The sequence below is a fragment of the Amycolatopsis sp. NPDC054798 genome (assembly GCF_053611505.1).
The window spans coordinates 256034-311788 of record NZ_JBSHAM010000001.1; the positions used below are offsets into that span (position 1 = coordinate 256034).

Genomic DNA, 55755 nt, shown 5'->3' on the forward strand with positions numbered 1-55755 from the left:
GCGCTCCGGAGGGCCGTGCGAGGAACCTGTCCAAACTTGTTGGCGCACAGGGGAAGTCTCGGGTTAGAGATCGCACCTAGGCGGCAACGCAGAACTCGTTCCCCGCCGGATCCGCCATCACCACATGGTGTTCGCCGGACTCCACCAGGATCGTTCCGCCCGCTGCCACTAAACGTTCGGCCTCGGCATTGATTCTTTCCCATCGTTTGGCCGGGTCGTCGTCCTTGGGCAGCCGGATGTCGATGTGCAGCCGGGGCCCGGCTCCGTCTGGGTGGCAGAGCCAGGCGCCGTCTTCTGCTGAATCGTCTTCGGGGAGATCGATGGTGACAGCCACGTCGCGAAGCTACTGCCAACCACCAACAAAAAACTCAGGCCAGATCAGCAGGACGGGTGCCAGTGGAAGCCAGCGGCAGGCCCAGCGCCACCCGTTCGGTCAGCCATCCGCTGGGGCGATAGCGCGGATCGCCGGTGGCGCGCAGCAAACCGTTCAGGATTCGCAGGACCTTCTCGGGGCCGACTAGGTCGCCCCACTCCAGAGGGCCGCGGGGGTAGCCGAGGCCGAGGCGTACTGCGGTGTCGATGTCTGCGGGGGCGGCCAGGCCCTGGTCGGCGATGTAGCAAGCGGTGTTGATGATGGACGCGAGCAGGCGTTGCGCGATGGGGGCGGCACCGTCCCGGACGACTGTCACGGGGGTTCCGGTCGCGGCTAGCGCACCCCAGGCGGCGCGGCCGAAGTGCGGGTCCAGTCCAGGGTGGACGGACAGGGTGAAGCGCGATTCGTAGCCAAGTGCGTCGACTCCGCAGACGCGCGAGGCAGGAAGTTCCAGTTGCCGCGCAGCCTCCACAGTGGACTCTCCGCGCAGGGTTACCAGCAACACCGTGTCGGGGTAGGCGTCCGGGACGACGTCGACGCCTGCTGCGGACAGGATGCGGCCCAGTCGTTCGTCCGCGGCGTAGACCGGGGTGGTCGGGGCGGGTGGGGCCGCTGGTTCCGGGGGGAGTTCCTGTTTTCCGTCGGGATAGCGGTAGAAGCCTTCGCCGGTTTTGCGGCCGAAGAGCCCGGCGGCGACGCGTGGGCGGGTCAGCCACGACGGGCGCAGTCGCGGTTCGGAGTGGAAGCCGCTCCAGATGCTTTCCAGCACTGCGTGCGAGACGTCCAGGCCGGTGAGGTCCAGCAGTTCGAACGGGCCGAGTTTGAGGCCGAGGACGTCGCGCGCGATGCGGTCGATCTCGGCGGGCTCGGCCAGTGACTCGGCAAGGATTTGCAGCGCCTCGGTGTTCAGGCCGCGGCCTGCGTGGTTGACCAGGAAGCCGGGGGCGTCCTTCGCCAGTACGGGTTCGTGGCCCCAGCTGCGGACGAGTTCGAGGGCTTCGCCTGCCAGCCAATCGGCGGTGCGCGCGCCGGGGATCACCTCGACCAGGCGCATCAGCGGGACTGGGTTGAAGAAGTGCAGGCCGATCATGCGCGTCGGATCAGTGATCCCGGCGGCGATCTCGGTGACGGACAGCGAACTGGTGTTGGTCGCGAAAATCGTTTCGGGGCCGCAGACTTTCTCGAGGCCGGCGAAGAGCGTCTGCTTGGTTTCGAGGTCTTCGCGGACGGCTTCGATCACCAGGTCCACGCCGTCGGCGGCGGCGAGTGGGCCGTCGACGGGGACGAGGCGTTCCTTCGCCGCGCGGCCGGCCGCTTCGGTCAGCTTGTCCTTGGCGACCATCCGGTCGACCATCGCGCCGACGTGGTCGATCGCCGCGCTGACCGCGTCCGGCTGCACGTCCGCGAGTTCCACGGTGACTCCGCCGGTCGCGGCGAGCTGGACGATGCCGCGTCCCATCACCCCGGTGCCGATTACCCGGATCCTGCCGACCCGTCCGGCCCATCCCGTCACGTCGAACCTGCCTTTCGCTTGGGCGCCACGGCGAACTTACCCCGGACTACAGGCCGACGAAGTCCGCCATCTGCCCGATGAGGTGCTCGAAGTACGCGTCGGCCGGGTCGACGCTGCCGACGTACTGGCCGAACAGCTCGAAATTGAGCGCGCCGAACAGCTGGGTCCAGGCGGCGATGGCCCGCATGACGACCTCGGCGGGGACGTCCAGATCCAGGATCTGGGTGAGCTGGTCGGCCTGCGCTCGCAGCTGCTCCGACATCGGCGCGGTGACCGCCGGCTCGTGCGGATGAGCGTCGCGCAGCACGGCGACCAGCGCGAACGCCACCCGCCCGGCGGGGCCGACGGTGTCCTGCGGGGCTTGATAGCCGGGGATCGGTGAGCCGTAGATGAGCGCGTACTCGTGCGGGTTCGCGCGGGCCCACTCGCGGGTCGCGAGCCAGATGGCTCGCCAGCGCGTGCGCGGGTCGCCGGTGTGCGGATCGGCCTGCTCGGCTGCTTCGCCGACGGCGTTGTACGCGTCGACGATCAGGGCGGTGAGCAGGTGATCGCGGCTCGGGAAGTACCGGTACAGCGCCGACGAGACCATGCCCAGCTCACGAGAGACCGCACGCAGGGAAAGCCCGTGCGCGCCGACCTCGGCCAGCTGGCGGCGGGCCTCGTCCTTGATCTCGCGGGTCAGCTCGGCGCGGACCCGTTCGCGGGCGGTCCGGGGTGCGGCAGTCATGCGATCAGTGTGCCTCGAATAAGAGCGCTGTGCAAAAACGAGAGCACTGCTCTTGACGTGAGACAGTCCCAGGGTGTTCACTGTTCACAACAGAGAGCACTGCTCTCGAAAACCGAGGAGGACCTCATGACCAGCACCCGCTACCTCGAACCGGGCAAGTCGGCCGCGGCGTTCAACGGCATCGTCGGCTGGCTCACCAAGCGCGGCCTCAGCGTGTGGGGCAGCCGGGTGCTGGGCGTCCGCGGCCGCAAGTCCGGCGAACTGCGCGAGGTGCCGGTGAACCTGCTGCCGTTCGAGGGCAAGCAGTACCTGGTGGCCGCGCGCGGCGAGACCCAGTGGGTGCGGAACCTGCGCGCGGCGGGCGAGGGCCAGCTGACCGTCGGACGGCGCACCGAGACGTTCACCTACCGCGAGCTGGCCGACGAGGAGAAGCCCGCTGTGCTGCGTTCGTACCTCAAGCGCTGGGCGTTCGAGGTCGGCACGTTCTTCGAGGGCGTGGACGCGAAGGCGCCGGAGGAGAAGCTGCTGGAGATCGCGCCGGGCTACCCGGTGTTCGAGATCGTCACGCGGTGAGTCAGCGTGCGCGTTTCCGCAACGTGGTGGCCGCGACGAGGACCACGCCGACCAGGAACGCGACCAGCCCGATCAGGAACCACAGCTTCTGGCCGGTCATGAAACTGCCGGTCAGCACGCCGACGCCCTGCAGCACCCACACCGCGCCCACGAGCACCAGCACCACACCGCACGCCAGCGTGATCCACCGCTTCACGGCCATCTCCTCGTTCGCGGGAAGGGAACCTTGAGGAAGTGTCTCAAGGTTCCCCTCGCGGACTACTCGCGGCGGCGGGGTTGTCCGTTGCCGAACTGCTGCGCTTGGCCGAACGAGATCGCGGTGGCGGTGGTGCCCTGGACCTTCGCGACGACGGTGACGTTGTCGCCGGACTTCGGCGAACCGTTCTTCACCGTGGAGGAATCCAGCGTGTAGGTCTGCTTGTAGCCGTCCTTGCTCGTCAAAGTCACCGAGGTGGCGCTGAGTTCGGTGATCGTCCCGGTTTGCATGCGTTCGGTTACGTACCCGCCAGCCGGATCCGTCACCACGAAGTCGCCGTGCAGCGCTTCCCGCACCACTGCCATTCCACCCGGTCCGCCGCGGCCGGCGAAACCGCCCGGACCGCCGAATCCACCGGGACCCTGTTGCGCGGAGGCGTCATTGCCGCTGGTGCCCGCCCAGATCGCCAGTCCGCCGCCCACCGCGATCACCACCGCGACGCCCGCCGCGATCGCGGTCTTCCGGCCCGACCAGGTCTTTCCCGGCCCGTTGCCGCCGGGCTCGGGAGCGGGCTGCTCTCCCCAGGTCGCACCCTGTGCTGGATCGGTCGTCATGGTCTCCTCCGGAACGCTCGGGCTTGTCCTTTCCGAGCGTCGGGGCGGCCGCTGTGCGGAAGCTGTGGCGGAAGTGGGGGACACCTGTGCGGCAGCACCGCACAGGAAACACACAGCCCGGGCACAGCTCGGCCTGAAGGCGGGGCCCGAAGATGGCACCATGAGCAGTGTGAACGCCGCGTCTGCCGGCCGGGGTAAGGCCGAACTGCGCCGCGCGGACGGCAGCCCGGTCCGCGTGCTGGTCGTCGACGACGAATCGACGCTGGCCGAACTCGTGTCGATGGCCCTGCGGATGGAGGGCTGGGAGGTGCGCAGCGCGGGCACCGGAGCCGAAGCGGTCCGCGTCGGCCGCGATTTCCGGCCGGACGCCGTGGTGCTCGACGTGATGCTGCCCGATTTCGACGGTCTCGAAGTGCTGCGCCGGATGCGCGCGGAGATGCCGTATCTGCCGGTTCTTTTCCTCACCGCGAAAGACGCGGTGGAGGACCGCATCGCCGGGCTCACCGCGGGCGGCGACGATTACGTGACCAAGCCGTTCAGCCTGGAAGAGGTGGCGCTGCGGCTGCGCGCGCTGCTGCGCCGGGCGGGCGGCGTTTCCGGTTCGACCGGGTCGCAGCTGGTGGTCGGCGACCTGACCCTGGACGAGGACAGCCGCGAGGTGCACCGCGGCGGCGACCTGGTGCCGCTCACCGCGACCGAGTTCGAATTGCTGCGCTACCTGATGCGCAATCCGCGCCGGGTGCTGTCGAAGGCGCAGATCCTCGACCGGGTGTGGAGCTACGATTTCGGCGGCCAGGCCAATATCGTCGAGCTGTACATTTCCTATCTCCGCAAGAAGATCGACGCCGATCGGGAACCGATGATCCACACCATGCGCGGCGCCGGGTATGTCCTCAAACCCGCCGCGGGCTGAGCAGGGCGTCCGGGCCGGGCGTCGTCCGTGGTCCCTGCGCCGCAGGCTGATCATGCAGCTGGCGGCGCTGCTCGCGCTGGTCTGCCTGGTGGTCGGCGTGGTCACCGAATTCGCGTTGAACAGCTTTCTCGTGGGGCAGCTCGACGGACAGCTGGCGGCGGCGAGCGACCGTGGGTTCCGCCACGGCGTGCCGCGTCCGCCCATCAACGGCCCCGGCAAACTGCCGCCGGATCCTCTGCGCGTGCTTGGCCAGCCCGAGGGGACGCTCAGCCTGACTGTCCACGACGGAATCGTCAATGGGCAGGTGATCGGTCCGCTGGGGCTCGTCCCGCTGACCCCGGAACAGGATCGCGTCCTGCTCGTGCTCCCGCCGAACGGTCAGCGCCGCACGGTCGAGCTTCCCGGGAATCTCCACAAGTACCGGGTGGTCGCGACGTATTCGCCGCGCGGCGACTTCACGGTGATCGGGCTGCCGATGACCCGGGTCACGGAAACGTTGTGGCGGCTGGGATTCATCTTCGGCGGTGTCGCGCTCGGCGGCATTCTCGTCGCCGGATTCGCCGGCGCGGTCACGATCCGGCGCACGATGGCCCCGCTGGACCGGCTCGCCGCGACCGCTTCCCGGGTGTCCGAACTGCCGCTGGACCGCGGCGAGGTCGCGCTGTCCGAGCGAGTGCCCGAAGTGGACACTGACCCGAGGACCGAGGTCGGCAAGGTCGGTTCGGCGATCAACCGGATGCTGGGCCACATCGCCGAGGCACTCGCCGTCCGGCACGCCAGCGAAAGCCGGGTGCGGCAGTTCGTCGCGGACGCGAGCCACGAATTGCGCACCCCGCTCGCGGCGATTCGCGGCTACGCCGAACTGACCCGGCGCAGCGGCGAACAGGTGCCGCCGGACATCGCGTTCGCGATGAGCCGGGTGGAATCCGAATCGGCGCGGATGACGACGCTGGTGGAAGACCTGCTGCTGCTCGCCCGGCTCGACTCCGGGCGTCCGGTGGTGCACGAGCCGGTCGATCTGTCCCGGCTGGTCGCGGACGCGGTCGCCGATTCGCACGTCGCCGGTCCGGAACACAAATGGCTGCTGGAACTTCCCGGCGAACCGATCACGGTGCTGGGCGATTCCGGGCAACTGCACCAGGTGGTGCTGAACCTCCTCGGCAACGCCCGCACGCATACGCCCGCCGGGACCACTGTGACGACCGCACTGTCTACTCAGGACGGCTGGGTCACTTTGTCCGTTGTGGACGATGGGCCGGGGATTCCGCCGGAAATCCTGCCGGACGTCTTCGAACGGTTCGCCCGAGGGGACAATTCGCGGTCCCGTGCCGCCGGGAGTACCGGGCTGGGGCTGGCGATCGTCGCGGCGGTGGTGGCCGCGCATTCCGGACGGGTGCTGGTTTCCAGCGGGCCGGGGCGTACTGAATTCGTGGCACAGTTCCCGCAACTGCGTGACGGCGGCAATGCTCCTTCGTGAGCAATCGACGGTCTACGTCCTCACGCGAAACTGACCGAGGTGTTGGCTCCGCACAACACGAAACACGGCAGCTCAGCCGGGATGCGCCCGGCCAGCCAAGCGGCCAGCGGCACCGCGGCGGCAGCTTCGACGACGAGCCGGAAGTCGCGCCACAGCAGGTCCCGCGCGGCGAGGATTTCGGCGTCGGAAACCAGCACGGACGTGACGGCCGGGGAGTTGAGGATGCCGAACGCCAGCTCGCCGACGCGGGTCGCGCCGAGCGCGGAGGCCGCGACCGAGTCGATGGTGACGTCCACCGGCTCGCCCGCGGCGAGTGCGGCGTGCAGTGCTTGGCAGTGTTCCGGCTCGACCGCGAACACCTGACGGCCATCAGCGGCCAGCGTCGCGCCGGACGCCAGTCCGCCGCCGCCCACCGCGACGGCAATGGCATCGACCTCCGGGGCGTCGGAAACGATTTCCGCCGTCGCGGTTCCTTGGCCGGCGATCACGTCGGCGTCGTCGTACGCGTGCAGGTAGCGGGTCCCGGATTCCTCCGCGACGGTCAGGGCGGCGGCCGCGGCTTCGCCGTACGTCGTGCCGTGCCGGATGAGCTTCGCGCCGGCCGCTTCGATGCCGGCGGCCTTCGCTTCGGGCACGGTTTCCGGGACATAGACGACTGCGGGAATGCCGAGTGCCTGGGCGGCGGTGGCGACGCCGAGGCCGTGATTGCCGCCCGACGCCGTGACCACTCGCTTCGGCTTGGGCCCGGTGAGCAGGGCGTTCACCGCGCCGCGGAGTTTGAACGAACCGGACCGCTGCAGCTGCTCGAGCTTGAGCATCAGCGGACGGCCGTCGATTTCGGTGCGTAACAGTGGCGTCCACCGGACGTGTGGCCGGAGGCGAAGATGGGCGGCGGCGACGTCGGCGGGGGCAGGAGCGGTGCGCATATCGGTCATTCTCCTCTCCGGTGCCCTTCGGTGGGTGCCGCTTGCCGGGAAAACCCCAGCGTGTCAGGGCACGACACGGCACAAGAGGGCATTGTCTAGATCTTGCGGGCCTCGCTAAGCTCTGCGCAGACGTGGGGTGTCCGACCATGTGCGTACCGCGACGAGTACTACCGAGAGTAGTAGCGTCCTGCGGGTGTCCCCGTTCGGTGCACTCCTCGCCTCGGTCTCGTCGGGACTCCTCGGGAACGGAAGGGTGACGTGGATGCGCGACGGTTCGGCCCGGTCGCACGAATCCGCCGCGCGGCTGCTTGACCGCCTCGGGATCCGCACTGTGCGGGCGCGAGTGACCGTGCTGGTCGTGGCCCCGCTGGTCCTGGTCGCCGCTGCGGCGGTCCCGCTCGTGCTCGCCCAGGTCACCGCCGCGTCGACGGCCGCGACCACTTCGGACACTGCGGCCCGGGCGCAGCGGGTCGGCGGCCTGGTTGGGCAGTTGCAGCGAGAAAGCCTGCTCACGGCCGCTTTTGTCGCTGACCCGTCGGCTACCAACGCGGCGCTCGTCCGGCAGCGGCAGGTGGTGGACAGTGCTGCGCACGGCGTCGCGGACAACCTGATCGCCCCGGGTGGCGCACTGACGAAACTGCGGCAGAACGCACTCAATAGGAAGATTTCCGTAGCTGACGTCGCATCTGGCTACGATTCCATGTCCACTGGAGTGATCGACGCACTGGGACTGGCCACTTCGGACGGCACCGGTGCCCGGCAGCTCAGCGCGCTCGACGCCTTGCTGCGCGCGGACGAGCAGCGAGCGGCCCGCGCGACCGCGCTGATCGCGTCCGCCGGAGTTGATCGCGCAGGTCAGCGCGCCGCTGTCTACGGAGAACAGTTCGCCCGGCTGGCCGGTAGCCAGGACGCGGCACAGCTCGCCGCGGTCGAGACCGGGACGATGGCCCAGCAGCTCGACCGGCTGGCCGCCGCGCCGCGGCAAGACCCGCAGTTTGTGTCCGATGTGGTCACTGCCGGTACTCAGCTCGCCGATCAGCGCGGCGCGGCGGAAACCCGGATCGCGGGCGCGATCGCCGGTGCCGCCTCCGCGAAAGCGTCCAGCGCGACCCGGACGGCGTTCCTCGTCGGCGGTGCCGCGATTGTCCTTTTCGGACTGGTTGCCGCTTTGTCCGTGCTGGCCGCGCGATCCGTCGTCCGGCCGCTGCGCCGGTTGAGCAGGCAGGCGCGCTCCACCGCCGACCTCGCCGCCGCTGAATTGGTTCAGGTCGCCGAGCCGGGATCGGGTCCGCCGCAATCGTCGCTGCCCGCGCTCGACGCTGGGACCGGCGGTGAACTGGCCGAGCTGGCCGAGGCGTTCAACCGGCTCCGCACCGCCGCGGCGGACGCGGTGACCGAGCAGGCAAACGCCCGCCGCGCCGGGGTTCAGCTGCTGGTCAGCACAGCCAAGCGCACGCAGAACCTGGTCGCCGGCCAGCGCACGGTGCTCGAGGAACTGACGCGCGGCGCGGACGATCCGGTGCTGCTCGCCGGGTTGCACCGGGTGGAGCACGCCGCGCTCCGGCTGCGCCGCACCGCCGACGATCTGCTTGTGGTGACGGGAAATCGCGACGAAACCCGGGTCGGCGGCCCGATCGAACTGGCCACCGCGCTGCGCTCGGCCGCCGCGGAAATCGACGACGAATCCCGGGTCCGGGTCGGCGAACCGGTGGAGGCGCTGCTCGCGCCCTCGCTGGGGATCGACCTGGTGCTGCTGTTCGCCGAACTGCTGGAAAACGCCGCCGCGTTCTCGCCGCCGGAGTCGCTGGTGGAGATCGCGACGGAATTCCAGCCGTCCGGCGATCTGCTGGTGCGCATCGCCGACCACGGCATCGGGCTGCCCGCGGACCGGCTGGCCGAGGAGAACCGACGGCTCGCCGAACCGGTCGGCGCGGCGTCCGGACAGCAGCTCGGCCTTGCCGTGGTCGGGCGGCTCGCCAAACGGCATTCGCTGCGCGTCGAGCTGAAGTCCACTTCGGACGGTGGCGTGACCGCACTGGTCTCGGTGCCGCAGGCGTTGTTCACCCGCGACGTGGATTTCCGGCGCGGACCGGGGCTTTTCGAGCCGGGGCAGGTGCCTGACCCGCGGCCGGTGCTGTTGCCCGCGCCCGCGATCGCCGCGTTGTCCACGCCGACGCCTGCCGGATTCCGGTGGTTCCTCGACCCGCCGGAGACCGAAACGGACGAGTCGGAGGCTGAAACTTCCGAAGCACCGGAATGGCCGGAGGCGGAACCCGAGTTCGCCCCGCTCACCGGCACGCTGGACCTCCCCGACGAGGCCGACGACGCGGCGGAGCCTGAAGCGTCTGGAGAGTCCACAGAGGACAGCCCGGACACGACGGACCCGTCGCCGACCCACCAGTTCACCGTGGTGCCGCCCGAATCCCGCGACGGCGTCTTCCGCCGCGTCCCCGGCGCGCAGCTGGCTCCCGGGCTCAAACTGCCGCAGATCGTCCGCACCCCGTTGCCGCGCCGCGGATTGCGGGATCCGGCCGCCGAACGGGCCACCTTCGACTCGTTTTCCGACGGCGTCGCCAAAGCACAGCAAGTCACCGCACAGCAGGCCGATCAAGGAGGATCATGACCGTTCCCGCCGCCGCGCAGAACTTCAACTGGCTGGTCAACCGCTTCGCGCTGCACACCGCAGGCGCGATCGCCGCGCTCGCGGTGTCCGCGGACGGGCTGCTGATCGCCGCGTCGCAGGACCTGGACCGCGCGGACGCCGACCGGCTCGCGGCGACCTGCTCGGCGATGCTCGCGCTGGCCCAGAGCGTGTCCGAAAGCCATCCGCTCGGCGATCCGGACAAGGTCGTGGTCGAACTGGAACGCGGCTACCTGGTGGTCTGCACCATCAGCATCGGCTGTTCGCTCGGCGTGCTGGCCAACAAACAGGCCAGCCTCGGCACGATCGCCTACGAGATGGCGATGTTCGCCAACCGCGCGTCCGAAGTCCTCACCCCCGCTCTCGTCGAGGAGTTGAAGAACACCGCGTTCGCCTGACCCGTGAAAATTCTCGTGCTTGGCCCGGCCGGAGCCGGGAAAACGACGGCGGTGCACGCCGTTTCGGAGATCGCGCCGGTGCGCACCGACGCCGGCGACACCACCGCGGCGCTCGACTTCGGCAGACTGGGCGAGGGCGAGCGGCGCCGCTACCTGTTCGGCGCGCCGGGACAGGCCCGGTTCTGGTTCCGCTGGCCCGACCTCGTGCGGGGCGCGGACGCCGTGCTCGTGGTGGTCGACCCGCGGCGGATCGCGGACGCCTACCCGGTGCTCGACGCGGTCGAAGGGCTGCGGCTGCCGTTCGTGGTCGGGGTGAACTGCTTCGACGGTCTGCTCACCCGCCCCCTGCACGACGTGCGCTGGGCGCTGACCGTGCGCGACGGCGTCCCGGTGCATCCGTTCGACGCCCGCGACCCGGCGTCGGTGCGCGAGGTGCTCGACCTCACCGAGGCCGCGGCGTCCTCGATGGCCGCGGCGGCCGGGGTGGTGCGGGGGTCGGAGGCCCGGCAACCGAGTCCGCTATAGTCGTCTGCGGGGACCCCCCGTGGCGTCCACCCTGTGAACTTCCCCAGGGCCGGAAGGCAGCAAGGATAAGCGGGCTCTGGCGGGTACGGGGGGAACCCGCTTTTTTTATGCCTTAGAACAGGCCGAGCACGTCGTCCGGCGGCGTCGGCGAGGGCAGCGGTTCCGCGTCGAAGACCGGCGCGGCCTTCCCCCGAAGCTGACGCAGCTCATCGCCGTGCACCACCCGCGCCGGATACGGCGACGACGCCGCGCGTCGCGTCAGCTCCGCCGTTGGCAGTTCGAGCCGTGAGGCAGCCAGAACGAGATTGCCGAACCGGCGGCCGCGCAGCACGCTGGGCTCGGCCAGCAGCGCGACGTGCGGAAACACCTCCGCCAGCGTCGCGATGAACCGGCGCGCGAACGGCAGGCCCGGCCCGTCGGAGATATTCGCCAGCATCGTGGCTCCCGGCCGCAGCACTCGCGCCACGTCGGTGACGAACTCGACGGTCGCCAACCCGCCGGCCAGCGTCGCGCGTTCGAAGGCGTCGATCACGATCAAATCCGCCGTCGCGTCGTGCCGGCTGCGCACGCCCGCGCGGCCGTCTTCGATCCGTACCCGCAGCTTCGGGACACTGCGCAGGTCAAGCTGTTCGCGGACCAGGTTGATCAGCGGTTCGTCGGCGTCGAACACCAGCTGCCGCGAACCCGGTCGCGTCGCGGCGACGTAGCGCGGCAGGGAACAGCCCGCGCCGCCGACGTGCAGCGCGTCGAGCGGTCCGGGCGGAAGGAAGTCGACCAGATCGCCGAGCCGGCGCACGTAGTCGAACTCGAGGTTCGTCGGGTCGTCCAGATCGACGTAGGACTGCGCCACTCCGCCCACCGAAAGCATCCACGCGTTGGGCCGATCGGCGTCGCGCAGCAGCTCGGCGGTCCCGAACCGCACCGGGTAACTGCCCGGTCGCGGGCCGCTCGGCGCACGGCCGCGACCGGAACGGGAGGGGCTCACCGTGCTCACTGTAGTCTCGGGCACGTGGCTCTCGCGCTGTACCGGAAGTACCGTCCGGCGACCTTCGCCGAGGTCGTCGGCCAGGAGCATGTGACCGAACCGCTGCGCACGGCGCTGGCCGCCGGGCGCATCAACCACGCGTACCTGTTCTCCGGGCCACGCGGCTGCGGCAAGACGTCGAGCGCGCGGATCATGGCCCGCTCGCTCAACTGCGCCAAAGGCCCGACCCCGGATCCGTGCGGCGAATGCAATTCGTGCCGTGCGCTCGCGCCGGAAGGCCCCGGCAGCGTCGACGTCACCGAACTCGACGCGGCCAGCCACGGCGGGGTGGACGACGCCCGCGAACTGCGGGACAAGGCGTTCTACGCTCCCGCCGAATCGCGCTACCGCGTGTTCATCATCGACGAGGCGCACATGGTCACCACGCAGGGCTTCAACGCCCTGCTGAAGATCGTCGAAGAACCGCCAGAGCACCTCATCTTCATTTTCGCCACCACCGAGCCGGACAAGGTGCTCACCACCATCCGCTCGCGCACGCACCACTACCCGTTCCGGCTGATCCCGCCGAGTTCGATGCGGGAACTGCTGGAGCGCAACGTCGCCGCCGAGGGCGCGACGGTCGAACCCGCGGTGTACCCGCTGGTGATCCGCGCGGGCGGCGGTTCGGCTCGCGACACCCAGTCGGTGCTGGACCAGCTGCTCGCCGGGGCCGGTCCGGAAGGCGTCACGTACCCGCGGGCGGTGTCGCTGCTGGGTGTCACGGACACCGCGCTGATCGACGCGGTGGTCGACGGGCTCGCGAACGACGACCCCGCCGAAGTGTTCGGCACGGTCGAAAAACTCGCCGACGCCGGGCACGACCCGCGCCGTTTCGCCACCGACCTGCTTGACCGGCTGCGCGATCTGCTGTTGATGCGCGCGGTCCCGGAAGCGGGCGAGCGCGGCCTGGTCGCCGCGCCGGACGACGAGCTGAAGCGGATGACCGAGCAGGCCGAGAAGCTCGGCCCGGCCACGTTGTCCCGCTACGCCGACATTGTCCACAGTGGACTTCTCGAGATGCGCGGCGCGACGTCGCCTCGGCTCGTGCTCGAACTGCTGTGCGCGCGGATGCTGCTGCCGTCGGTCACCGAGGCGGAGAAAGCCTTGCTGGCTCGGATCGAACGGCTGGAGCGGCGTCCGGCCGGAGCACCCGCGCCCAGCGTCGGTCCGGCTCCGGCCGGTGGCGGTGCCGCACCTGCTCCGGCTGTTTCCGCCGCGCCAGCGGAGGCTCCCGCGCGGTTCCAGCGGCCTTCGCAGCGTCCGGCTCAGGAAGCTCCCGCCGCTCCGGCCCGTCCGGCCGCGGAGGAACCGCCGCGTCCGGCTCGGCCGGAGGTCAGCCGTCCGGCTCCCGCTGAATCTCCTGCCCCGGCGGCTGCTGCGCCTGCTCCCGCTCCGGAGGCTCCCGCTGCTCCCCCTGCGCCAGCCGCTCCGGCTGCGGAGGAAGCCCCGTCGGCGGGCGGGATCGACGCGGCCAAGGTGCGCGAGAAATGGCCGCAACTGCTGGCGTCGCTGCGGAAGTTCACCGGCGGTCGCGCGCTCGAAGCCATGCTCACGCAGGCCACGGTCGCCGAAGTGGACGGCTCGGCGGTCACGCTGACGCACAAGTCCGAACCGCTCGCCCGGCGGCTGAGCGATCAGGGCAACGCGAGCAAGATCGCGGCCGGGCTGAGCGAGGTGCTCGGCGGCGAATGGCAGGTCCGCTGCGTGCACGGCGCGGCCGCGGCTGCCGCTCCGGCGCGGCAGGCCCCGCGACAGCAATCGGCGGCACCGGCTCCGGAGCGGTCGTTCACGCGTCCGTCCGCGTCCGCGCAGGCCCCAGCGGCCGCCGCGCCTCCGGCACCGCCGAAGCCCGCGGCGGAAACGCCGAGCCGCCCCCGCGTCGCCACGAGCGAACCGGACATCCCGCTCCCGCCCGAACCCACGGACGAGGACGACGACATCTACTCCGAGGACTCCAGCCCGGTCCCGCCGCCTCCTCCGCCGCCCGCGGAGGAGGACCCGGAGCAGATCGCGCGCAAGCTGCTGTCGGATCACCTCGGCGCGCGCCCGCTGGACTGACCGCCTCGTGAGTGCCTATGCCGGTTAGAACCGGCACCGCCACTCACGAGGCCCAGGTCCGCCGCAAGCTTCGGTTCCGCGCCCGCTTGCTGGGCCATGTGTCTCGTGAGTGCTCGTGCCGGTTCTAACCGGCGCGAACACTCACGACGTTGAGCGGGTGCGGCGTCGGTGGCGTTCGTACGGTCACGGTCCGGGTCGCGGCGTCCCAGGCCCAGTTCGCGCTGCGGCGTCCGTCCACGTACACCGCGGACGGCTTGGCGGCGTTGGTGAACCGCACAGTCCAGGCGCGTTGTGAGGTGCCGATCGAGAGCGTCGCCGAGCGGGCGTTTTCGGTGTAGCGCAAGGAAGTTGTGGACGGCTCCTCGTAAAGGGTGAACGCGCCGTTGTGGCCACTAGCAACCGTGACAGTCGCGGCGGTCTGCGGATCGTGCGCGTCACCGGCCACGTTTCCGCTGCGGGTGACCATGATTCCGCCCGAACGCACGAACACTGGCATGGTGTCCCAGCCCGTGGTGATCTGCGCGGTGGTGCCGCCGCGGTAGGTCTTGCCGGTGAAGTAGTCCGTCCAGTCGTTGCCTGGCGGGAACCAGACGCTCGTGGTCGCCGTGGCACCCGGGCTGGTCGCCGGAGCCACGAGGACGTCGGGGCCGTACAAGTATTCCCCGCCGGACTGGGCGTACGCCTCCTGCTGGTCCGGATACTGAAGGTACAGCGGCCGCACGATCGGCATTCCCGTGGCGGTGGCCTGCTGCGCGAGCGTGTACGTGTACGGCACCAGGTTTTCGCGCAGGTTCAGGAATTTCGTCGCGGACGCGTCTGCGGCCGTTCCGTACTGCCAGGGCAGCCGGTCGCTGTGGTTGGAGTGCAGCCGGTCGATCGGCTGGAAGGTGCCTAGCTGCACCCAGCGCGCGTAAAGATCGTCTGGCAGTTTGGTGCTGCCCGGTTCGGTGCCGGGCTGCTGCAACCCGCCGGTGTGGCCGCCGATGTCGTGGCTTACCGAAGCCAAGCCGGTCGCCGCGGATTCGCCGGGGGTGTAGCCGACCTCGAAAGCCAGTGTGGCCCAATCGGAAATGGTGTCTCCGGTGAAGTGCAGCGTGGTGCGCTTGTCCGCCCACGGTCCGGTCGGCACCGCTGTCGGCGAGCTGTATCCACCGGCTTGCAGCGAGCCATACGCGCGGGAGAACGCGAAGCCGCCGTGTTGTGCGTACTGCTGGTTGATCCACGCGTCCGGAGTTACCCCGGCGAGGCTGGATTTCGAGCTGTCACAACACCAATCGAGCCACCAGACGTCGTTGCCCTGCTGTTCCATCGGACGGTGCAGGTCGAAGTAGGCGCGCAGCTGGTCTGGGTCGCCGAAGTCGAAGACGTAGCAGTCTTTTCCGCAACTGGGCTGCAGTTTGCCCTTCGCGGTCGCTTGCGCGGCCGGGAATTGCGGGTCGTCGGCGCGGATGCTCGGGTGGATGTTCAGCGACGTGTGCAGCCCCTGGTCGTGCGCCCATTGGAAGAACGCCTTCGGATCCGGGAAGCGGGCCGGGTCGATTTCCCAGCCGTTCCAGCGGTCCGGCGATTTGAAGTCGGTGTCGACGACGAGCATGTCGAGCGGCACGCCCTGCGAACGGAACTTGGGCACGATCGTCTGCTGGAAGTCGGCGGCCGTGCGGTCGTAATACTCGGAGTACCAGACGCCGTACGCCCAGCGGGGCAGCAGCAGCGACGGTCCGGTCAGCTGAGCCAGTTCTTGCAGCGCACGGCCGTAGTCTTGGCCGTAGGCGAAGACGTAGCCGTCCTGGTAACTCTCGCTGCTGGGCCGCTGAGTGACGACCTTGGTGCGTGGGTCGTACAGCGCCGAGGCGGTGTCGTCGAGCAGCGACCAGCCGTCCTGGTAAAGGATTCCTGGCGCGGAGACCGCAGTTCCGTCGACGCCGTCGAGGCCGCGTCGGTAACCGCCGAGCGCTGCGTGCGGGGCGAGCAATACCGAATGTGCCGCGGTGACGGCGACAGTGTCGAGGTTGATATGGCAGTTCGGGTCCGGGCAGGACAGCGTGACGGTGTTGGTGCCAGCTTTGAGCTTGACTGGTATCGCTTTGGTACGCCACGAATTCCAGCTGCTAGTCGACGGTAGAGTCAGGTTGGTCGAAGTGCCGCCTGCTTGGAGTGTCAACGAGGTTGGCTGGGTTTGGCCGGAAACGGCGATTGCGTCGGCGTAGCGGAGTTGCAGATCGTAGGTGCCATCGGCGGGGACGCCGGTAATCGTCAGGGCATCAGACGCACCGGCTCGCTCCATGCCTGCGAGGAAGGCCTTGCCGGAGTATCCGTCGTGGTCGCTGGCCGGATGTGCGCCACCGGACAGCGCGCCTTGCTCGGCCTCGCAGAGGACACCGAACGCACACGGCGTCGGCGCGGGCGGGACGGGTTGTGGGTACGCGGCACCGGTGTTGACCACGGCGAGGCTGTCGATGTTGACGTTGCCTGAGTCCGCGGTGTCGCGTTTGACGGTGATCTGATGCTGTCCTGCGGGCAGGGCGATCGGTACGGTCGCGAGGGCCCAGGTGTCCCAGTCAGCGGTGGTCGGCAGCGTGACGGTGCGTGCGTTAGTGCCGTCCACGAGGACGCTGAGTGTGCGGGTCGTGTGCTGCCCGTCGCCGCCGGTTCCGTTGGCGTAGCGCAGATCCAGCTGTTGATCGCCGGGCGCGGTGACCCGGAAGGCCAGGCTGTCGCCGGGGTTGATGAAGCCCGCCGCGAAGCCGTCGCCGGTGTAGCCGCGGTGGTCGGTGGCCGCGCCTGGCCCGTTGAGCCGCAGTTGTTCGGCCTCGCAGAGCGTGCCGAACGTGCAGACCGGAGTCAGCTTGCCCGCCCAGGGCTTCGCGGTGACGTCCTGGGCGCCGGCGCGCAGCTGGACGGTCAGGTTGTCGTCGGAAAACGCGCCCGAGCCGAGCTTGTAGCGCAGCTGGACGGCACTGGTCCGGATGGTCAGCCAGCCGTCGCGTTTTGTTGCGGTGTAAGGGGTTTTGGCGAAACTGCCGCGACCGACCGCGTTGAACGTGCCAGCGTCGACGAACTTGGCGTCGCCCGCGTACTCGGTCCGGATGAGCGTCGGCGACAGGACTTCGAACCGCGCTTGCCCGGCGGTCACCGCTGGTGGAGCGGCCTCGGCGACTCCCGTCGACACCAGCGTGCCCGCCATGGCTGTCACGGCCAGCAGCCGTATCAGTCGTCCTCGGAGTGAAGTTGCCACCGGCGCCTCCTCGACAGGTCCCCAGCGACGGTAAGTCGGGACCGATCAAGGGAGAAGACGGTGTCCGGTGTTCTGTCCGCTCAGTAGCCCTTTCGGCTCTCTGCGTCAGGCGCCGGCGAGGTACGCCTCGATCGCCTTGGCGATGGCCTGCGCGTAGTGCGCCCGTCCCGCCGCCGACGACATCTGACCAGCCTCGTCGGCGTTGCGCATGTTGCCGCATTCCACCAGCACAGCGGGCCGGGTCGACAGGTTGAGCCCGGCGAGGTCGTTCCGCGGCGAAAGACCCGCCGAACCGATGTACGTGGACGTCGCGAAGCCGTCGTCGCGGATTCCGTCGCGCATCGTGCGGGCCAGCTTCAGCGAAGGTTCACCCTGCGCGGCGTTCAACGGCGGTGCCGAATACGCGACGTGGAAGCCGTGCGCGGTCGGCGAAGTCGAGCCGTCGGCGTGGATCGACACCACCGCGTCGGCGTTCGCGTCGTTGCCGATCTGTGCGCGCTCGTCGACGCACGGGCCGACGCCGGAGTCGTTCTGCCGGGTGTAGACGACCTTGATTCCCTTGGCCGCCAACGCGTTCCCGACCTCGCGCGCGACCGCGAAGGTGAACGCGTGCTCTGGGTACCCGGCGTTGGTCGACGTGCCGGTGGTGTTGCACGGCTTCGTCTGCCCGCGCCCGGCGGGCACCTTCCGGTTGATCTCGCCGGGGTGCGCGGCGTTGCCGCCGTTGTGCCCGGGATCGAGGACCACGACCTTGCCCGAGCCGACCGGAGGCACCGCGGACGTCGACGGCGGACTCGAAGACGAGGACGGCGGCGGTGACGGGCTGGACGACGGGCTCGGCGTCGCTGAACCGGCCGACGACGTCGGCGCAGCGGCAGGTGAGGGAGGCGTCTCGCCGCCGCCGGAACACGCTGTGAGCAGCATCAGGCCGGTCAGCAGCGGGAGTGTCTTCGCACGCACGCGACCACGGTGCCACAGCACACGCGTGCCGCCAGGACGGACTCGCCGGGTACGCGGCTAGGCTGGTACAGAACACCCAAACGCGGAAGGACCGAGTGCGATCATGGTGCAACCCGGCGGCGGCGGCTTCGACCTGTCGCAGATCATGCAGCAGGCCCAGCAGATGCAGCAGAAGCTGGTGGAGGCCCAGGAGGAACTCGCCAACACCGAGGTCACCGGCACCGCGGGCGGCGGTCTGGTCACCGCGACGGTGTCCGGCGACAGCCAGCTGAAGGGCCTCGTCATCGACCCGAAGGTGGTCGACCCGGACGACGTCGAAACACTGGCCGACCTGGTGGTCGCCGCGGTGCGCGACGCGTCGGCGAGCGCGCAGAAGCTCACCGAGCAGAAGCTGGGCCCGCTGGCAGGCGGCCTCGGCGGCGGCATGCCGGACCTCGGCAGCCTCGGCTTCGGCGGCTGACACTTGTACGAAGGTGTCGTCCAAGACCTGATCGACGAACTGGGCCGGCTGCCCGGCGTCGGTCCGAAGAGTGCCCAGCGCATCGCGTTCCACCTGCTGGCCGCCGACCCCGCGGACATCGCGCGGCTGCAGGACGTGCTGGGCAAGGTCAAGGAGGGCGTGCAGTTCTGCGAGATCTGCGGCAACGTCTCGGAACAGGAAACGTGCCGCATCTGCCGCGACGAGCGCCGCGACCTCACGGTCATCTGCGTGGTCGAGGAACCGAAGGACGTGCTGGCGGTCGAGCGGACCCGCGAGTTCAAGGGCCGCTACCACGTACTGGGCGGCGCGCTGGACCCGCTGTCCGGCATCGGCCCGGAGCAGCTGCGGATGCGCGAGCTGCTGAAGCGCATCGGCGAGGCTGATGTCCGGGAGATCATCATCGCGACGGACCCGAACACCGAGGGCGAAGCGACGGCGACGTACCTGGTGCGGATGCTGCGCGATTTCCCGGGGCTGTCGGTGACGAGGCTGGCGTCCGGGCTGCCGATGGGCGGGGACCTCGAGTTCGCGGACGAGTTGACGTTGGGGCGGGCACTGTCCGGGCGACGAGCACTGTAATTTCTTTGCCCTCTGACCGCCCGACTCGCCCCAAACGCGGGATCGCGTACTTAAAGGCGATCCCGCACGCGACGACGGAGTCGGCGCCAAAATTTCAGCAATAACCCAGTTGTGCCAACGAGTCCACCACGAGATCCGACGGATGGTACTTGTCCATCCAGGACACTCCGCGCCGGTTCTGGTATGCGGCAAGGAAATCCTGCAGCCGGTCCGCGCGCATTTCGGTCAGGATGACGTTCTCGCCGATCCCGACGTGCCGTTCCGTGCGCGCCCGGTGGACCGCACACGGCAGGCCGAGGTAGCCGCATTCCTCTTGCAGCCCACCGGAATCGGTGACCACGTACTCCGCTCGCGCGACTAGCGGCAGGAACTTCAGGTAGCGCATCTTCGGCTGTGCGATGAACTTGTCGTCGAACAGGTTGTCCAAGCCCAGCGCCCGGATCTTCTCCCGCTCCGGCGCTCCGGCCAGGTACAGGACCGGCATCTCGCGGCTCTGCGCGCGCAGGATTTCCAGTACCTCACGGTATTTGTCCGCGCGCGACACCAGTTCGAACCGGTGCAGGGTCGCCAGGCCGAACTTCTCCGGCAGGCCCGGCACGTCCAGCGGCTGGTCGACGACCTGGCGCATCGAGTCGATCGCCGTGTTCGCTTCGGTGTTCACCACGACGCCGCGGGCGTTGCGCAGGTTGTGCACCTCGCGCTCGCTCGGCGAGAAGTGGATGTCCACTAGCTTTCCGGCGATTTTGCGGTTCAGTTCCTCCGGCAGCGGCGACAGGATGCTGCCCGACCGCGTGCCCGCCTCGATGTGCCCGACGCGTGCCTTAAGGATCTTCTTGCCGATCAGCGCCCCGTACGGCGTGGTGAACGTGTCGCCGTGCACGAGCACCAGCGGCGGGCGGCCGTCCTCGGTCAGCTGGGCGCGCAGTTCGGTGCGGCGGCTCCACGCGGTGCGCAGGACTTGTGCCGCCCAGCCGGGTACTTGCGCGGGGGATTCGAGGTTGCGCGCCTGCGAGCGAGGCACGAACCACAGATCCGGTTCCGGGAGCCGCAGATCGGACAGGACGTCGGCGACCTCGTCCACGTGCTGGGCGGTGAACCAGAGCTTCGGGGCCGCTCCGCGATCGGCGATCCGGTGGAAGACCGGGGCGATCTTGATCAGCTCCGCGGTGGTGCCGACAATGAAGGAAATCACCGGGGGCCCAATCGATGGAAGGTCGACGACGGCGGCCAGGATACTGAACACGCTGGTCCGGCGGGTGCAGGGTAGCCTCGCCGCGTGAGTGCGAACCCGCTCCCGCCGTCGCTCAGCGTAGTGATCCCGGTCCGCGACGAGCAGGACTGGATCGAACGCAGCGTGGGCGCGCTGATCGCCTCCGCGAAGGCGGCGCGGTGGCCGGTCGAGGTGCTCGTCGTGGACGACGGAAGCACCGACGGCACGCCGCAGCGGCTCGCCCGGCTGCGCGAGGAACATGGGATCACCGTGCTGAGTCAGTCCAACGGCGGCCGGTTCGAGGCCCGCCGCGCCGGGATGGCGAAGGCGTCGGGCGAATGGCTGATGCTGCTGGACAGCCGGGTCATCGTCGACGTCGGCAGCCTCTCCTTCCTGCGCGAACAGCTCGCCGAGCACCCGGAGCGCGCGGTCTGGAACGGCCACATCCACGTCGCCTCCGAGCACAATCCCTACGCGGGCTTCATGGCCGGCCTCGTCGCCGTCGGCTGGCGGCGGTACTTCGCGGACCCGAAGCTGACGTCGTTCGACATCGAAGAGTTCGACGTCTACCCCAAGGGCACCACGTTCTTCTGCGCGCGCCGCGACCTGCTGGAGGGCGCGGCCGCCGCGTTCGAATCGCTGTTCGACGACGTCCGGCTCGCCAGCGACGACACCCGCATGCTGCGCTGGATCGCCGAACGTTCGCGTATTTACCTGGCCCCGCAGTTCTCCGCGATCTACCACGGGCGTGACTCGTTCAAAAAGTTCTACGCTCAGTCATTCTTTCGGGGGACCACGTATGTTGATTCCTACCTAAATTCACCCGGTCCAGCGAGAAACGCGTTATTTTGTGCGCTCGCTGTAAGCGTCGTCGGCGTCGGGATGGCGGTGAAAAAGCCGAAGACAACGGCCGCGCTCGGCGTGGCCGGAAGCGTCGCGGCCGCCGCGGTGGTGAAGAAGTGCGGGGCGACCAACGCCGAGGCGCGCGCGGTCAGCACCCTGCTGCCGGTCTTCGCGGTCGGCTTCGGCTCAGGGGTGTTTCGCGGGCTCTACCTCGCGTTACGGGCGCGGCTGCGGCGTCGATGAGCGTGACCGGCGCTGAGGAGACGGCCAACGGAGTCGTCCGCGACACCCGCCGCACCGCGGGAAAACTCGGCGGTTCGCTGGTCGCGTCGATCATCCTGGGCTACGTCCTCACCGTCGCTTGCGCGCGGCTTCTCCCACCGGATCAGTACGCCACGTTCGTCACCTTCTGGGGCCTCCTGATGGGCCTCGGCAGCGCGCTTTCCCCGCTGGAGCAGGAGCTTTCCCGCCAGTCCGCGGTGGCCGCGCTGACCGGCGGTCTCGCTGGCCGGGGTGCGCTGCGCGCGGTGGCGGTCGCCGCCGCGATCGCCGTCGCGTTCGGACTAGCGCTGCTCTTCCCGCCGGTCAACGACCGGCTTTTCCACGGCGCCTGGGAACTCGCCCTCGTCGTGCTGGCCGGCGGCGTCGCGTTCGCCTGCCAGTTCGGCGTTCGCGGACTGCTGATCGGGCAACACCAGGTGAAGCAGTTCGCCTGGCTCGTGGTCGCCGAGCCGGCGGTCCGCGCGCTGGTGCTCGGCCTGCTGGTCGTCGCGACGGCATATCAGCTGGACCCGCTCGCGCTGGCGGTCGCGGCGGGATCGTTCGCCTGGCTGCTGTTCGTCCGCCAAGGCTGGCGGCTGCTCGACGTTCGCGCCGAAGGCGACGGCTGGCCGGTGACCGTCCGCCGGATGCTCATGCTGCTGCTCGGCGCCGCGCTCACCGCGAGCGTCATCACCGGTTACCCCGCGCTGGTCGGCCTGCTCGCCCCGGGCGGCGACCGCGACCGGCTCGGCGCGGTCTTCGCCGCGCTGGTCATCGCGCGGTTGCCGTTGACCTTGATCGGGCCGGTGCAATCGTTTGCGGTGCCGTTCGTCGTCCGGCTTTCCGCCAGCGAGGCCGGACGGCACCGGCTGCGCCGGGTGCTGCTGCTGGGCACGGGTGCCTCGCTCGCGCTGGCCGCGCTCGGCGCGCTGGTCGGCCTGCTGATCGGCCCGTGGGCGGTGCGGTTCGTCAACGGCCCCGGCTACCAGGTCGACGGCTGGGCGGTGGCCGGGCTCGTCTGGTCCTCGGTGCTGCTGGTGCCCATGCAGTTGCTCACCGCCGTGCTCGTCGCGCGCGCCCAGGCCAGGCGCGTGTTGATCACCTGGGCGGTGGTCGCGGCGACGGCTTCGGTTCTCCTGCTCGCGGTGCCTGGCGACACCGTGCCGCGCGCGGTTGTCGCGCTCGCCGCCGCGCCAATGACCGGTCTTGCGGTTGTGCTCGCATTTGTTCTTGCCAATTCGTCGGCAGCGGCAATGCGCGCCTCCCGTGAAACGTCGGCTTAGCGCCGCAGTATTGTGACTTCGCAGCCGCCGGCATCGGTGTGCGGCGAAGGGTAAAAAGCCGATCAGGTTTGGACCGCGAATTCGATGAACGTTCTTCTGGTGCTGCTCGCATTCTGGGTGCCCGGGCTCGTCTTCGGGGCCGCCGTCCGGCTGCGCGGATGGACTCTCGCGGCCGCCGCGCCGTTGCTCACCTTCGGGGTCGTCGCGCTCGGCGTCCCGGTGCTCGGCGGACTCGGCATCCGCTGGACGATGCTCGCCGTCGCGCTGTGGACCCTGGTGCTCTCCATCGCCGGTTCCGGGCTGGCGTTCGCGGCGCAACGGCTGCGCGCGCGCCGGCATCCGGACTGGACGGTCGAGGAACTGCCGAAGCTCACGCTGCGTGACCACGTGGTGATGGCGGCCGGCGTCGCCGCCGGGCTTGCCGTGGGCGCGATCGCTTTCCTGCGCGGCAGCAACGGGATCGACACCGTCCAGCAGGGCTGGGACGCGCCGTTCCACGGAAACCTGGTCCGCTGGATCGCCGAACACGGCGACGCCCGGCCGTCCACGGTGGGCACGATCGCGAATCTGCCGGGCCAGTCCGACTACTTCTACCCGGACACCTACCACGCGCTGCTCTCGCTGGTCTTCGGCAAGGCCGGGCTCACCATGATGCCCACGCTGAACCTGGCCGCGCTCGCGGTGATTTTCACCGTGCCGGTCGGTGTCGCGGCGATGTGCCGGGTGTGGGGCATGCCGGCGCTCGGCACCGCCGCGGCCGCCGCGGTCACCACGTGGTTCAGCGCGTTCCCGTACGACTCGTTGTGGCGCGGTCCATTGTGGCCGTACGTCGCGGGTGTCGCGCTGCTCCCGGCGATGCTCGCGCTCGCGCGGTACCTGCTGAAGCCGGACGGAATCGCGGGTCCGGTCGCGCTCGGCGTCGGCGTCGCCGGGCTGTGCGGCCTGCACACCAGCCTCGTGTTCGTGCTCGCCGTCTACTTCCTGCTGATCTTGCTCGCGGTGCTGCTGCGCTACGAGAAGATCGAATGGTGCCGCAGCGCGCCTTCGCTGATCGCGACGATCGGACTGGCGATTGTTCTCGGCGTGCCGCTCGTGCTGCCGTCGCTGTACAACGCGAGCGGCGTGACGAGCGCGTACTGGCCGCCGGAGGCGACGCTCGCCGGCGGCCTCGGCGAGACGCTCACCTTCTCCCCGATGTCGGAGTTTCCGCAGTGGTGGATCGGCGTGCCCGCGTTCATCGGGATCGTGCTGATGGTGCGGCACCGGCGGATGCTGTGGCTGGTCGGCGCGTACGTCGTGTTCGGCGGTCTGTTCATGGTCACCGTGTCGCTCGAATCGAACCTCGTGCAGAAGGTCACCAGCGTCTTCTACAACGACCACTGGCGGATCGCCGCGCTCGTGCCGCTCGCCGGTGCGGTCGCGTTCGGCGAGTTCGCGCACACGGCTGTCGCCTGGCTGGTTCGCAAGACGCAGCCGCGGGTGAAGCTGAAGCCGATCGCGCTCACCGGCGTCGCTGTGCTGCTGCTGGCTGTGGTGCTCGGCGGGCTGAGCAGGGGCGGCTACATCGGACGCAACGCGGTGCGGTTGGCGACCAACTACACGGACCGTTCCACGGTGTCCAAAGGGGAGGAAGTCGCGTACGCCTGGCTCGGGCAGCACACGATGCCCGGCGAGCACGTGATGAACAGCAAGGCCGACGGTTCGATGTGGATGTACGCGCTGTCCGGCGTGATGCCGGTCGAGTGGAACTTCTACGGCGCTGCGCCGAACACCAGGGCCGCGTACCTGAGCGACCGGGTCGACCAGATCGGTGAAAACCCGCGGGTTCGCGAAGACCTCGCCGACCTGCACGTGCGCTACGTGCTCCAGAGCCACGGCCCGGCCGCGCACAACGCGACCCCGTCGGCTGGCGTGGCCCGGATCGCCGAAGGCCCGGCGTTCCGGGTCGTCTTCCGAAATTCGGACGTGACGATCTACGAGATCGCGGGCCAGTCCGGGGCCGACGGTTCCGCCGCCGCGCCCGGAGCTGGCACTCCGCACGGGAAGTGAGCGGCTGATGGTGGCTTTCGTGCCCGGCTCACCGGTGAGCACCCGTCGCGTGCTCATCGTGATTCCGGCCCTCAACGAGCAGGACTGCGTTTCGTCGGTGCTCTCCCAGGTCAAGCGGTCGCTGCCGGGCATGGACGTGCTCGTCGTCGACGACGGTTCGGCCGACCGCACCGCCGAACTCGCCCGCGAAGCGGGTGCGCGGGTGGCTCGGCATTCGGTGAACCTCGGCGTGGGCGGCGCGATGCGCACCGGATTCCGCTACGCCGTCGCGCGCGGCTACGAAGCCGTGGTCCAGGTCGATGCCGACGGACAGCACGACCCGGACGAGGTCGGCGCGCTGCTGCGGCTGCTCGACGGGGGAGCCGACATCGCGATCGGCTCGCGGTTCGCGGGCAAGGGCGCGTACCGGGCGGTCGGGCCGCGCAAGTGCGCGATGGTCGCCCTGTCGCTGGTGTTCAGCAAGCTGTCCGGGAACAAGCTCAGCGACGTCACGTCCGGGTTCAAGGCGATGGGGCCGCGCGCGATCCGGCTGTTCGCCGCGTCCTATCCGGCCGAATACCTCGGCGACACGGTCGAGGCGCTCGTGATGGCCATCCGGGCGGAGCTCACGATCGCGGAAACCCCGGTCCTGATGCGGGAACGGGCGAGCGGCAGGCCGAGCCATTCACCGGTGAAGTCCGCTGTGTACCTGGGCCGCGCGGGGCTCGCGCTGCTGCTGGCCCTGGTCCGCCGTCGTCCGTCCGTCGGTTCTTCCGACGCCGCGTAGGGAGGGCTCCCATGGCAGGCTGGCGCGTACTGAGCATCGTCATCGCGTGTCTCGTGCTGTTCGTCGTCATCGAGATGATGCGACGGCGGAAGCTGCGCGAGAAGTACGCGGGCATCTGGCTCGTGGTGGCCATCGGAGTCGTGGTCCTCGCCGTGGTGCCGGCGGTGGCGAATTTCGTGGCGCACCTGACCGGCGTCGAAACCCCGTCGAACTTCGTCTTCTTCCTGTCCGGAGTGGTCCTCGCGCTAGTGTCGCTGCAGCTCTCGACCGAGGTCGGGCGCCTGGAGGAAGAGGTGCGGACCGCGGTCGAGGAGACCGCGTTGCTGCGCTGCGAACTCGAAGACGCTCATCGCCAGCTCGAAGCGCGCATCGCCGAACTGGAGAAACGCACGTCCGCACCTGACAACGCGGGCGGCCTGACCGAAGCGAGGCCAGCACGCGTTCTCTGATCTCCGCACTGCTCGCCGCTCCGCCCCGGCTCGGCGGCGTCCGGGTGCTCGCCATCGACGGTCCGTCCGGGGCCGGGAAGTCCACTCTCGCCGCCGAGGCGGTCGAAGCTCTCGGGCCGCGTGCCGCGCTGATCAGCACGGACGCCTTCGCCACCTGGGACGATCCCGTCGCGTGGTGGCCGCAGCTGGAAGACGGCGTGCTGACGCCGCTGGCGCAGGGCCGTTCCGGCGAGTACCGCCGGATGGACTGGACCTCCGGCGCCCCGCGGCCGGGCGAGCGGGTGCGGGTCGAGGTGCCCGAGGTGCTGGTGCTGGAAGGCGTGTCGAGCGGACGCCGGGCGGTGCGGTCCCGGTTGACGCGGCTGTGCTGGGTCGAGGGCGGCACCGAGGCTGAACGGTTGTCCAGGGCAGTCGCCCGGGACGGCGAGGCGGCGCGCGGCGAACTGCGCCGCTGGCAGTTGTTCGAGCGAGGGTGGTTCGCGGTCGACGGCACGCGCGAGGCGGCGGATCAGCTGGTCTGAACAACCGGAATCCCTGCTCGGCATCGGTTTGCGGCGGCCGAAAGCGCTATTGCGCGGAATGCGCGAGCCCGGGAAACTTCGAGTACATTCGGGCTGTTTCGCTGCCCTTCACGGGCAGCCCCCGGCGGTCTCCGGAGGGGTTCCGGCGGGGTTCCGGAACATCCACCGCACCCGGAACGGACAACCCGGTCGCTTAGGCCAACTGGGTGAGCAAACCGCCACTCAACGTACCAAACCGGCAGATTTCGCTACGCAGAGCGCACAATTGCCGACACGTTGCGGTCAATTTGGGGTTTACGTAGCGCGATCGTAACCTCGCGTGCTTAAGCGGAGGCCGAGTTCCCGCTAGTGTCACCGAACACACCGGTCGCACTGGTCTTCCCGAACTGACCGCCGACGGTGAATTTCGATACACCGAACATTCCCAAGGGGTGCCAGATGCAGCAATTGCGGCTGACCCGAACACGCCGGGCAGCTCTGATCGGGCTCGCGGGTGCGCTCGCGGTCTCGCTGTCCGCGTGCGCGGAATCGAAGCGCGACGAGTCCGGAGGCGGTGGTTCCGGGGGCACCATGGTCTTCGGCAACACCGGCAACCCGAAGATGTTCGACCCGATCTTCAACGACGAGGGCGAGACCTTCCGGATCACCCGGCAGATGCTGGACACGCTGATCCAGAACAAGCCGGGCACCGCGAACCTCGCCCCGTCGCTCGCCACGAAGTGGACGTCGAGCAACGAGGGCAAGACCTGGACCTTCGACCTCAAGCAGGGCGTGAAGTTCAGCGACGGCACCCCGTTCGACGCCAAGGCCGTCTGTTTCAACTTCGATCGCTGGTACAACATGAAGGGCGCCACCGCCCAGAGCCAGATGATCTACTACGGCGACGTCTTCGAGGGCTTCGCGCACAACGAGGGCACCACCAAGGGCGAGCCGGTCTACAAGAGCTGCGAGGCGAAGGACGACCACACCGCGGTTCTGAACCTGAACCGCGCGAAGGGCGCCTTCCCCGCCGCGTTCACGCTGCCGTCGTTCGCGATCCAGAGCCCCGACGCGCTGAAGAAGTACAACGCGGACAACATCACCGGCTCCGGCACCTCGATCACGTACCCGGAGTACGGCTACAAGCACCCGACCGGCACCGGCCCGTTCAAGTTCGAGGGCTGGGACCAGGGCAACGGCCAGATCACCTTGGTGCGCAACGAAACCAGCACGATGCCGCAGCCGGCGAAGCTGGACAAGCTCGTGTTCAAGGTGATCCCGGACGAGAACGCCCGCAAGCAGGCGCTCAAGGCGGGCGACATCAACGGGTACGACTTCCCGGCCCCCGCCGACTACGGGCTGCTGCGCAACGAGGGCGAGCAGGTGCTGATCCGCCCCTCGTTCAACGTGCTCTACCTCGGCATCAACCAGAAGGGCCCGAACGGCGCGAAGCTCAAGGACCCGCGCGTCCGCAAGGCGCTGGCCTACGGCATCAACCGCGAGCAGTTCGTGCGCTCCAAGCTGGCCGAGGGCTCCGAGGTCGCGACCGAGTTCGTGCCGAAGGCGATCGACGGCTACACCGACGACGTCGCCAAGTACCCGTACAACAAGGAACAGGCCAAGCAGCTTCTGAAGGAAGCCGGCGCCGAGGGCATGTCCCTGAAGTTCTACTACCCGACCGAGGTCACCCGGCCCTACATGCCGAACCCGGCCGACACCTACACCGCGATCTCCGAGGACCTGAAGGCCATCGGCATCAACGTGCAGCCGGTCGCGGAGTCGTGGAACGGCGGGTACAAGGACGACGTGCAGCAGAACAGCAAGCAGGACATCCACCTGCTCGGCTGGACCGGTGACTACAACGACGCGGGCAACTTCGTCGGCACCTTCTTCGGCCGCCCGAAGCCGGAATTCGGCTTGGAGGAGCAGTCCCTGTTCCAGGCGCTCTCCGCCGCGGACGCCGCGCCCGCCGGCGAGGCGCACACCAAGGCGTACCAGGAAGCCAACAAGAAGATCATGGAATACCTGCCCGCCATCCCGATCGCCTACCCGACGCCGGCGATCGTGGTTGGCCCGAAGGTCAAGGGCGTGGTGGCCAGCCCGCTCACCGACGAACGCTTCGACACCGTCACGATCGGCTGACGTGCTCCACTGAGCAGCCAGGCCAAGGGCAGGTGCTACCGCGCCTGCCCTTGGCCTCGTTCCCGGGCTGTACACAAAGGACTACTCGTGCTCCGTTTTCTCGTGCGTCGGCTGCTACAAGCGATCCCGACGCTCCTTATCCTGTCCATCCTGGTGTTCGCCTGGTTGCGCTCACTCCCCGGCGGGCCCGCGTCCGCGTTGCTCGGGGACAAGGCGACCCCGGAAAAACTGGCGAACCTGAACCACGTGCTCGGCCTCGACCAGCCGATTTTCGTGCAGTACTTCAAATTCCTCGGCCGGGCGATCACCGGCGATTTCGGCAATTCGCTCGTGTCCTCCCGTCCGGTGATGTCGGAGATCGGCACGTTCCTTCCCGCCACCATTGAACTGGGCATTTCGGCGATGATCATCGCCGTGGTGGCCGGCATTTCGTTCGGCTACCTCGCCGCCCGGTTCCGCGGCCAGATCGTCGACAACGTCATCATCGTGCTGACCCTGGTCGGCGTCGCGGTGCCGATCTTCTTCCTCGGCTACATGATGCAGGACCTGCTTTCCACGCCGCTCGGGCTTCCGTCGCAGGGCAGGCAGGCCCCCGGCATCGACGCCACGGTCGTCACGCATTTCGCCATTCTCGACGGAATGATGACCGGCGAATGGGACGCGGTCTGGGACGCGATCAAGCACCTCATTCTTCCCGCGCTCGCGCTCGCCACCATTCCGCTCGCGGTGATCACCCGGATCACCCGCGCGTCGGTGCTCGACGTGTTCAACGAGGACTTCATCCGCACCGCGAACTCGAAGGGCCTCACCCAGCCCGTGGTCCGCCAGCGGCACGTGCTGCGCAACGCGCTCCTGCCGGTGATCACCACGATCGGCCTGCAGACCGGCGCGCTGCTCGGCGGCGCCGTGCTGACCGAGCGAGTGTTCAACTTCCGCGGCCTCGGATTCCTTCTCGCCGAAGGGATCGACAAGCGGGACTACCCGCGGCTGCAGGCGCTGCTGCTTCTCGGGGCACTGGTCTACGTGCTCGTGAACATGCTCGTGGATATTTCTTACGGGCTCATCGACCCGAGGGTGCGTGTGCGGTGAACACTCTGCTGAACAAGAAGAAAGAGCCGATCGACAAGCTCGCCGCGGCGTCGGCGGGCGGACGCAGCCTCGGGGCCGAGGCGCTGCGCCGGATGCTGCGCAGCCCGGTGGCGATCGTCGGCGGCGTGATCACCCTGCTGTTCCTGCTGCTGGCGATTTTCGCGCCGCTGCTCGCGCCGAAGGACCCGCAGGTCCGGTATCTGCAGGACAAGGTCATCCTCGGGCGAGGCATCATTCCGGGCGCACAGCCCGGTTTCCCGCTCGGCGTCGACGATTTCGGCCGCGACTTCCTGTCCCGGCTGCTCATCGGCGCACAGCAGACGCTGCTGGTCGGCGTGCTCGCCACGGTGATCGGCGTGCTCATCGGCGCGCTCATCGGCGGGCTCGCGGGCGCGTTCGGCGGCTGGGTCGACACCGTCCTCATGCGACTGGTCGACGTGCTGCTGGCGTTTCCCTCGCTGCTGCTGGCGATTTCGATCGCGGCGCTGTTCGCGAAGCCGAGCCAGTGGACGGTGATCATCGCAGTGTCGATCATCGGCGTGCCGATTTTCGCCCGGCTGCTGCGCGGTTCGATGCTCGCCCAGCGCGAGGCGGACCACGTGCTGGCGGCGACGTCGCTCGGCGTGAAGCGCACGACGATCGTGTTCCGGCACATGCTGCCGAACTCGCTCGGCCCGGTGATCGTGCAGGCGACGCTGACCCTGGCGACCGCGATCCTGGAAGCCGCGGCGCTGTCGTTCCTCGGTCTCGGCGATCCGGACCCGACCCGCGCGGAGTGGGGTTTGATGCTGGGCAGCGCGTCCCAGCACTACCTCGACATCCGGCCAGAGCTGGCGTACTACCCGGCCATCGCGATCATCATCGTGGCGCTCGGGTTCACCCTGCTCGGCGAGTCCCTCCGCGAATCCCTCGACCCGAAGAACCGGCGGTGACCCCGTGGCACTTCTCGAAGTCCGCGACCTGAAGGTCGTGTTCCAGCGCCGCGGAGAGCGTCCGTTCACCGCGGTCGACGGCGTGAGTTTCGACGTCGAACCCGGCCAGACGGTCGGGCTGGTCGGCGAGTCCGGCTGCGGCAAGTCGGTGACCTCGCTCGCGATCATGCGGCTGCTCGCCAAGCGCGGCAACACCGTCACCGGTTCGGTGCGCTTCGAGGGCACCGACCTGCTGACCCTGTCCGACCGGGAAATGCGCGACCGCCGCGGCCGCGATCTCGGCATGGTGTTCCAGGATCCGCTGTCCTCGCTGAACCCGGTCATCCCGATCGGGCTGCAGATCACCGAGGTGCTGGAGCGCCACCGCGACATGCCGCGCAAGAAGGCGCGGATCGAAGCGGCGGAACTGCTCGACAAGGTCGGCATTCCCGACCCGACGCGGCGGCTTTCCGAGTACCCGCACCAGCTTTCCGGCGGGATGCGGCAGCGCGCGCTGATCGCGATCGCGCTGGCGTGCCGTCCCCGGCTGCTCATCGCGGACGAGCCGACCACCGCGCTCGACGTGACGATCCAGGCGCAGATCCTCGCCCTGCTGCGGGAACTGGTGCAGGACACCGGAACCGCGCTGGTGATGATCACGCACGACCTCGGCGTCGTCGCCGGGCTCTGCGACGAGGTCAACGTGCTTTACGGCGGCCGGATCGTGGAGCGCCAGGAGCGGCATTCGCTGTTCGCGCAGCCGCGGCATCCGTACACGCACGGCCTGCTTGCTTCGATCCCCCGGCTCGACGAGGGCCGCGGCGAGAAGCTGGTGCCGATCCGCGGTTCGGTGGCCGACAACATCCCGTGGGACGGCGGGTGCGCGTTCGCGCCGCGCTGCCCGAACGCGGTGGCGGCCTGCCTGGAGAATTCGCCGGAGCTGGTTCCCGACCGGAACGGCTTGCTGCGCTGCCACAACCCGGTGCAACCCGCCGTGGCGGCAGGAGGAGGGACCCGATGACGGTGGCGAACACCGACGACGTGCTGCTCGAGGTCACCGACCTCAAGGTGCACTTCCCGATCAAACGCGGCATCGTCGTGGACCGCACGGTGGGCCATGTGTTCGCGGTGGACGGGGTCGACCTGTCGATCCGCCGCGGCGAAACCTACGGCCTGGTCGGCGAATCCGGCTGCGGCAAGTCCACGCTCGGCCGGGCGATCCTGCGGCTCAACGAGCCGACCGACGGCAAGGTCGTCTTCGACGGCACCGACGTCGCCCAGCTCAAGGGCGAGGAGCTGCGCAAGGCGCGGCGGCGGATGCAGATGGTGTTCCAGGACCCGATGTCGAGCCTGGACCCGCGCCAGTCGGTCGAGTCGATCCTCGTCGAGGGCATGCGCGCGCACGGGCTGGACAAGGACAAGGAGTCCACCGCGAAGCGGCTGCGCGAACTGCTGCACGCGGTCGGTCTTCCGGAGACTTCGCTGCGGAAGTACCCGCACGAGTTCTCCGGCGGCCAGCGGCAGCGCATCGGCATCGCGCGGGCGCTGTCGGTGGAACCGGACCTGATCGTCGCGGACGAACCGGTGTCCGCCTTGGACGTTTCGGTGCAGGCGCAGGTGGTGAACCTGCTGGAGGATCTGCAGGACGAGCTCGGCCTCACGTACGTGGTGATCGCGCACGACCTCGCGGTGGTCCGGCACATCTCCGACCGGATCGGCGTGATGTACCTCGGCGCGCTGGTCGAGGAGACGACGTCGGAGGAGCTGTACCAGAACCCATTGCACCCGTACACGAGGGCGCTGCTGTCGGCGATCCCGGTGCCGGACCCGGTGGTGGAGGACAGCCGGGAGCAGATCCTGCTCGCCGGCGACCTTCCGTCGCCGGCCAATCCGCCCTCGGGCTGCCGGTTCCACACGCGGTGCCCGTGGAAGCAGGAAAGCCTGTGCGACACCGATCGCCCGCAGCTGCGCGAGATCGGCGCCGGGCACCGGGTGGCCTGCCACTACGCGGAGGACATCCGCGACGGCCGGATCCAGCCGCACAAGGTCGAGGTGGAACTGGTCGACGCCGCGGCGCTGAACCCGGACCTCGGCCCGCCGGACGTCGGTTCGGCCGCCGAGATCCTCTGAAGCGTCCGTGAAGGGCTCCTTGAGGGAATTAGATTCCCTCAAGGAGCCCTTCACGGCTTTCAGGGCTGGAGGTCGACGGCGGCGCGGAACGAACCGTCCATGTGGAACGGCGTCGAGCTGTGCTCGTGCGTGATCAGCCAGCCGTTTTCCTGCCGCTGCAAGGCAAACGTGCTGCGGAACCAGAGCGTGAACGATTCGGTCTCGCCCAGCGGCGTCGCGGTCAGCTTGGTCAGCGCCGCCACCACCGCCAGGTCGCCGGACACGGTGATCTCCTCGTCGTGGTGGGTGCGGGAAATCGGGCCGTCGAAGGTGCTGAACCACTGCGTGACGTAGTCCGCGGAAGCACCGGTCGTGGCCAGCGGCGGGGCGAGGTCGAATCGGACCGCCTTGTCGGCGTAGCAGGCGACGACCCGCTCCGGGTCCTTCGCGTGCGTCGCGGCGGTGTGCTCGGCCAGCAGGTCGCGGATCTCGTTCTCGGACATCCTGTGTTCTCCTTTTCCCGGATGGTGTGTTCGTCCGGGACGTCGAAGCCGTCCGCGCGGCTTCGACATCAGGGTTAGAAAAACTTTTCGAGGAGGCTTCCGATGAAGTATCTGGTCCTGATCTACGGCAACCCGGCGTCGCGCGCGGCCTGGGCGGGGATGACTGACGAGCAGAAGGCCGAGGGCCTGCGCGCCTACCAGCGGTTCCACGAGGAGCTGGAAGGCACCGGCGAGCGGATCGTGTCCGAGCGCCTTGCCGCGCCGGAGCTGACGAAGCAGGTTCACGTGCGGACCGACGGCGTGAGCACCACCGACGGCCCGTTCGCCGAGATCAAGGAGCAGCTCGCCGGTTTCTACCTGCTGGAGTGCGATTCGGAGGCCCGCGCGCTGGAGATCGCCGCGCGGATCCCGGAAGCGCCGTTCGCGACGATCGAGGTGCGGCCCGTGATGGGGCTGACCGGCGACGTGGACTTCGAGCTGTGATCGACGGCCTCCTGCGCGACCTCATTCCGCAGGTGCTGACCGCGCTCGTGCGCCGCTACGGCGATTTCGGCAAATGCGAGGACGCCGTGCAGGAGGCCCTGCTCGCCGCCGCCGTGCAGTGGCCGAACGACGGTGTGCCGGACAATCCGAAGGCCTGGCTCATCACGACTGCCTCGCGGCGGCGGATCGAGATGTGGCGCAACGAAGCCGCCCGCATCCGTCGAGAGGAGACGGTGGCCGCGCTGGAGCCGCCGTCCTTCGAACTCGTGCCGCAGCAGGACGACACCCTCACCCTGCTGTTGCTCTGCTGCCATCCCTCGTTGACCAGGCCATCGCAGGTGGCGTTGACCCTGCGTGCTGTCGGCGGCCTGACCACCGCCGAGATCGCGCGGGCGTACTTGGTCCCGGAGCCGACGATCGGCCAGCGGATCAGCCGGGCGAAGCAAAAACTGCGCGGTGCGGATTTCGCGCTGCCACCCCAGGACGAACTGCCGGAACGCGTCGCCGCGGTATTGCAGGTGCTGTATCTGGTGTTCACCGAAGGCCACACCGCCAGCTCAGGCAGCGAGGTGAACCGTGTCGAACTGACCGCCGAGGCCATCCGGCTCGCCCGGCAACTGCACACCCTGCTGCCTGCTGACGGTGAGGTCGCCGGACTGCTCGCGCTCATGCTGCTCACCGACGCCCGCCGCCCCGCCCGCACCGGCCGTGACGGTGTTCCGGTGCCGCTGGCCGAACAAGACCGCTCGTGCTGGGACGCGTCCGCGATCGCCGAAGGCAGCGCACTCATCGAACACGCGTTGGCCACCACCCCGGTCGGCCCGTACCAACTGCAAGCCGCAATCGCGGCTGTGCACGACGAAGCCCAGACTGCCGACGCCACCGACTGGCCGCAGATCTTGCTGTTGTACGACCTTCTTCAGCAGATCGCCCCCGGCCCGATGGTCACGCTGAACCGCTTGGTCGCGCTCGCCCGCGTCGAAGGCCCGGCGGTCGCGCTGGCCGAACTGGACGCGACCGACCTGGACCACTATCGCGCCGACGTCGTCCGCGCCCATCTCCTGGAGCTTTCCGGCGATCCGCACGGAGCCCGCGACTGCTACGTCCGTGCCGCCCAGCGCACCCTGAGCCTGCCGGAACGGGAGTACTTCGAATCGCGCGCTTTGCGTGTTATGTCGGAAAAACCCTGAAAAACCCTGCCGGAAGACGGACCCCACCCCCGACTCCAGGCGGACGCGAGAATCGTCCCCGCGTGGGTACTCTGCGGGGACCAGGCACACATCACAAGGGGGTTGGCAGTGAACATCGACCACGTGCTGGAGGCGATCCCTCCGCTGGCGGTCTACCTGTTGGTGGGCTTGGTGGTGATGGTCGAAAGCCTGGGCATCCCGCTGCCGGGGGAGATCGTGCTGGTGAGCGCGGCGCTGCTGGCGTCGTCGCACAGCGGGCTGAACCCGCTGTGGATCGGCGTGCTGGCGTCGGCCGGCGCGATCATCGGCGACAGCATCGGATACCTGATCGGCAAGAAGGGCGGCAAACGGCTGTTCGCGTGGGCAGGCCGGAAGTTCCCTAAACATTTCGGCCCAGACCACATCGCGAGCGCCGAAAAGATGTTCCACAAACGCGGCATGTGGGCGGTGTTCTTCGGCCGCTTTGTCGCGGTGTTGCGCATTCTGGCCGGTCCGCTCGCCGGGTCGCTGAACATGCACTACCCGCGGTTCCTGGTCGCGAACGCTCTCGGCGGCATCGTGTGGGCGGGCGGAACGACGGCGCTCATCTACTACCTTGGCGTGGTCGCCGACAAGTGGCTGAAGGGCTTCCAGTGGGCCGGCCTCGGAGCGGCGCTGGTGATCGGCGTGGTGGTGACGCTGATCCTGAAGAAGCGCATGGCCCGCCACGCCGCGGCGGAGTCGTCGGCGACGAAGGACGACGCGGTCGCCTGAGTTCGGCTACCGAAAACCCCCGGCGTTGCCGGGGGTTTTCTGTTTGCCTGGGCGTGTTCACACCGGCAGTAATTCCTCCGGCGCCACCGCGGGCTTCCGCCGCAGCGACCCCAGCAACACCCCGCCGATCACCACCGCTGCCGCCACGAGGGTCAGGACCGTCGGCACCTCGCCGAGGATGAAGAACGACGCCGTCAACCCGACCACTGGCACCAGCAGCGAGAACGGCGCGACCACCCCCGCCGGGTTGCGGCGCATCAGCGTGGTCCAGATGCCGGAGCCGACGACCGTCCCGAAAATGACCACGTACGCCAGCCCCACGACGCCGATCAGGCCGGTCTTGGTGCCGAGCGTCGCCAGCGAGTGCCAGGCGGCACCCGGTCCCTCGAAGATGCTCGACAACGCCAGCATCGGCAGCGGCGGCACCACTGACATCCACAGCGTCAGGTGCAGCGGGTTGTCCGGCTCCGCGCGGCGCATGCTCAGGTTGCCGATCGCCCAGCTCAGCGCGGCCAGCAAGGTCAGCACGACCGGGACCAGCGCGGCGTGGGCGGACTGTTGCCAGGCGATCGCCGTCATGCCCGCCACCGCGAGCAGGATCCCGGCCAGCTGCCGTCCGGAGACGCGTTCCCGCAGCAGCACCGCGCCGAGCAGCACGGTAAACGGCGCGGACGCCTGCAGCACCAACGACGCCAGCCCGGTCGGCATGCCCAGGTGCATCGCGACGAACAGGAACGCGAACTGCCCGGTGCCGAACCCGAGCCCGTAGCCGAGCAGGTAACGCAGTTTCACCCGCGGCCACGGCACGAGGAACATCGTCGGGATCGCGATCAGCAGGAACCGCAGCGCACCGGCGAACATCGGCGGGAACTGGCCGAGGGTGGCGTGGATCGCGATGAAGTTGAGGCCCCACAAGACGGCGACGAACACAGCGAGCAAACGGTCCCGGATGGCCATGCCTCAACTCTGCCTAGCCAGACCTTGAAGCACCAGCGAGAATAACTGCACTGACTGTGTAGCAGTGCTTCACATACACTGCCCGAATGGACTTGGGCAGGCTTCGGACGCTGCGCGAATTCGCCGATCGGGGCAGCGTCACCGCCGCTGCCCGGGCGTTGCACTGCACGCCGTCGGCGATCTCGCAGCAGTTGCGCGCGTTGCAGGCGGAGGTCGGCATCGCGCTCACCGAACCGGCTGGCCGCGGGCTTCGGCTCACCGACGCCGGCCGTGCGCTGGTCGCCCGCGCCGACGACGTGCTGGCCGCGCTGGACCGGGCCGAAGCGGAGCTGGACACCTACCGCAGCGCCCCGCGCGGGCGCGTGCGGATCGCGATCTTCCAATCCGCCGGGCTGATGCTCCTGCCCGGTCTGCTGCGCCGCATCGAACAGCACGAAAACCTCGAGGTCGACGTCCGCGACGTCGACATGGTCCCGTCGCAGGTGCCCGGTCTGGTCGCCGACTACGACGTCGTCGTCGCGCACCGCGACGAGCACGCGGCCGAATTCGACACCGAACGCCTCGACGTCTTCCCGTTGCTGCGCGAGCCACTGGACGTCGCTCTTCCCGTCGGCCACCGCCTCGCCCGCAACCGCCGCGTCGGCCTGGCCGATCTCGCCGACGAACGCTGGATCTCGGTCGACCACGGCTTCCCGGTCGACGACGTCCTCCGCTCGCTGACCGTGCGCACCGGAGTGCGGCCGCAGATCGTCCAGCGCATCAACGATTTCCGCATCACCGAACGGCTCGTCGCGGCCGGGCACGGGATCGCGCTGATGCCCCGGTACACAATGGACACTCGGCGCGGCAGCGGACTGGTCTGCCGCCCGCTGGCCGGAATCCGCGCGGCGCGGCTGGTGGAAGTGGTGTGCCGGACGGGTGCGGCGAACCGCCCAGCCGTCGCGACCGTGATCGACGAGATGCGTGCGGAAGTAGCCGCACTTACGACCTAGCTGGGCTCCCGGGCAGGCAAGCCCCGCAGCAGTGTGTCGAGAAACAGTTCGAACCGCGGCGCTTCCGGCCCGAGGTCGAGCGGGTTCTCCCGCACCGCTAGCCAGCTCACTGTGCAGGTGATGAAGATGTACCAGCTTTGCTCGGCCAGCTCCGGCCGCACGCCGGCGTTGGTGAACGCGGCGACCACCTGAGAGCGCAGGCGTCCGAACGAATCCGCGTTGTGCCGATGCGGCCGGGACAACCGGGTCGCGTAACCGGGTACCGCGAGGAACTGATCGTGCATCGCCCACGCGACCTTCGCGAGCCACGGTCGCCAAGCCCGGCGCGGAGGCCCCTCCGTCGGCAGGACTCGCTCCAGCACCACCTCGCTGATCAGGTCGAACAACGCGTCCCGGTTGGCGACCCAGCGGTAGAGCGCGCCGTGCGTCACGCCGAGTCGCGCCGCCAGCTCGCGCATGGTCAACGTGTCGAGATTCCCGGCGGACAAGGCCGCGTCGACGATCCGCTCGCGATCGAGCTGGGCGGGGCGGCCGGGCCGGGGTCGGGTCATAGCTCCGGACTCTACCGAGACAGAGTTAGTGACCAATGGTTACAAACCGGGGTACGGTGGTGGCATGACCGAAATCCACGGAACAGTGCGGCCGGGCTTCGAGCAAGTGCGAGACGTGTTCGCGGCAGTGACCGACGGATCGGCTCAACTGGCGGCGTACCACCGCGGCGAACAAGTGGTCGACCTCTGGACCGGCGAAGACATCGACGGGGATTCCCTGATCGGCGCGTACTCCGCGTCGAAGGGAGCAGCACACCTGACCGTCGCGCTGCTCGTCCAGGACGGCGTGCTTGATCTGGGCCAGCGAGTGAGCCACTACTGGCCGGAGTTCGCCGCCGAAGGCAAACAAGACGTCACCCTGCGACAACTCCTGGCGCACCGAGCCGGGCTCGTCGGTTCCGACGAAGGTTTCTCTCGCGCGGAACTCGCGGACGACCGCATCGTCGCCGAACGACTGGCCCGGCAGCGTCCGTTCTGGCGGCCAGGCACCGCGTTCGGCTACCACGCCCTGGTGGCCGGCGCGCTCAGCGGCGAGGTCGTTCGCCAGGCAACCGGCCGCACCCTTCAGGAACACTTCGCCGACCGCGTCCGCGATCCGTACACAGTGGACTTCTACCTCGGCCTGCCCGCCGAATTGGAGTCGCGATTCGTCAGCACGCAACCGATGGTGCTGACCCCCGAGCGGCAGGTCATGTTGCCCGCCGCGAACAGCCTGCCGGGCATCGCGTTCAACCGGCACCATCCAGACGGCCCGGAAGTGTGGGAACTGCCGAACCTCCCGGAAGTCCGACGGCTCGGCTCGGCATCGTTCGGCGGCGTCGCCTCGGCCCGCGGCCTGGCCCGGATGTACGCGGCGGCGATCAGTCCGTTAGGCGGCGAACCGCCGCTGCTGAAGCCGGAAACCGCCGCAGAGTTCGCACAGATCCAGTCCATCGGTTACGACGTGGTGTTGCGCGAGCAGAAGGCGTTCGGCATCGGTTTCCACGCCACCAGCGAGCGCTACCCAGAGCTGGGCCAAGGCAGCTTCGGGCACAGCGGCGCGGGCGGGCAGCAGGCGTTCGCCGATCCTCGCAACGGCATCGCTTACGGCTACACCCGCCGTCGCGTCCCGTTCCCCGCCGCTGCGGCTCCGGAGAATGAGCCGCTGATCAAGGCGCTGTACTCGGCGTTGAATGGTGGGCGGTGAGCCTGCGACACAGCTTTCGCGAACCCTGACAATGGGTGTCAGGGTTCGCGCGCACGCTGGTGGTCCACCGAGAGAGAGGGGACAAACCGAATGAGCGGGGAACTGGCCGGCAAGGTCGCGCTCGTGGCGGGCGGCACGCGCGGGGCGAGCCGGGCGATCGCGGTCGAACTGGGCCGGGCCGGGGCGTACGTGTACGTCACCGGTCGCACGACGCGTGCCGGACGGTCCGAAGTGGACCGTCCGGAGACCATTGAGGACACCCTGGAGAGGATCGAAGCCGCTGGCGGCAAGGGAAGCGCGCTGCGGGTCGACCATCTGGTGAGCGACGAGGTCGCCGCGCTCGCCCAGCGGATCGACGCCGAGCACGGCGGGCTCGACATCCTGGTCGACGGCATCTGGGGCGGCGATCGCTACCTGGAATGGGGCAAACCGATCTGGGAGCATTCGCTGGACGCCAGCCTGCGGATGATGCGGCTGTCCCTCGACGCCCACCTGATCACGAGCCACCATCTGTTTCCGCTGGTCATCCGCCGCCCGGGCGGGCTCGTGATCGAGTTGACCGACGGCACCGCCGAGTACAACGCGAAGTACCGCGAGGGCACGTCGCTGCCGTACTACCTGGCCAAGGCGGCGATCAACGTCCTGGCCGTCGGCGAGGCGGCCGAACTCAAAAAGCACGACTGCACCGCGATCGCGTTCACGCCGGGATGGCTGCGTTCGGAAGCGATGCTGGAGATTTTCGAGGTCACTGAGGAAAACTGGCGGGACGCGACCGTCCGCGAGCCGCACTTCGTGATCTCGGAATCGCCGACCTTCTCCGGCCGCACGGTCGTCGCGCTCGCCGCCGACGCGGATCGACACCGCTGGACCGGACAGACCGTTTCCAGCGGGCAGCTCGCGAAGGTTTACGAGATCGACGACGTGGACGGCAGCCGTCCGGACGCGTGGCGGTACATCGAGGAGGTCCAGGAACCCGGAAAACCCGCTGACGCCAGCGGTTACCGCTGATGTCCGTGAGGGGAACCCTGAGGGAACCAGATTCCCTCAGGGTTCCCCTCACGGACGGTTGCGGTCGGCGAGCGCCTGACCGAATTCCGCGACCGCGGCGCGGATCTCCGGCGGGGTCAGCACCTCGACGCCGGGGCCGAGGGAAACCAGCTGTCCGACGGCGACTTCCTTGCCCTCCATGGCGAACTCGGCCTCGGCCCACCCGTCGTCGTCCTTCGGACCGAGCGACACCAGCACCTCGTTCACGTGCTCCGGCCCGAAAACCCGCCGCAACGCACCCGCCGCGGACCGGTCGAGCCGAGCCGTCACCTTCAACGGCAGCGGCATTTTCTCGAACTCCGCCGACGACGCGCGCCACCAGTCAGCGAGCGAGAATTCTTCCGGCCGCACAAAGGTTTCGCCGGTTTCCGCGACCGCTTCCAACCGGGAGACGCGATACGTCCGCAAGTCAGCGTCGACTCGCGCCACCAGGTACCAAACCCCGGCTTTCAACACGAGACCCAGCGGATCGAGCGTCCGCCGGGTGACCTTGTCGCGCCGCCGATAGCGCACGTCGAGCCGCTGCTGAGTCCACACCGCCTTCGCGACCATCGGCAGCGCGGCCGTGTCGTCCGGCGAGCTGAACCAGGCCGACGCGTCGAGGTGAAACCGCCCGGCGACCGTCCGGGCCTGTTCTTGCAGCTGAGCGGGCATGCTCGCGGACACTTTCGCGTGCGCGGCAGCCACCGCGGTGCCGAGGCCGAGCCCAGCCAGCGCGTCCGGCACGTCGAGGGCCAGCAGCGCGACGGCCTCACGCGAGGTGAGGCCGTCGAGCCGCGAACGCCAGCCGTCGACGAGCCGGATGCCGCCGTACCGCCCTGGTTCGCTCCAGAGCGGTACGCCGGCTTCGCGCAACGCGGCGAGATCCCGCCGCAGCGTCCGCTCGGTCACGCCTAGCTCGTCCGCCAGCTCCCCGACGGTGCCCGCGCGTTTGCGGTGCAGCGTGAAGAGCAACGCGACCAGCCGCTCAGCCCGCACACCTACCTCCCGCCCGGTCCCGACCACCCCAATGTGGCATTGGGTGCATGCGACGCACCGAACGCCACATTGGGTGCGTGTGACGCACCCAATGCCACATTGGGGCGCATCAGACTTGGGTCAGCGGTTCGCCCGGTTGACCGCGCTCACCACGGCACGCAGCGAAGCGGTGACGATCGACGGGTCGACACCGATGCCCCAGAACACGCGGTCGGAGATCGCGCATTCGATGTAGGACGCGGCGCGCGAGTCGTCGCCGGGGCTCAGCGTGTGCTCGCTGTAGTCCAGGAGCCGCAGGTCGTAGCCCACAGTGGACAGTGCGTCGAAGAACGCGGCGATCGGCCCGTTGCCGCGGCCGGTGATCTCGTGCTCGTCGCCCTCGACCTTCACCGTGGCCTCGAGGTCGTACTCGCCGCCGCCGTTGTCGGTGACCCGCTGCTTGATCAGCTCCAGCGGGGTCTTCGACTCCAGGTACTCGGCCGAGAACGCGCGCCACATGGTGGCCGGGTCGACCTCGCCGCCCTCGGTGTCGGTGTAGGCCTGGATGACCTTCGAGAACTCCATCTGCAGCCGGCGCGGCAGGTCCAGCTGGTGCTCGGCCTTCATGATGTAGGCGACGCCGCCCTTGCCGGACTGCGAGTTCACCCGGATCACGGCCTCGTAGGTGCGGCCGACGTCCTTCGGGTCGATCGGCAGGTACGGGACCTCCCACGGGTGCTCGTCGACCGGGACGCCCTTCTTGTCCGCGGCGTCCTTCATCGCGTCGAGGCCCTTGTTGATCGCGTCCTGGTGGCTGCCGGAGAAGGCGGTGAACACCAGGTCGCCGCCCCACGGCGAGCGTTCCGGGACCGGCAGCTGGTTGCAGTACTCGACGGTCCGCTTGATCTCGTCCATGTCGGAGAAGTCGATCTGCGGGTCGATGCCCTGGCTGTAGAGGTTCATGCCCAGCGCGACCAGGTCGACGTTGCCGGTGCGCTCGCCGTTGCCGAACAGGCAGCCCTCGATCCGGTCCGCTCCGGCCTGGTAGCCCAGTTCGGCGGCGGCGATGCCGGTGCCGCGGTCGTTGTGCGGGTGCAGCGACAGGATCACCGAATCGCGGCGCTCCAGGTTGCGGCTCATCCACTCGATCGAGTCGGCGTAGACGTTCGGCGTCGCCATCTCGACGGTCGCCGGCAGGTTCAGGATGACCGGCTTCTGCGGTGTCGGCTGCCAGATCTCGGTGACCGCGTTGCACACCTCGAGCGCGTAGGACAGCTCGGTGCCGGTGTAGGACTCGGGCGAGTACTGGAAGCGGAAGTCGGTGTCCGGCTGCTTAGCCGCCAGCTCGACGACCATTTCCGCGGCCTGCGTGGCGATCTTCTTGATGCCCTCGCGCTCCTCGCGGAACACCACGCGGCGCTGCAGGATCGACGTCGAGTTGTAGATGTGCACGATCGCCCGCGGCGCGCCCTCGAGCGCCTGGAAGGTGCGCTCGATCAGCTCGGGACGGCACTGGGTCAGCACCTGGATGTGCACGTCGTCGGGAATCGCGCCCTCGTCGATGATCTCGCGCACGAAGTCGAAGTCGGTCTGCGACGCGGCCGGGAAGCCGACCTCGATCTCCTTGTAGCCCATGCGGACCAGCAGGTCGAAGAACTTGCGCTTGCGCGCGGGCGACATCGGGTCGATCAGCGCCTGGTTGCCGTCGCGCAGGTCGACCGCACACCACAGCGGCGCGCGCTCGATGCGCTTGTCCGGCCAGGTGCGGTCGGGTACGTCGATGTTCTCGACTACGTCGTACCAGGGGCGGTACCGGTGGACCGGCATGGACGTGCCGCGCTGCGGGTTCCACGAGGGCTGTCCGGCTGGCGCGGGACGAGAGGGCGTGCGCAGACGGGAGTTAGTGGTGCGGGGGTCGGTGCTCATCGCGGGAAAATCTCCTGAAGGGTTCGGTGCGGACGACCGGCACCACAAAGCCCCGCGACGAGGAGCCGGTCAGATCAGGCCCCGTCGCGGCAGCGAAGCAGGAGTTCACGCGCCACGGGGTCACTGTAACCACCCGCCGCGGCGAAAGGGAAGCCGACCGCCGCGATCGAACTGTTACGTCGGGTGGCTGATACCTGTTACTAGCGGGTAGCGAGCCGCGAGACGACGTGCCAGACTGCCCGGCATGGGCGAGCACGCGGAACAGGCGCAGGAAACCGAGGCGAAGGCGCGTCCCCAGCGCACGCCGGTGGACTGGCGGCGCACTCGCGAGCGGGCGGTGTCGTTCCTCGCGTCGCTCGTGCGCTGGGCCGGGCTGTTGTTCGCCGCGATACTGGTGCTGCACGTGATTTTCGTCATCGGCGAGGCCAACCAGGGCAACGGCATCGTCTCGTTCGTCCGCAGCTGGGCGGACGGGCTGTCGCTCGGCTTCAAGGACCTGTTCACGCCGAGCGACGCGAAACTGCGGGTGCTGGTGAACTACGGCATCGCGGCGGTGTTCTGGCTGATCGTGTCCGGCATTCTGGCGAAGATCATTCGCCGCGTCGGCGGCGGCGTCTGACCAGTCGCGGTCCGCGACATTTCAAGGTTCTCGAACTGCGGCGCGAGCGAATTCAAGGAAACAGCCGTCTCTTTGAATTCGCCCGCTGACCGCCGGACCGCCCTGCCTCAGCTTCAGGACTGCCAGGTCACCGCGTCCTTGCCGTAGTCGGTGTTCGGAGCCAGATCCCGGTACGTGCTCGCGCTGTAGCTGGCCCCCTTGACCTCCGCGCCCGCCGGAGCCAGCGCCAGCACGCAGCTGTCGTAAGACGCGCCCTTCGACGTGAACGCCTTGCCCGAATTCCCGTTGTCGCACTTCTCGAACTTGCCGATCACGCTCACGTGCGGGCCCTTGGTGCCGTCCGCGAGCAGGCCGTTCATCAGGCCCAGCGAGCTGTACGAGAAGTCCGAGCCGGTCTCGTTCGTGACCTTGACCTGGATGTAGTACGGCGTCATGCCCTTGGCCCGGTCGCCGAGTTTCAGCGGGGCCAGGTCAGCCTCGGCGCCCTTCTCGATGCCGGTCACCGTCACGCCGATCGCGCCGGTGTTCTTCTGCGATTTGAACGGCACCACGGCCTTCTCGCCGATCTTCAGCTTCGTGCCCTGCTTGGTGTAATCGGCCGAGGCGGATTCGCCGGCGGGCGTGGCGGAAGAGGAGGACGGGCTCGCCGAGGAAGCGGGCGGAGTCGCGATCGGCGGGGTCGGAGCCTGGTCGTCCGAACTGGAACACCCGGACAGGGCAAACGCCAACGTCGTTGCGGAAATCGCCATCACAACCGGCAGGCCAGTACGCATCTCGTCACTCCTTGAGGGATATCCCACCGATTCAGTGGTCTGACCGGTTTGGTATCCCTCAGACCTCGCGGGCGGGCCGCTGGTTCCCTCAAATGCTCACGAAACGGTCACAGTGCCGGTGAGCCCCATCGGTCGCCGAACGCGAACTCCGCGAGCGGCAGTCGCGTACGAGGGGCGAGTTCGCGTTCGATGCGGCGCGGGTCGTCGAGCACGGAAGGGTCGGCGGGCGATCCGACGGCGATCGCGACCCGGGCCACCGCCTCGTCCGGGAGGCTGAACTCCGCGCGGACCGCCTCCGGCGAGAAGCCCGCCATCTGGTGGGCGATCAGGCCGAGTTCGACCGCCTGCAGGACGAGGTTTTCGGTCGCCAAGCCCAGTCCGTAGTCGGTGTAGGGCACCTCGCCCTTCTCGTTCGTGGTGACCATCACGCCGATCAGCAGCGCGCTCGCCCGGAACGTCCACGCCTGGTTCCCGGAGTTCAGCGTCGCGAGGATGCGCGGGAAGACCGGATCGCCCCGGCGGCCGACGAGGTAGCGCGCCGGCTGGGTGTTGCCGAAAGACGGCGCCCACCTGGCGGCTTCGAGCAACGCGGTCAGTTGGGCGTCGGTGATTTCGGCGGTCTCGTCGTAGGCCCGCGGGCTCCAGCGCTCGGCGATGGCCGGCGCGACGGGGACGCTCGTCTCGGCTGGTTTGCGCATGCCGAGAAGGTAGTACGGCCGGGGAGTGCTCTCCGTCACTCCGGAGGAAGGGCTTCGAGCTTTCCCCTGGCGTTAAGGAAAATTTACTTCCAAACGCTCCGGAGGGGCCGTGGCGGACCACTCGATGGGGTGGCGAGCGCCGTTCGCGCCGGTAGGCTCTTCTCCAAATGAAGGGCCGTGGGCGCTCCTCGGTGCCCTCCAAGGAGTACGCCCCGGCCCGTCAAGGAGGTTCGGGCGTGGCCCTCGTGGTCCAGAAGTACGGCGGATCGTCGCTGGAAAGTGCCGACCGGATCAAGCGCGTGGCAGAACGGATCGTCGCGACCAAGAAGGCGGGCAACGACGTGGTCGTCGTGTGCTCGGCGATGGGCGACACCACTGATGAGCTGCTCGATCTGGCGCAGCAAGTGAACCCGGCGCCGCCGGAGCGGGAAATGGACATGCTGCTCACCGCCGGTGAGCGCATCTCGAATTCATTGGTCGCGATGGCCATTTCCGCGCAAGGCGCGCAAGCCTGGTCGTTCACCGGTTCCCAAGCGGGCGTGGTCACCACGTCGGTGCACGGCAACGCGCGCATCATCGACGTCACCCCGAGCCGCGTCACCGAAGCGCTGGAGCAGGGTTACGTCGCGCTGGTGGCCGGTTTCCAAGGCGTGGCACAGGACACCAAGGACATCACGACGCTCGGCCGCGGCGGTTCCGACACCACCGCGGTGGCGCTCGCCGCCGCGCTGAACGCGGACGTCTGCGAGATCTATTCCGATGTGGACGGTGTGTATTCGGCCGACCCACGGATCGTGCCGGACGCCAAAAAGCTCGACACCATCCCTTATGAGGAGATGCTGGAGCTCGCGGCGAGCGGTTCGAAGATCCTGCACCTGCGTTCGGTCGAGTACGCGCGCCGCTACGGCGTGCCGATCCGAGTCCGTTCTTCTTACAGCGACAAGCCGGGCACCACGGTGGCCGGATCGATCGAGGAGATCCCCTTGGAACAAGCGCTGATCACCGGTGTGGCACACGACCGCTCGGAAGCGAAGATCACCGTGACCGGCGTGCCGGACCACGCTGGCGCCGCGGGCAAGATCTTCCGGGTCGTCGCCGACGCCGAGATCGACATCGACATGGTGCTGCAGAACGTGTCCAGCACGTCGTCGGGCCGCACCGACATCACCTTCACGCTGTCGAAGGCCAACGGGGCCAAGGCGGTCAAGGAACTCGAGAAGATCAAGGCGGAGATCGGCTTCGAGTCGGTCCTGTACGACGACCACGTCGGCAAGGTGTCGCTCGTCGGAGCCGGGATGCGCTCGCACCCGGGCGTCACCGCGACGTTCTGCGAGGCGCTGGCCAACGCGGGCGTCAACATCGAAATCATCAACACCTCGGAGATCCGCATTTCGGTGCTGATCCGCGACGCGCAGCTGGACGAGGCCGTGCGCGCGATCCACGAGGCGTTCGAACTCGGCGGCGACGAGGAAGCCGTCGTCTACGCGGGGAGTGGTCGCTGATGGCACAGGGACTTCGCGTCGGCGTGGTCGGTGCGACCGGCCAGGTCGGCGCTGTCATGCGCAAGCTGCTCGACGAGCGGAACTTCCCGGTCGAGCAGATCCGGTACTTCGCCTCGGCCCGCTCCGCGGGACGCACTTTGCCGTGGCGCGGCGAGGAAATCACCGTCGAGGACACCGCGACCGCTGATCTGTCCGGTTTGGACATCGCGCTGTTCTCCGCCGGCGGCGCGACTTCGCGCGAGCAGGCGCCGCGGTTCGCCGAGGCGGGCGCGATCGTGGTCGACAACTCGTCGGCCTTCCGGCGCGACCCGGACGTGCCGCTGATCGTCAGCGAGGTCAACCCCGAGGCGATCAAGGACGTGCGCAAGGGGATCATCGCGAACCCCAACTGCACCACGATGGCCGCGATGCCGGTCCTCAAGCCGCTGCACGACGAAGCCGGTCTGGTGCGGATCATCGCGAGCACCTACCAGGCGGTGTCCGGCAGCGGACTGGCTGGCGTCGATGAACTCGCCGCTCAGGTGAACGCCGTCGCCTCGCGCGCGGCCTCGCTCACGCACGACGGTTCGGCGGTCGAATTCCCGGCCCCGGCCAAGTACGTCGCGCCGATCGCGTTCAACGTCCTGCCGATGGCCGGGTCCATTGTGGACGACGGCACGTTCGAGACGGACGAGGAACAGAAGCTGCGCAACGAAAGCCGGAAGATCCTCGGCCTCCCGGATCTCCTGGTTTCCGGCACGTGTGTGCGGGTGCCGGTGTTCACCGGGCACTCGCTGTCGGTGAACGTCGAGTTCGAACGCCCGCTGTCGGTCGAGCGGGCGACGGAACTGCTGTCGACCGCGCCGGGCGTGCAGCTGGCCGACGTGCCGACGCCGCTGCAGGCCGCCGGGATCGACCCGAGCCTGGTCGGGCGCATCCGCACCGACCCGGGCGTCCCGGACGGTCGCGGGCTGGCGCTGTTCGTTTCCGCCGACAACCTCCGCAAGGGCGCGGCGCTGAACACCGTGCAGATCGCCGAGCTGGTGGCGCAGAACCGCTGAGCTTTACTGGAAAACTGCCCGGTCCCTGGTTCAGGGGCCGGGCAGTTTTCCTTCGTCAGCGCCGTGTCTTCGCTATTTGGCCAGCCGGCAGGCCCGGCTCCGGATCTTCCGGAACTCGTGCACGGAGCCGAACGCGTTGTAGGACCACACAAAGCCGTCCGCGTGCGCACCGAGACGTCGGAACTGCTCGACGGCTTCCTCGCCGCGGTTCAATTCCACCAGCGCGCGGGCGGCGAACGCGCGGCTGTCCCTCGCGTCCCGGGTGTCCTGCCCGTCGCCGTCGAGCCAGGGCAGCAGAGTGTCGAGTGCCTTCTCGACCCGCTTGTCCTGCCAAGGGTTCTTGACGTCCGCGGCCCACAGTTCAAAGGCCGCCGCCAGCGGCAGCCAGGCCAGCTTGGGGTGCTTCGCCGCGCCTTCCTCGGCGAACTCCCACATCAGCTCGTGCGAGCCGAACCATTTCGCACACCAGTACTGCAGCGCCCGGCCGTGCGCGCCGACGTGCAGCGGGTCGCGCGCCAGCACGCCGTCCCATACTTCCCGGAAATCGTCGTGCGAGTACTGGCGGCCCATCGCGATCGAACACCGCTTTTCCCACGGCGTCGGGTCGTCCGGGGCGAGTTTCGCGGCGATCTGGTTGGCTTCGTCGGCTTGTTCGAGGACGCGATGGAAACCAGCGAATTGCTCCGCGCTGACCTGGCTGGCCCGCTGCGCGGTCCGGATCTGCCAGGCCACATTGGTGAGCGAGTCCGCGTGGACGATGGCGGCGTCCGGGTCGTCGGGACGGGCGGCGCGCCAGGCTTTCAACGCGGTGTCGTCGTCGGCCGCGGCCTTGGAAAGGACGCCCACTGCGGTACTGCGCCGGTCCCAATCCGTGCCGATTCCGGCCAGCAAGTCAGCACCCGGCTGCCATGCTCCGGCTTGGTAGGCGTCCCTGGCGGCGCGCACCAACTCGGGCAGCACTTGGTCGTCGGTGATCTCGTCGTCTGCTGGCAGGCCGAAGCGGGAGGCGTCGGTCTGCTTGAGCGGCGGCGTGAGGTAGCGGGCAATGTCTGCCTGACTGAGCGTATCCATGAAGTCGAACGTGCTCATTCCGCGCTGCTTCGCGTCTTTCGCGACCGCCTTCATCATGCGGCGGTACCGCGGAACGGTGTGCAGCTTGATAAATCCCAGCAAGGTTTTCCTTTCAGTAGCGGACCGAGGCGAGCAACGCGCGGAGCGGAGCAGCGTCCCCGTCGATCGCCGCCTCAACGGCGGGATCCAGTTCGGTGGCATACGGTTCGGCCAGCACCAGCTTCGCTGGTCCAGACCAGGACAGCTCCCAATGCGCGGCGTCCGCTTTGGCCAGCTCCGCGTGCAGCACAATGGACAGTCGTTTGTGGACTTGCGGCCGGTAGAGCTCGCGCTTCGCCCGCGCTCCGGCCTCCGGTGGTGCGGTGGGATCGGCGAGGTCTTCGAGGCGTCCGGTGTCGAGCAGGTCCAGCAGTTCGTCGAGGCTGCGGCTGCGGCGGATCCGCAATGCCTCGACCTGGTTTTCGTTGCGCATGCCGACGTCGACCAGACTGGCCCAGCCGAGCTTCTTTTTCGAGGCCGCTCCGTCCGTGAAGCCAGTCGCCAGTACCGCTTCCAGCAGCTCCGTTCCGTTGCGGAGAAGGTCCGTCGCCGGCCGTTCGCCACCGGGTGGCACGGGGATGCCCGGCGCGGCTTCGAGCAATGCGATCCGTTCGGAGGTCGGCGGATGGCTGTCGTACTTCGTGGACGGCGGCGAGGGCGGATTCTCCCGCAGGGAAGCCATTTGCTCGACGCGTTTTTCGTCGGCGAGCAGCGACTGATAGCCCTCGGCCATCCGCTCCGGCAGATATCCGGCCGACCAGGCGATCGTCGCGTAGTGATCGAGGAAGAACTCCCAAGTTCGGTCAAGCACTTCGACCTCGCGCAGCGCACTGGTCGCGGCCGCGGTTCCGGCGACGCGCGCCGAAGCGGTGTCGGCGGCGAGTTCCTGTGCCTGGCCCACGCGCGCCGAAACCCGGAAATACAGGAGGGCGTACGTGCTGAAGATCGGCCGAACCAGCTGGGCCGACCAGCCCGACCGGTACAGCCCGCCGACGACTCGCTCGATCGTCTGCCGTCCGCGATAAGTCGCGCCGGCGAACCGGGTGTGGCGATTGCTGTAGTGGCCGAGTTCGTGCCCGAGAATGGCCCGGAGCTGACCGGTCCGCAGTCCGGCGAAAAGCTGCGCGCCGATGAACATCCGCCGCCGGCGCACCCGCAGCCCCGCCCAGTGCGTCTCCTCGTGCACTGCTGCGTTGACCTCCGGCACCAGGTAGATCTCGTCCGGCGGCCGGGTGCCCACTTCCTGGGCGAGTTCGCGGACAGCCGCCCACAGTTCGGGCTGTTCCCCAGCCGTGACGGGCACCCCGGGCACGCCGCCGGAGCGGGTCCGCTCGAACGTCAGCAGCGTGGTGATCAGCACGAACAGCACCGGCCCGATGAATATGGCAAGCCGTCCCGCGTTGATCGGATTGTGCTGGAACACGGCGATCTCAAGCCAGACGAGTGCTCCGGCGACGGCGAGCACCAGCACCGGGAAACCGGCCAGCAACAAGACAGCGAGCAACGCTCGCGAAGAGTTCTTCATGGAAAAACGGAATCCTCCCCAAGACCGGCACCCTGGGCGAACCGGCCGTCCGAGCCCGATATCGACCGAAGCGCCGATTTCGTTTCATCCCTGCCCCGCTGCCGGAAAACCCGTTGTCGCGAACGCTGCGGTGCCGGATGCTGAGCGGGCAAACTTCGTTCTGGGAAAGGAAAGTCATGTACACGGCAGTGGACGGCGAGCGGGTTCCGATCCGGATGTGGGCAGATCCCGCGTCGGTCGAAGACCAAGCGATGCGCCAGCTGCGCAACGTCGCCAACCTGCCTTGGGTGCACGGCGTCGCGGTGATGCCGGACGTCCACTACGGCAAGGGCGCCACGGTGGGCAGCGTCATCGCGATGCGCGACGCGGTTTCCCCGGCCGCGGTCGGCGTCGACATCGGCTGCGGGATGAGCGCGGTGCGGACGTCGCTCACCGCGAGCGACCTCCCGGACGACCTCGGCAAGCTGCGCAAGCGGATCGAAGCGGCGGTGCCCGTCGGGTTCGGGCTGCACAAGACGCCGGTGAACACCGCGAAGGTGCACGGCGTCGGCGGCTGGGACACGTTCTGGAAGTCGTTCGGCGACCTGCACGAGGGCGTCCAGGACCTGCGCAAGCGAGCGCACCTGCAGATCGGCAGCCTCGGCGGCGGCAACCACTTCATCGAGGTCTGCCTCGAACAGGGCGGTGCCGACGAGGGTCGGGTCTGGCTGATGCTGCATTCGGGTTCGCGCAACATCGGCAAGGAACTCGCTGAGCGGCACATGGCGATCGCGCGGAAACTGCCGCACAACCGGGATCTGCCGGACCCCGATCTGTCGGTGTTCGTCGCGGACACGCCGGAAATGCAGGCGTACCGGCGCGACCTGTTCTGGGCGCAGGACTACGCGGCGCGGAACCGGGCGACGATGGTCGCGCTGGTGAAGCTCGCGGTCGCGGAAGTGGTTCCCGGAACGACTTTCGACGACGCGATTTCGTGCCACCACAACTATGTCGCCGAGGAAACCTACGACGGCGTCGACCTGCTCGTCACCCGCAAGGGCGCGATCCGGGCCGGCTCCGGAGACCTCGGGATCATCCCCGGCAGCATGGGAACCGGTTCGTACATCGTGCGCGGGCTCGGCAACACCGCGTCGTTCGAATCCGCTTCCCACGGCGCCGGGCGGCGGATGTCGCGGACGAAGGCACGCAAGACCTTCACCGCCGCCGACCTCGCCGCGCAGACCTCGGGCGTGGAATGCCGGAAGGACACCGGGGTCGTCGACGAGATCCCGGCCGCGTACAAGGACATCGAGACGGTGATCAAGGCACAGACCGACCTGGTCGAGGTGGTCGCCCACCTCAAGCAGGTCGTGTGCGTGAAGGGATGAGGAACTCCCGCGGGGCGAACCGCACCGGTCCGCCCCGCGGGACCGCTACCCTGGGACGATGAAGAGCTGGGGGGTGGCCGTCGCTCTGGTGGCGGCCGGAACGTTGCTGGCCGGGTGCGACCAGGTCGATTCGGCGGTCAATCAGGCGAATTCCGCGGTGGACAAGGTCTCCGCCTGCAGCGAGGCGCTGGGACTGGCCGACTTGAACCCGCTGGTCGACGGCGAAAAGCTCAAGGCCCGCGCACAGGACAAGGAACGGCGGCTGCGCGAACTGGCGTCCAACGTTCAGGAGGAGGACGTCAAGAAAGCCCTGCTCGGCATGGCCGATTCGTACGTCCAGGTGCAGAAGGAACACCTCGAGGACGCCGGGGTGATCGCCCGGTGGACCAAACGCAACCTGGAGAGGCTCGACGGGCTGCGCAAAGCCTGCACCTGACCGTCGCCCGCCCTGCCCGGCTCACTTGGCTCCAGCTTGAGCTGACGGCCCGCTGGCGCTGCCCCAATGTGGCATTGGGTGCCTCTGACGCACCGAACGCCACATTGGGTGCATCTGACGCACCCAATGTGGCATTGGGGCAGCTCAGGCTCAGCGGCGAGCCCGGACCGCGGCCGCCAGCGAGGGCACCCGCACCGAACTCCGGCGCAACGACCACACCAGCCCCAGCGCCGCCAGCGCCAGCCCGCCGAACCCGGCCGCCGCGAAACCCCAGGCCGGGCTCGAATGGTCGATCGCGAACCCGACCACCGGGCTCCCCGCGGCCAGCCCGAGCCGCGTCGACGCGTCCTGCAGGCCCATCGCCTCGCCACGCACGGCGGGCGGCGCGAGTTCGCTGACCGATTCGGTGGTGGCGGCGAGCGTCGGGGCGCAGAGCAGGTTCGTCGGGATCAGCACGAGCATCAGCAGCCACCACGGCTGCGTCGCGAACCCGACCGGGATCACCAGCAGCGCCAGCAGCAGCATCAGCAGCCCCTGCGGCAGCGACTTCCGCACCGCGCCGTGCACGATGCCGCCGATCATCGACGCCGCGCACATCACCGCGATGACCAGGCCGGTCCAGCCGACGTCGCCGTGGGCGCGCAGCGCGGCCAGCGTCGCGACCTCCGTGCCGACCAGGCAGAACAGCGTTCCGGCGGCGATCAGCAGGGTCGCCAGCAGCCGTCCGGTCAGCCAGGACCGCAGCGGCGGCCGCGCGGTGCCGGCCGGGGCCAGTTCGTCCTCGTTCCGGATCGGCGGGTTGAGCAGGAAGATCAGCAGCGCGGTGACGCCGAAAATGCTGCCGATGCCGCTCAGCGTCAGCGTCGCCGACAGCGAGGAGATCGCCGCGATCCCGGCCGCCGGGCCGATCATGAACGACGCCTCGACCAGGATCGTGTCCAGCGAGTACGCCGCGCGCCGCTGTTCGGCGGGCACGAGCGCGGCCAGGATCTGCCGCGCCAGCGAACCCGCGGGCACCGACAGCACACCGGCCGGCAGCGCGCACACCACCAGCGCCGGGTAGGAAAGATGCGGGGCCGCGAACCAGAACGCCGTGGACGACAGCCCGCACACCGCGACCACCGGGCGCAGGCCGTACCGGTCGATGGTGCGCCCGATCATCGGTGCGCCGAGCGCCATGCCCAGCGTGACGGCCGCGCCGACGACGCCCGCCGCGCCGTAGCCCCGGCCGAGGCCGCTGACGACGTACAGCGTCAGCGTCACGCCAGTCATCGTCATGGGCACGCGTGCGAAGAACATCAGCGCCATCGACGGGCGGACTCCGGGGACGCTCAGGACGCGGCGATACGGCTGAAAAGGCACGTACCCCATGAGAGCAAGAGTTGGTACGAGCGTGCAACTTCTTTTAGTCACACCCGCTGAGCGGCGCCCCGCGTCCGGCCGGGTGCCGCGCGGGCGTTCGGCGGGGCCGGAAAATGCGGCCGCGACCTGAGTGATAACTTCTTCCGCAACGCGGAAAAGCATTGTGCCGGGCATTAGTGAACAGTTTTTCGGATTTCTGCGCCGACCTTGGAGTTCTCCGGTCGAAACGGTGGTTCTCCCTGGAAAAGGGGAGCCGACCCGAATGCGGGCGGCGGTGCGTGCGTGGGGGACCCACCACGGTCGGACGAGCGAGATCGCGCCTCCCGACGGGGTGATGAAGGTAAACGATCACGAACTACGCCTGTGTGGGTGAGCGATACCGCCATTTGAGCAATCCGGCTACCATGAGTCAGATTCGGGTCTGCGGTCCGTGATCGTCGGGGGACGCGCAAGCCATCCACGTTAATCAATTGCGGGCCGGTTCCCGGTTCTTGGATTCGGCACGTAAGGGTTAGAAAAACTCCCTATCCGGTGATCGGCTGGTGTTGGGCCGACACGGCGGGTATCGATTTACCCGGCAGGTCCCAAAGGCCAGGGAGGTAAAGAATGAAAGGCAAGATCGGGCGGATCATCGCTGTGGTCGCCGCGGGCAGTCTGCTGGCCGTCGGCACTTCGGGGATGGCTGCCGCGAGCCCGGCGGGCGGCAAGGGGTCCTCGGCCACTCAGGCTGTCGCCGCGCAGGTGCTGCAGATGCGAGACGATCTGACCAAGGTGGCGTACGCGGGCGACGTCGCGAAGACGAGGGCGGACCTCGGCCGGCTCAGCCCGGTGCTCGCGGACATCGCGGCGGGCAAGCGCTACCAGGTCCAATCCGAAACCCAGCAGCTCTCGTCCGCGGCGAAGGTCCGCGCAGACGAGTCCGGCCGGCTCCTGGCCGACCCGACGGCGACGCCGCGGCAGATCCCGCCGTTGCCGATCCCGCCGCTGCCGGACCTGCCCGGGCCGCTGAAGGCGGTGAGCGACCTGATCAAGGGCCTGCTCGCCGCGGTCACCAGCCTGCTGGGCGGTCTGCTCGGAGGGGTGCCCGCGCCGCCTCTTCCGGTGCCGACGCCGCCGGTGCCGGTGCCGGGGACCTGAACGGCCGGAACAGGAAAGGAAAAAGGCCCGGAGCCTGGTGCGGTTCGTCCCGCGCCAGGCTCCGTTCCAGGTCCAGGCCCGGGAGTTACGACCGGTTGGCGAGTCCTGCCCGCAGCGCACCGGCCATCTCGGCGATCGCCTCCCGGAAGCGAGTCCCGACCCCGGCGAAGTTGAGGAACCCGTGGATCAGGTCGGCCTGCCGGCTGACCGCCACCGGAACCCCCGCCGAGCGCAGTTTTTCCGCGTACGCCTCGCCTTCGTCGCGCAGCGGGTCAAACCCCGCGGTGACGATGTAGGCGGGCGGGAGTCCACTGTGGTCAGACGCGAGCAGCGGCGACATCCGCGGATCGGCCTTGTCGACGCCCTCGGGTGCGTAATGCCCCTCGAACCACACCATCGCCTCGTCGGTGAGGAAGAGGTCTTCGCCGAAGATCTCGCGAGACCGGCGTCGCGTGGTGAAGTCGACCGCCGGGTAGATCAACAGCTGGAACGCGGGGGCGGGTCCGCCGCGCCGGGTCGCTTCCAGCGCGACGACGGCGGACAGATTGCCGCCCGCGCTGTCTCCGCCCACCGCGATCCGGTCCGGGTCCGCGCCGAGGTCGGCCGCCTTGGCGTGCGCGTAGTCGAACGCGGCCAGCGCGTCGTCCACCGGCCCGGGGAACGGGCATTCCGGCGCGAGCCGGTACTCCACCGACAGCACCCGGACCCCGGCGTGTTTCGCGAGGTAGCGCGCGGCGTTGTCGTGCGTGGCCCGGCTGCCGATGACCCAGCCGCCGCCGTGGAAGAACACCAGCAGCGGCGACGGTTCCGGCAGCC

53 protein-coding genes and 1 other RNA gene (1 of these 54 running past the window's edge) are annotated in these 55755 nt (G+C 68.9%); 33 read left to right on the plus strand and 21 right to left on the minus strand.

Annotated elements, in window-relative coordinates; all coding sequences use genetic code 11:
* Positions 1 to 76: 76 nt before the first annotated feature.
* From ACWGIC_RS01235 to ACWGIC_RS01245, 3 genes are read right to left on the minus strand one after another with little or no spacing between them, the layout of a single operon-like run.
* Complete coding sequence (locus ACWGIC_RS01235; protein ID WP_452073862.1) at positions 77 to 334, minus strand: VOC family protein; 258 nt, start codon at positions 332 to 334, stop codon at positions 77 to 79.
* Between the two features lie 34 nt (positions 335 to 368).
* The gene (locus ACWGIC_RS01240; RefSeq protein ID WP_452073863.1) at positions 369 to 1886 is read right to left on the minus strand and encodes a 3-hydroxyacyl-CoA dehydrogenase; all 1518 of its coding nucleotides are present in this window, start codon (positions 1884 to 1886) and stop codon (positions 369 to 371) included.
* A gap of 46 nt (positions 1887 to 1932) precedes the next feature.
* On the minus strand, positions 1933 to 2613 hold the full coding sequence (locus ACWGIC_RS01245) for a TetR/AcrR family transcriptional regulator (RefSeq protein WP_452073864.1): 681 nt from the start codon (positions 2611 to 2613) through the stop codon (positions 1933 to 1935).
* A 126-nt stretch (positions 2614 to 2739) separates the two neighbouring features.
* Here ACWGIC_RS01245 and ACWGIC_RS01250 point away from each other — a divergent pair, with 126 nt between their 5' ends.
* The gene (locus tag ACWGIC_RS01250) at positions 2740 to 3186 is read left to right on the plus strand and encodes a nitroreductase family deazaflavin-dependent oxidoreductase (RefSeq protein ID WP_452073865.1); all 447 of its coding nucleotides are present in this window, start codon (positions 2740 to 2742) and stop codon (positions 3184 to 3186) included.
* A gap of 1 nt (position 3187) precedes the next feature.
* On the opposite strand, the gene ACWGIC_RS01255 is transcribed toward ACWGIC_RS01250, so the two are convergent.
* Complete coding sequence (locus tag ACWGIC_RS01255) at positions 3188 to 3382, minus strand: hypothetical protein (protein ID WP_452073866.1); 195 nt, start codon at positions 3380 to 3382, stop codon at positions 3188 to 3190.
* Positions 3383 to 3444: 62 nt separating this feature from the next.
* Positions 3445 to 3996, minus strand: coding sequence for a hypothetical protein (locus tag ACWGIC_RS01260; protein ID WP_452073867.1), 552 nt, complete (start codon positions 3994 to 3996; stop codon positions 3445 to 3447).
* A 160-nt stretch (positions 3997 to 4156) separates the two neighbouring features.
* Here ACWGIC_RS01260 and ACWGIC_RS01265 point away from each other — a divergent pair, with 160 nt between their 5' ends.
* Complete coding sequence (locus tag ACWGIC_RS01265) at positions 4157 to 4909, plus strand: response regulator transcription factor (RefSeq protein ID WP_452073868.1); 753 nt, start codon at positions 4157 to 4159, stop codon at positions 4907 to 4909.
* The gene (locus ACWGIC_RS01270) at positions 4884 to 6386 is read left to right on the plus strand and encodes a sensor histidine kinase (protein ID WP_452073869.1); all 1503 of its coding nucleotides are present in this window, start codon (positions 4884 to 4886) and stop codon (positions 6384 to 6386) included. The genes ACWGIC_RS01265 and ACWGIC_RS01270 overlap by 26 nt, the downstream gene beginning before the upstream one ends.
* Before the next feature lie 20 nt (positions 6387 to 6406).
* Here the strand turns inward: ACWGIC_RS01270 and ACWGIC_RS01275 are convergent, their stop codons facing one another.
* On the minus strand, positions 6407 to 7312 hold the full coding sequence (locus ACWGIC_RS01275) for a serine/threonine dehydratase (RefSeq protein WP_452073870.1): 906 nt from the start codon (positions 7310 to 7312) through the stop codon (positions 6407 to 6409).
* Positions 7313 to 7574: 262 nt separating this feature from the next.
* Here ACWGIC_RS01275 and ACWGIC_RS01280 point away from each other — a divergent pair, with 262 nt between their 5' ends.
* The 4 genes from ACWGIC_RS01280 (at position 7575) to ffs (ending at position 10981) form a co-directional block, all read left to right on the plus strand.
* Positions 7575 to 9935, plus strand: coding sequence for a sensor histidine kinase (locus ACWGIC_RS01280; RefSeq protein WP_452073871.1), 2361 nt, complete (start codon positions 7575 to 7577; stop codon positions 9933 to 9935).
* Entirely contained in the window at positions 9932 to 10351 is a 420-nt protein-coding gene (locus ACWGIC_RS01285) for a roadblock/LC7 domain-containing protein (RefSeq protein ID WP_009084595.1), read from the plus strand. The genes ACWGIC_RS01280 and ACWGIC_RS01285 overlap by 4 nt, the downstream gene beginning before the upstream one ends.
* 3 nt (positions 10352 to 10354) lie before the next feature.
* Positions 10355 to 10876 carry a GTP-binding protein gene (locus ACWGIC_RS01290; RefSeq protein WP_452073872.1) on the plus strand — a complete coding sequence of 174 codons (522 nt, stop codon included), beginning with the start codon at positions 10355 to 10357 and terminating at the stop codon, positions 10874 to 10876.
* 5 nt (positions 10877 to 10881) lie between these two features.
* Positions 10882 to 10981: signal recognition particle sRNA small type (ffs, locus tag ACWGIC_RS01295), an RNA gene on the plus strand.
* Positions 10982 to 10988: 7 nt separating this feature from the next.
* On the opposite strand, the gene ACWGIC_RS01300 is transcribed toward ffs, so the two are convergent.
* The gene (locus tag ACWGIC_RS01300; protein ID WP_452073873.1) at positions 10989 to 11861 is read right to left on the minus strand and encodes a spermidine synthase; all 873 of its coding nucleotides are present in this window, start codon (positions 11859 to 11861) and stop codon (positions 10989 to 10991) included.
* A gap of 24 nt (positions 11862 to 11885) precedes the next feature.
* Between ACWGIC_RS01300 and ACWGIC_RS01305 the strand changes: the two genes are divergently transcribed.
* Positions 11886 to 13958, plus strand: a complete 2073-nt coding sequence (locus ACWGIC_RS01305) for a DNA polymerase III subunit gamma and tau (protein ID WP_452073874.1) — start codon at positions 11886 to 11888, stop codon at positions 13956 to 13958.
* 124 nt (positions 13959 to 14082) lie between these two features.
* Here the strand turns inward: ACWGIC_RS01305 and ACWGIC_RS01310 are convergent, their stop codons facing one another.
* Together ACWGIC_RS01310 and ACWGIC_RS01315 are read right to left on the minus strand one after the other, a co-directional pair.
* Entirely contained in the window at positions 14083 to 17193 is a 3111-nt protein-coding gene (locus tag ACWGIC_RS01310; RefSeq protein WP_452073875.1) for a TIM-barrel domain-containing protein, read from the minus strand.
* Positions 17194 to 17298: 105 nt separating this feature from the next.
* A complete protein-coding gene (locus tag ACWGIC_RS01315) occupies positions 17299 to 18117 on the minus strand; it encodes an N-acetylmuramoyl-L-alanine amidase (protein WP_452073925.1) in 819 nt (272 codons plus the stop codon).
* Between the two features lie 139 nt (positions 18118 to 18256).
* Here ACWGIC_RS01315 and ACWGIC_RS01320 point away from each other — a divergent pair, with 139 nt between their 5' ends.
* Both ACWGIC_RS01320 and recR read left to right on the plus strand, forming a co-directional pair.
* The gene (locus ACWGIC_RS01320) at positions 18257 to 18613 is read left to right on the plus strand and encodes a YbaB/EbfC family nucleoid-associated protein (RefSeq protein ID WP_037808500.1); all 357 of its coding nucleotides are present in this window, start codon (positions 18257 to 18259) and stop codon (positions 18611 to 18613) included.
* Between the two features lie 3 nt (positions 18614 to 18616).
* Entirely contained in the window at positions 18617 to 19213 is a 597-nt protein-coding gene (recR, locus tag ACWGIC_RS01325) for a recombination mediator RecR (RefSeq protein WP_037808499.1), read from the plus strand.
* Positions 19214 to 19307: 94 nt separating this feature from the next.
* Here the strand turns inward: recR and ACWGIC_RS01330 are convergent, their stop codons facing one another.
* Positions 19308 to 20417: a UDP-N-acetylglucosamine 2-epimerase gene (locus ACWGIC_RS01330; protein WP_452073926.1), complete on the minus strand. Its 1110-nt coding sequence runs from the start codon at positions 20415 to 20417 to the stop codon at positions 19308 to 19310.
* A 72-nt stretch (positions 20418 to 20489) separates the two neighbouring features.
* On the opposite strand from ACWGIC_RS01330, the gene ACWGIC_RS01335 reads away from it, so the two are divergent.
* From ACWGIC_RS01335 to ACWGIC_RS01385, 11 genes are all read left to right on the plus strand, one after another.
* A complete protein-coding gene (locus tag ACWGIC_RS01335; protein ID WP_452073876.1) occupies positions 20490 to 21509 on the plus strand; it encodes a glycosyltransferase family 2 protein in 1020 nt (339 codons plus the stop codon).
* Positions 21506 to 22810, plus strand: a complete 1305-nt coding sequence (locus tag ACWGIC_RS01340; RefSeq protein ID WP_452073877.1) for a hypothetical protein — start codon at positions 21506 to 21508, stop codon at positions 22808 to 22810. Before ACWGIC_RS01335 ends, ACWGIC_RS01340 begins: the two co-directional genes overlap by 4 nt.
* 84 nt (positions 22811 to 22894) lie before the next feature.
* The gene (locus ACWGIC_RS01345) at positions 22895 to 24859 is read left to right on the plus strand and encodes a DUF6541 family protein (protein ID WP_452073878.1); all 1965 of its coding nucleotides are present in this window, start codon (positions 22895 to 22897) and stop codon (positions 24857 to 24859) included.
* A gap of 7 nt (positions 24860 to 24866) precedes the next feature.
* On the plus strand, positions 24867 to 25625 hold the full coding sequence (locus tag ACWGIC_RS01350) for a glycosyltransferase family 2 protein (protein WP_452073879.1): 759 nt from the start codon (positions 24867 to 24869) through the stop codon (positions 25623 to 25625).
* An 11-nt stretch (positions 25626 to 25636) separates the two neighbouring features.
* On the plus strand, positions 25637 to 26074 hold the full coding sequence (locus tag ACWGIC_RS01355; RefSeq protein ID WP_452073880.1) for a DUF2304 domain-containing protein: 438 nt from the start codon (positions 25637 to 25639) through the stop codon (positions 26072 to 26074).
* 44 nt (positions 26075 to 26118) lie between these two features.
* Positions 26119 to 26595 (plus strand): uridine kinase family protein, encoded by a 477-nt coding sequence (locus ACWGIC_RS01360; RefSeq protein ID WP_452073881.1) that lies wholly within the window; start codon positions 26119 to 26121, stop codon positions 26593 to 26595.
* Positions 26596 to 27033: 438 nt separating this feature from the next.
* The gene (locus ACWGIC_RS01365; protein ID WP_452073882.1) at positions 27034 to 28716 is read left to right on the plus strand and encodes an ABC transporter substrate-binding protein; all 1683 of its coding nucleotides are present in this window, start codon (positions 27034 to 27036) and stop codon (positions 28714 to 28716) included.
* Between the two features lie 87 nt (positions 28717 to 28803).
* On the plus strand, positions 28804 to 29805 hold the full coding sequence (locus tag ACWGIC_RS01370) for an ABC transporter permease (protein WP_452073883.1): 1002 nt from the start codon (positions 28804 to 28806) through the stop codon (positions 29803 to 29805).
* Complete coding sequence (locus ACWGIC_RS01375; protein ID WP_452073884.1) at positions 29802 to 30737, plus strand: ABC transporter permease; 936 nt, start codon at positions 29802 to 29804, stop codon at positions 30735 to 30737. Before ACWGIC_RS01370 ends, ACWGIC_RS01375 begins: the two co-directional genes overlap by 4 nt.
* Before the next feature lie 4 nt (positions 30738 to 30741).
* Positions 30742 to 31737 (plus strand): ABC transporter ATP-binding protein, encoded by a 996-nt coding sequence (locus tag ACWGIC_RS01380; protein ID WP_452073885.1) that lies wholly within the window; start codon positions 30742 to 30744, stop codon positions 31735 to 31737.
* The gene (locus ACWGIC_RS01385) at positions 31734 to 32846 is read left to right on the plus strand and encodes an ABC transporter ATP-binding protein (RefSeq protein WP_452073886.1); all 1113 of its coding nucleotides are present in this window, start codon (positions 31734 to 31736) and stop codon (positions 32844 to 32846) included. The genes ACWGIC_RS01380 and ACWGIC_RS01385 overlap by 4 nt, the downstream gene beginning before the upstream one ends.
* A 59-nt stretch (positions 32847 to 32905) precedes the next feature.
* Here the strand turns inward: ACWGIC_RS01385 and ACWGIC_RS01390 are convergent, their stop codons facing one another.
* Positions 32906 to 33328 carry a YybH family protein gene (locus ACWGIC_RS01390; protein ID WP_452073887.1) on the minus strand — a complete coding sequence of 141 codons (423 nt, stop codon included), beginning with the start codon at positions 33326 to 33328 and terminating at the stop codon, positions 32906 to 32908.
* A 102-nt stretch (positions 33329 to 33430) separates the two neighbouring features.
* Here ACWGIC_RS01390 and ACWGIC_RS01395 point away from each other — a divergent pair, with 102 nt between their 5' ends.
* The 3 genes from ACWGIC_RS01395 (at position 33431) to ACWGIC_RS01405 (ending at position 35754) form a co-directional block, all read left to right on the plus strand.
* Positions 33431 to 33811 carry a YciI family protein gene (locus ACWGIC_RS01395; RefSeq protein WP_452073888.1) on the plus strand — a complete coding sequence of 127 codons (381 nt, stop codon included), beginning with the start codon at positions 33431 to 33433 and terminating at the stop codon, positions 33809 to 33811.
* A complete protein-coding gene (locus tag ACWGIC_RS01400) occupies positions 33808 to 35001 on the plus strand; it encodes an RNA polymerase sigma factor (RefSeq protein WP_452073889.1) in 1194 nt (397 codons plus the stop codon). The genes ACWGIC_RS01395 and ACWGIC_RS01400 overlap by 4 nt, the downstream gene beginning before the upstream one ends.
* Positions 35002 to 35109: 108 nt before the next feature.
* A complete protein-coding gene (locus tag ACWGIC_RS01405) occupies positions 35110 to 35754 on the plus strand; it encodes a DedA family protein (RefSeq protein WP_452073890.1) in 645 nt (214 codons plus the stop codon).
* Positions 35755 to 35811: 57 nt separating this feature from the next.
* Here the strand turns inward: ACWGIC_RS01405 and ACWGIC_RS01410 are convergent, their stop codons facing one another.
* Positions 35812 to 36711 carry an EamA family transporter gene (locus tag ACWGIC_RS01410; RefSeq protein WP_452073891.1) on the minus strand — a complete coding sequence of 300 codons (900 nt, stop codon included), beginning with the start codon at positions 36709 to 36711 and terminating at the stop codon, positions 35812 to 35814.
* An 86-nt stretch (positions 36712 to 36797) separates the two neighbouring features.
* Between ACWGIC_RS01410 and ACWGIC_RS01415 the strand changes: the two genes are divergently transcribed.
* The gene (locus ACWGIC_RS01415) at positions 36798 to 37703 is read left to right on the plus strand and encodes a LysR family transcriptional regulator (protein WP_452073892.1); all 906 of its coding nucleotides are present in this window, start codon (positions 36798 to 36800) and stop codon (positions 37701 to 37703) included.
* On the opposite strand, the gene ACWGIC_RS01420 is transcribed toward ACWGIC_RS01415, so the two are convergent.
* Positions 37700 to 38254, minus strand: coding sequence for a TetR family transcriptional regulator (locus ACWGIC_RS01420; protein WP_452073893.1), 555 nt, complete (start codon positions 38252 to 38254; stop codon positions 37700 to 37702). The two genes, ACWGIC_RS01415 and ACWGIC_RS01420, sit on opposite strands and share 4 nt — an antisense overlap.
* 64 nt (positions 38255 to 38318) lie before the next feature.
* Between ACWGIC_RS01420 and ACWGIC_RS01425 the strand changes: the two genes are divergently transcribed.
* Together ACWGIC_RS01425 and ACWGIC_RS01430 are read left to right on the plus strand one after the other, a co-directional pair.
* Complete coding sequence (locus ACWGIC_RS01425; protein ID WP_452073894.1) at positions 38319 to 39440, plus strand: serine hydrolase domain-containing protein; 1122 nt, start codon at positions 38319 to 38321, stop codon at positions 39438 to 39440.
* Positions 39441 to 39530: 90 nt separating this feature from the next.
* Positions 39531 to 40448: an SDR family oxidoreductase gene (locus ACWGIC_RS01430; protein WP_452073895.1), complete on the plus strand. Its 918-nt coding sequence runs from the start codon at positions 39531 to 39533 to the stop codon at positions 40446 to 40448.
* A gap of 48 nt (positions 40449 to 40496) precedes the next feature.
* On the opposite strand, the gene ACWGIC_RS01435 is transcribed toward ACWGIC_RS01430, so the two are convergent.
* Both ACWGIC_RS01435 and leuA read right to left on the minus strand, forming a co-directional pair.
* Positions 40497 to 41465, minus strand: a complete 969-nt coding sequence (locus ACWGIC_RS01435; RefSeq protein ID WP_452073896.1) for a helix-turn-helix transcriptional regulator — start codon at positions 41463 to 41465, stop codon at positions 40497 to 40499.
* 120 nt (positions 41466 to 41585) lie between these two features.
* Complete coding sequence (leuA, locus tag ACWGIC_RS01440) at positions 41586 to 43370, minus strand: 2-isopropylmalate synthase (protein ID WP_452073897.1); 1785 nt, start codon at positions 43368 to 43370, stop codon at positions 41586 to 41588.
* Positions 43371 to 43614: 244 nt separating this feature from the next.
* Here leuA and ACWGIC_RS01445 point away from each other — a divergent pair, with 244 nt between their 5' ends.
* Positions 43615 to 43989: a hypothetical protein gene (locus ACWGIC_RS01445; RefSeq protein ID WP_452073898.1), complete on the plus strand. Its 375-nt coding sequence runs from the start codon at positions 43615 to 43617 to the stop codon at positions 43987 to 43989.
* A 113-nt stretch (positions 43990 to 44102) separates the two neighbouring features.
* Here ACWGIC_RS01445 and ACWGIC_RS01450 read toward each other — a convergent pair whose 3' ends face one another.
* Both ACWGIC_RS01450 and ACWGIC_RS01455 read right to left on the minus strand, forming a co-directional pair.
* Positions 44103 to 44762, minus strand: a complete 660-nt coding sequence (locus ACWGIC_RS01450) for a hypothetical protein (protein ID WP_452073899.1) — start codon at positions 44760 to 44762, stop codon at positions 44103 to 44105.
* A 107-nt stretch (positions 44763 to 44869) separates the two neighbouring features.
* Complete coding sequence (locus tag ACWGIC_RS01455) at positions 44870 to 45460, minus strand: nitroreductase family protein (protein WP_452073900.1); 591 nt, start codon at positions 45458 to 45460, stop codon at positions 44870 to 44872.
* Positions 45461 to 45696: 236 nt separating this feature from the next.
* Between ACWGIC_RS01455 and ACWGIC_RS01460 the strand changes: the two genes are divergently transcribed.
* Positions 45697 to 46962, plus strand: coding sequence for an aspartate kinase (locus tag ACWGIC_RS01460; RefSeq protein ID WP_452073901.1), 1266 nt, complete (start codon positions 45697 to 45699; stop codon positions 46960 to 46962).
* Positions 46962 to 48002: an aspartate-semialdehyde dehydrogenase gene (locus ACWGIC_RS01465; RefSeq protein ID WP_452073902.1), complete on the plus strand. Its 1041-nt coding sequence runs from the start codon at positions 46962 to 46964 to the stop codon at positions 48000 to 48002. Before ACWGIC_RS01460 ends, ACWGIC_RS01465 begins: the two co-directional genes overlap by 1 nt.
* Positions 48003 to 48074: 72 nt before the next feature.
* Here the strand turns inward: ACWGIC_RS01465 and ACWGIC_RS01470 are convergent, their stop codons facing one another.
* Both ACWGIC_RS01470 and ACWGIC_RS01475 read right to left on the minus strand, forming a co-directional pair.
* Positions 48075 to 49091 (minus strand): DUF4034 domain-containing protein, encoded by a 1017-nt coding sequence (locus ACWGIC_RS01470; protein WP_452073903.1) that lies wholly within the window; start codon positions 49089 to 49091, stop codon positions 48075 to 48077.
* A 94-nt stretch (positions 49092 to 49185) separates the two neighbouring features.
* Positions 49186 to 50637 carry a M48 family metallopeptidase gene (locus ACWGIC_RS01475; protein WP_452073904.1) on the minus strand — a complete coding sequence of 484 codons (1452 nt, stop codon included), beginning with the start codon at positions 50635 to 50637 and terminating at the stop codon, positions 49186 to 49188.
* Positions 50638 to 50813: 176 nt separating this feature from the next.
* On the opposite strand from ACWGIC_RS01475, the gene ACWGIC_RS01480 reads away from it, so the two are divergent.
* A complete protein-coding gene (locus tag ACWGIC_RS01480) occupies positions 50814 to 52004 on the plus strand; it encodes an RtcB family protein (protein WP_452073905.1) in 1191 nt (396 codons plus the stop codon).
* Positions 52005 to 52062: 58 nt separating this feature from the next.
* Positions 52063 to 52440 carry a hypothetical protein gene (locus tag ACWGIC_RS01485; protein ID WP_452073906.1) on the plus strand — a complete coding sequence of 126 codons (378 nt, stop codon included), beginning with the start codon at positions 52063 to 52065 and terminating at the stop codon, positions 52438 to 52440.
* Positions 52441 to 52590: 150 nt separating this feature from the next.
* Here ACWGIC_RS01485 and ACWGIC_RS01490 read toward each other — a convergent pair whose 3' ends face one another.
* Complete coding sequence (locus ACWGIC_RS01490) at positions 52591 to 53739, minus strand: MFS transporter (protein WP_452073927.1); 1149 nt, start codon at positions 53737 to 53739, stop codon at positions 52591 to 52593.
* A gap of 669 nt (positions 53740 to 54408) precedes the next feature.
* Here ACWGIC_RS01490 and ACWGIC_RS01495 point away from each other — a divergent pair.
* A complete protein-coding gene (locus ACWGIC_RS01495) occupies positions 54409 to 54939 on the plus strand; it encodes a hypothetical protein (RefSeq protein ID WP_452073907.1) in 531 nt (176 codons plus the stop codon).
* 85 nt (positions 54940 to 55024) lie between these two features.
* Here ACWGIC_RS01495 and ACWGIC_RS01500 read toward each other — a convergent pair whose 3' ends face one another.
* On the minus strand, positions 55025 to 55755 hold the 3' portion of the coding sequence (locus ACWGIC_RS01500; RefSeq protein ID WP_452073908.1) for an alpha/beta hydrolase. 322 nt of this gene lie beyond the right edge of the window; the window shows 731 of its 1053 coding nt (coding positions 323-1053); its start codon lies beyond the right edge, outside the window; it ends in the stop codon at positions 55025 to 55027.

What these genes read in the sequence shown, in the direction of transcription:
- ACWGIC_RS01245 (WP_452073864.1), bottom strand. Translation starts at nt 2,613, where the DNA reads ATGACTGCCGCACCCCGGACCGCCCGCGAACGGGTCCGCGCCGAGCTG.
- ACWGIC_RS01250 (WP_452073865.1), top strand. Translation starts at nt 2,740, where the DNA reads ATGACCAGCACCCGCTACCTCGAACCGGGCAAGTCGGCCGCGGCGTTC.
- ACWGIC_RS01260 (WP_452073867.1), bottom strand. Translation starts at nt 3,996, where the DNA reads ATGACGACCGATCCAGCACAGGGTGCGACCTGGGGAGAGCAGCCCGCT.
- ACWGIC_RS01265 (WP_452073868.1), top strand. Translation starts at nt 4,157, where the DNA reads ATGAGCAGTGTGAACGCCGCGTCTGCCGGCCGGGGTAAGGCCGAACTG.
- ACWGIC_RS01270 (WP_452073869.1), top strand. Translation starts at nt 4,884, where the DNA reads ATGTCCTCAAACCCGCCGCGGGCTGAGCAGGGCGTCCGGGCCGGGCGT.
- ACWGIC_RS01275 (WP_452073870.1), bottom strand. Translation starts at nt 7,312, where the DNA reads ATGCGCACCGCTCCTGCCCCCGCCGACGTCGCCGCCGCCCATCTTCGC.
- ACWGIC_RS01280 (WP_452073871.1), top strand. Translation starts at nt 7,575, where the DNA reads ATGCGCGACGGTTCGGCCCGGTCGCACGAATCCGCCGCGCGGCTGCTT.
- ACWGIC_RS01285 (WP_009084595.1), top strand. Translation starts at nt 9,932, where the DNA reads ATGACCGTTCCCGCCGCCGCGCAGAACTTCAACTGGCTGGTCAACCGC.
- ACWGIC_RS01315 (WP_452073925.1), bottom strand. Translation starts at nt 18,117, where the DNA reads ATGCTGCTCACAGCGTGTTCCGGCGGCGGCGAGACGCCTCCCTCACCT.
- ACWGIC_RS01320 (WP_037808500.1), top strand. Translation starts at nt 18,257, where the DNA reads ATGGTGCAACCCGGCGGCGGCGGCTTCGACCTGTCGCAGATCATGCAG.
- ACWGIC_RS01340 (WP_452073877.1), top strand. Translation starts at nt 21,506, where the DNA reads ATGAGCGTGACCGGCGCTGAGGAGACGGCCAACGGAGTCGTCCGCGAC.
- ACWGIC_RS01345 (WP_452073878.1), top strand. Translation starts at nt 22,895, where the DNA reads ATGAACGTTCTTCTGGTGCTGCTCGCATTCTGGGTGCCCGGGCTCGTC.
- ACWGIC_RS01350 (WP_452073879.1), top strand. Translation starts at nt 24,867, where the DNA reads ATGGTGGCTTTCGTGCCCGGCTCACCGGTGAGCACCCGTCGCGTGCTC.
- ACWGIC_RS01355 (WP_452073880.1), top strand. Translation starts at nt 25,637, where the DNA reads ATGGCAGGCTGGCGCGTACTGAGCATCGTCATCGCGTGTCTCGTGCTG.
- ACWGIC_RS01365 (WP_452073882.1), top strand. Translation starts at nt 27,034, where the DNA reads ATGCAGCAATTGCGGCTGACCCGAACACGCCGGGCAGCTCTGATCGGG.
- ACWGIC_RS01385 (WP_452073886.1), top strand. Translation starts at nt 31,734, where the DNA reads ATGACGGTGGCGAACACCGACGACGTGCTGCTCGAGGTCACCGACCTC.
- ACWGIC_RS01390 (WP_452073887.1), bottom strand. Translation starts at nt 33,328, where the DNA reads ATGTCCGAGAACGAGATCCGCGACCTGCTGGCCGAGCACACCGCCGCG.
- ACWGIC_RS01395 (WP_452073888.1), top strand. Translation starts at nt 33,431, where the DNA reads ATGAAGTATCTGGTCCTGATCTACGGCAACCCGGCGTCGCGCGCGGCC.
- ACWGIC_RS01410 (WP_452073891.1), bottom strand. Translation starts at nt 36,711, where the DNA reads ATGGCCATCCGGGACCGTTTGCTCGCTGTGTTCGTCGCCGTCTTGTGG.
- ACWGIC_RS01415 (WP_452073892.1), top strand. Translation starts at nt 36,798, where the DNA reads ATGGACTTGGGCAGGCTTCGGACGCTGCGCGAATTCGCCGATCGGGGC.
- ACWGIC_RS01420 (WP_452073893.1), bottom strand. Translation starts at nt 38,254, where the DNA reads ATGACCCGACCCCGGCCCGGCCGCCCCGCCCAGCTCGATCGCGAGCGG.
- ACWGIC_RS01425 (WP_452073894.1), top strand. Translation starts at nt 38,319, where the DNA reads ATGACCGAAATCCACGGAACAGTGCGGCCGGGCTTCGAGCAAGTGCGA.
- ACWGIC_RS01430 (WP_452073895.1), top strand. Translation starts at nt 39,531, where the DNA reads ATGAGCGGGGAACTGGCCGGCAAGGTCGCGCTCGTGGCGGGCGGCACG.
- leuA (WP_452073897.1), bottom strand. Translation starts at nt 43,370, where the DNA reads ATGAGCACCGACCCCCGCACCACTAACTCCCGTCTGCGCACGCCCTCT.
- ACWGIC_RS01445 (WP_452073898.1), top strand. Translation starts at nt 43,615, where the DNA reads ATGGGCGAGCACGCGGAACAGGCGCAGGAAACCGAGGCGAAGGCGCGT.
- ACWGIC_RS01450 (WP_452073899.1), bottom strand. Translation starts at nt 44,762, where the DNA reads ATGCGTACTGGCCTGCCGGTTGTGATGGCGATTTCCGCAACGACGTTG.
- ACWGIC_RS01455 (WP_452073900.1), bottom strand. Translation starts at nt 45,460, where the DNA reads ATGCGCAAACCAGCCGAGACGAGCGTCCCCGTCGCGCCGGCCATCGCC.
- ACWGIC_RS01465 (WP_452073902.1), top strand. Translation starts at nt 46,962, where the DNA reads ATGGCACAGGGACTTCGCGTCGGCGTGGTCGGTGCGACCGGCCAGGTC.
- ACWGIC_RS01470 (WP_452073903.1), bottom strand. Translation starts at nt 49,091, where the DNA reads ATGAGCACGTTCGACTTCATGGATACGCTCAGTCAGGCAGACATTGCC.
- ACWGIC_RS01475 (WP_452073904.1), bottom strand. Translation starts at nt 50,637, where the DNA reads ATGAAGAACTCTTCGCGAGCGTTGCTCGCTGTCTTGTTGCTGGCCGGT.
- ACWGIC_RS01480 (WP_452073905.1), top strand. Translation starts at nt 50,814, where the DNA reads ATGTACACGGCAGTGGACGGCGAGCGGGTTCCGATCCGGATGTGGGCA.
- ACWGIC_RS01485 (WP_452073906.1), top strand. Translation starts at nt 52,063, where the DNA reads ATGAAGAGCTGGGGGGTGGCCGTCGCTCTGGTGGCGGCCGGAACGTTG.
- ACWGIC_RS01490 (WP_452073927.1), bottom strand. Translation starts at nt 53,739, where the DNA reads ATGTTCTTCGCACGCGTGCCCATGACGATGACTGGCGTGACGCTGACG.
- ACWGIC_RS01495 (WP_452073907.1), top strand. Translation starts at nt 54,409, where the DNA reads ATGAAAGGCAAGATCGGGCGGATCATCGCTGTGGTCGCCGCGGGCAGT.